The following is a 57,671-nucleotide window of genomic DNA, read 5'->3' on the forward strand; positions in this document are numbered from 1 at the left end:
TCTCGCAGACGATCCGCCAGTGCGATCGACGGTGGATCTCCCGCCCGGCCACCAGAAAAGTTTTCCATGCCAATGTGGATCTTACCACCCAAGAAAGTACCCACTGTGAGTACCACGGCTTTAGCGTGAAACTTCAAACCCATCTGAGTGACGACACCCACGACGGTGTCTTGCTCAACAATCAGATCGTCGACCGATTGTTGAAACAACGTCAGGTTTGGGGTGTTTTCCAGCGCATCACGAACATAGGCTTTGTACAGTGCGCGGTCTGCTTGAGCTCGAGTAGCTCGTACTGCTGGGCCTTTAGATGCATTCAGTGTACGAAACTGAATACCAGCGTGATCAATTGCCTGGGCCATAAGACCACCCATAGCGTCGACCTCTTTCACTAGGTGGCCTTTGCCGATCCCACCAATAGCTGGGTTGCATGACATTTGACCAAGAGTGTCGATATTGTGCGTCAGTAACAGAGTTTTTTGTCCTGTACGCGCAGATGCTAGTGCGGCTTCCGTTCCTGCGTGTCCGCCACCAACAACAATGACGTCAAAGTTTTCGTGATAGAGCATGAACTAACCTCAGGTATTCCATCAAGCTGTAGAAAGATAAAAGGAGCGATATTCTACCTTCTTTCAGGGAGTGTGGAAACGCTTTTGAGACTTTTCATTCAAAGGGCTGAAAGACTAATATATATAAGATCTATATATATGATCTTTTATTAGATCTACTATTAGGATCGACGATCTCTGTGGATAAGTGATAAATGATCAACAAGATCATGGATCTTAGAGTGATCATATTCTGTGATCATGATTTGATCTAAGTGAGGATTACCTGGGATCAAAAGTGGTAGTTATACACAGGGGGGGAATATGATCAAAGTTATTATTGGGATAACTAAAGGAAAGACACTGGATCTTATTAGGTTTATCCACAGTCATTTTGATTAAAAAAGCATCGAACGGTAAGGAAGGAGAAAAGAAAAGTTATTCACAAAGCAAAAAAAAGAGCCGCGATTGCGACTCTTAAGATCCGTTAGAAGCGTTCAATGTGCTCTTTTAGCCATTCTTCAGCTGCATCTTCAGGGACATCATGGTTGAGTACATCTATGGTAAAGCAGTCCGCGACCGGCGTTGCGCCAATATCTTCTAATAATGCATAGGCGTGTTTACCTGCGGCGCAGAATGTATCGTAACTTGAATCGCCAATCGCAATGACGGCGAACTTAAGATCACTGGTTTTAGGTGGTGTTTCTTGTAAGCTGTGGATGAACGGCTGGATGTTGTCTGGGTATTCTCCCGCGCCATGAGTAGAGGTAATGATCAGCCATGTCCCGCTGTTGTCGATCTCTGCCAGGTTCGGCTGATTATGAATCGATGTCTCAAAGCCTTGCTCGACTAAAAGATCGCTTAGATGGTCACCCACATACTCTGCACCGCCTAGGGTACTGCCTGTAATAATATGAATCATGTTAAATCCTTTACCTAAAAGAAGCGCGACCTACTAGGCCGCGCTGAGATTATTTTCCGATACAGAAAGAAGAGAAGATACGGCCGAGTAGATCATCTGAGGTAAACTCGCCCGTGATCTCACTGAGATGCTGCTGGGCGATACGTAGCTCTTCAGCGAGGATTTCACCCGCCATGTAGCCCTCTAGCTGTTGCTGACCGATATCAAGGTGTTCTGCGGCCTTTTCTAGCGCTTCTAGGTGGCGACGTCTGGCCATAAATCCCCCTTCATTACCGCCAGCGAATCCCATGCATTCTTTCAAGTGCGTACGCAGCGCATCAACCCCTTCGCCAGTCTTTGCCGAAAGGCGGATCAAAGTCGGTGAGTTGACGTGGCAGATCCCGAGGTGTTCATTGGTTTGATCCACTTTATTGCGGATCACCGTCATACCCATGTGATCAGGGAGTCGATCGACAAAGTCTGGCCAAATGTCTTTTGGATCGGTAGCGTCTGTTGTGGTGCCGTCTACCATAAATAGTACGCGATCGGCTTGTGAGATCTCCTCCCATGCGCGCTCAATACCAATCTTTTCGACTTCGTCAGACGCGTCACGCAGGCCTGCGGTATCGATAATGTGCAATGGCATGCCATCAATATGGATGTGTTCGCGCAGCACATCACGTGTGGTACCCGCGATGTCGGTTACGATGGCTGACTCTTTACCTGACAGCGCATTGAGTAGGCTTGATTTACCCGCGTTAGGACGGCCCGCAATCACGACCTTCATCCCTTCGCGCATTATCGCGCCTTGGTTGGCTTCGCGGCGCACCGCTGCTAGGTTATCGATGATGGTTTGCAAGTCAGCTGATACTTTGCCATCGGCGAGAAAATCGATTTCTTCTTCAGGGAAATCAATCGCAGCTTCGACGTAAATGCGCAGGTGGATCAGCGATTCCACTAAGGTATGAATGTGATTCGAGAACGCGCCTTGAAGTGACTTGAGGGCTGATTTAGCCGCTTCTTCCGAGCTGGCGTCAATCAAGTCAGCAATGGCCTCTGCTTGCGCGAGGTCGAGTTTATCGTTCATAAACGCGCGCTCAGAAAACTCGCCTGGTCTTGCGGTACGAATTCCTGGGATTTGTAAGATACGCTTAATCAGCATATCCATCACGACAGGGCCGCCGTGGCCTTGTAGCTCAAGCACATCTTCCCCGGTAAAAGAGTTGGGATTCGGGAAGTAGAGGGCGATCCCTTGGTCGAGCTGTGTGCCGTCCTCAGAGGTGAAAGGGAGGTACTCTGCATAGCGAGGACGCAGTTCCTTACCCGTGACCTCTAGTGCGACTTTAGACGCCAGAGGGCCGGATACACGGATGATTCCCACACCACCACGTCCAGGGGCTGTTGCCTGAGCAACAATGGTATCAGTTGTCATATAGATGCCTTTCGAGCTTGGGCCGGAATTACAGGCCTTGAGAAAATGGAGTTAGCTGAATTGTAATCAGCTCAAATAAAAAAGGCGACCTTTTGGCCGCCTTTCATTGTTTAATGGCTGTTACTTAGTGTGTAAGCCTTTCTTTTCCAGCGCTTTATAAATAAGTGACTGCTGGATAAGCGTTACTACGTTTGATACTAGCCAGTAAAGTACCAGACCTGACGGGAAGAACAGGAAGAAGAAAGTAAACATAACCGGCATAAAGGTCATGATCTTCTGCTGCATTGGGTCCGTAACAGTTGTTGGGCTCATTTTCTGAATCATGAACATCGACGCACCCATCAGGATTGGCAAGATGTATAGCGGGTCTTGCGCTGACAGATCGTGGATCCAACCAAAGAACGGTGAATGGCGTAGCTCAACCGATTCCATTAGCGCCCAGTATAGTGCGATGAAGATCGGCATCTGAAGAATTAGAGGAAGACAGCCGCCCAGTGGGTTTACTTTCTCTTTCTTGTACAGTTCCATCATTTCTTGGCTCATGCGTTGACGGTCGTCGCCGATACGCTCACGCATTGCTTGCAGCTTAGGCTGTAGCATGCGCATTTTTGCCATTGAGGTGTACTGAGCTTTGGTCAGTGGGTACATCGCACCACGAACAATGAAAGTCAGACAGATGATGGCCACACCCCAGTTACCCACGAAGCTTTGAATGAAAGAAAGCAGCATGTGCAGTGGTTTTGCGATGAACCATAACCAGCCGTAATCGACTACAAGGTCCAGGTTTGGTGCGACTTCTTCCATTTGGTTTTGAAGTTTAGGACCAACCCAAAGTGTTGCTGTGAATTGAGCACTGTCACCATTAGCGATAGTTTTATTCGGCATACGTACGCCGATGTCACCTAGGTTGCCAATTACACGAGTGTACAGGCTGGTGCCAGGTTCGTTGCGAGGGATCCAAGCGGATGCGAAGTAGTGCTGGATCATCGCCGCCCAACCTTCACCGTTAGGTAGGTTTAGCGATAGGTTACGATCCTGCATATCGTCAAAGCTGTATTTACTGTAACGGTTTTCTTCCGTCGAGTAAGCACCACCGCGGTATGTTGGCATTGTGATGCTGCCGCCATCGTCCATTAGGTTTTGACGTAAGTGCGCGTACATACCAAAGGTTGCGTTGTTGCCTGAGTTGTTAACCACATTGTATTCAACGTCTACCGCGTAGCTACCGCGCTTAACGATGATAGTTTTGGTGTACTCAAGACCATTTGCCGAGTAAGTCATTGGGATGCGTAGTTCATCTTGACCTTCTGCCAGCGTAAACTGGTCATCACTAACTGCGTAGTGAGGGCGATTTGTGCTGCTTAAATCGATGCCTTGAGGGCCGACTAGACCACTTTGCGCGATAAACTGGTGACCAGCTTCGTTCTTAAGCAGAACGAATGGGTCAGAAGAATCGAGTTCTGCTGAGTACTGGTTTAGGTCTGCATTCACAACGTCACCACCAACCGTATCAATCGACAGAGTCAATACATCAGTTGTTACGGTAATCGTTTTGGCAGAAGCTTGCTGCGCAGGAGCTGGGTCTAGCTCGTCAGCAAAAGATGGTGCAGGTAGAGTACTGCTTGATTGAGCCTGTTCAATCGGCTGAGGCGTAGGATTCTTTGCGACTTGCCATTGCTGGAACAATAGGAAAGAAACCAGTGCTAGCGCGATTAACAGGATATTACGTTGAGAATCCATCGTTAATTGTCTCTGTCTTGGTTTTGGACTGGTGGTACGGGGTCGTATGTCCAACCCTTTCTATTTAAAGGATTGCATTTTAATAGACGTTTGCTTGATAACCAACACCCTTTTACAAAACCGTGAGCTTTCAACGCTTCTATGGCATAAGTAGAGCAAGTTGGGGAAAAACGACAACGTGGTCCGAGGATCGGACTAATAAAGGCCTTGTAAAGTCGGACGAGACCGATAGCTACCCGCGAGAGGGGCGAGACAGACGCTGCCATAACTTATCAAACAATTTGAACATTTCTTCATTGCTCAAATCTTGCGCGCTTTTCTTTGCAATAACAACAAAATCTTTATTAGGAAGCTGATGTTGTTTGTTACGAAAGCTTTCACGAGCGAGACGCTTAAAGCGATTTCGACCAACAGCAGTTTTAATCTGTTTTTTCGGAACGGCTAAACCTAGTCTTGGGTGAGATAAGGAATTTTTGCGAGCGATGATGGTGAAATGAGGTGAGCCAGCTCGATGAGCTTGCTGAAAGACATTTTGATAATGCTCGGGAGTTAACAAGCGTAACTCCCGATTGAACGCGTACGTATTCAAAATAATCGAAGATTACTTAGAAAGACGCTTACGGCCTTTAGCACGACGTGCGTTGATTGTTGCACGACCGTTCTTAGTAGCCATACGTGCACGGAAACCGTGAGTACGCTTGCGCTTTAGAACTGAAGGTTGAAAAGTGCGTTTCATGATAATTACCTTTACTGATCAGTAGTTTTAGGTTCTTGTTAAACCCGGCGTGGGTATTGCGCTTTCTTTATATAAAGAAGCTCTTTATATAGAGAAGAGTAACCGACGCCTCTCAACAAAGAGGCGGAATTGTAATCACAGTCACATCAAGTGTCAATCATTGAGCGACTGCTAAATTCCGGCCGAGCGATTATACGTAGTGTGAGTAAAATCTCAAGGATCACGCGATCTTTGCTTGTGATCTTTACTCAGCACCAACTTGACGAAGGAACTTCCTTAAACGAGGATCCTGTGGATTACCGAAGATATCCTGTGGAGATCCCTGCTCAACGATGTTGCCTTCTGCCATAAAGATCACTCTATCGGCAACCTCTTTGGCAAATTGCATTTCATGCGTGACCACCAGCATAGTCTGATGTTTCGTCGCTAACTCCTTCATTAATTGGAGAACTTCTCCTACCCATTCAGGATCGAGCGCCGACGTTGGTTCATCAAACAGCAGTAATTCTGGTTGCAGTGCCATTGCGCGACCAATGCCCACACGCTGCTGTTGTCCACCAGACAGAGCCGCTGGATAACTATCGCCTTTATCCCCAAGACCGATGTCATCCAGAATCTCTTGCGCGCGTTGTAACGCATCCGATTTTTTCCATCCACGCACGGTTATTAAACCTTCTGCGATATTCTGTCGGGCTGTCATATGAGAAAACAGCGCATAGTTTTGGAAAACGAATCCGGTTTTACGGCGTAGCGCAATCACTTCTGCTTTGGTGTGATGTTCTGTATCGACACTCACATCGTCGATAGTAATCACGCCTTTATCAGCATTTTCAAGAAAGTTCACCGTGCGCAGTAGGGTGGACTTGCCAGTACCACTGGAGCCAATAATCACGATGATCTCGCCTTGTTTTATATCGATATCAATACCTTTGAGTACTTCCGTGCCTCCGAAGCGCTTGTGAATATTTGCTAGCTTGATCATCGTACGTATGCCTTGTTCAGTTTAGCTTCTGCCCAGATTTGGACGCGAGTGAGGACAACCACAACTGCCCAGTAAATCAATGCGACGGCTAAGAAAGCTTCAAAGAAACGGAAGCTAGACGAAGCTTCCATTTGTGCTTTCGCCATGATTTCAGCCACACCCAGCGTAAACGCCAAAGAGGTTGATTTAATCATGTCGATGAAATAGTTCATTAATGAAGGCAGAGCAACACGAGTGGCTTGCGGCAAAATCACACGGCGCATCGCTTGTGAGGTGGTCATGCCAACAGACAGGCTGGCTTCCATTTGACTACGGTCAATGCCGATGATTGCGGCGCGGATACTTTCCGCCATATAAGCGGCAAAGTGTAAGGTTAAACCGATCACGGCAGCGCTAAACGCATCCAAGCCAACCATAAATGGAAAGACTTGTGGTAGACCGTAATAAAGAAGGAACAGTTGAACCAGTAATGGCGTACCGCGGAAAAAACTAATATAAAGTTGGCTTAGCTGATCTAAAACTGGGACACGAAATACGCGGATATTCGCCAAAATGACCGATAAAATCAGTGAAAATAACAATCCCCAAGTCGCCATTTCCATTGTGGTGCCAAGATATTTGAGCAATATCGGCATCAGGTCTAGCATATAGTTAAAATCAAATCCCATAGCTTGTCTCAGTTAAAGTTGATACTTATAGAAATGCAAAACCCACTGCAAAGCTGGAGCGCAGTGGGTTGAGAAACTTATCCTAATTTATGTGGATAAGAAAGGTAATTGGTTACTTCTTGGTAATGTCAGCACCAAACCACTTCTGAGAGATTTTTTCTAGAGTGCCGTCTGCACGCATCTCTGCAAGTGCTTTATTTACTTCCGTTTGAAGTTTCTTACCATTTTCGTTGTCGACGAAAGGCCACGCATTTTCGATCGTTTCAAACGGTTGACCAGCCAGCTGCAGAGGTAGGCCTGTTTTCTTGATCAGTTCCAGTGCCGATAGTCGATCCATGATAAAGGCATCTGCGCGACCTAGTGCCACATCGTGCTCGATACCTGTTTCGTAGGTTTTGATGTTGATCTTGCCGTCTTTGTCGTAGCTGCGTAGTAGCTGTTCAAAGTTAGAACCAAGGTTTACGGCAACGGTTTTTCCCGCAAGATCATCCACATTCTTGATGCTGTCATTGCCTTTACGCACGGTGATTTGTGCGCCATCGATAACATATGGGTCTGCAAATAGGTATTTTGCTTTACGCGCATCGGTCATGGTGATCTGGTTAGAAATGGTGTCGATGCGCCCTGTCTCTAGTAGACCGAATAAACCAGAAAAGTTTGCTGTTACGTACTCAACGTTGTAGTCGTTGCGCTTACCAATCTCATCCCACAGGTCAACTTCGAAGCCTTGCAGCTTATCTTGCTGAACAAACGTGAATGGGAAGTAACGGCCCGACATACCGACTTTTACGTCAGTTGCGGCTTGAACAGTGGCAGCAGAGAGAGCGATTGCTGCAACCGCAGCTTTAATCCAGTTTTTCATAGTAAAACTCCATATATTTATGGGGGTAGATACTAATGTTACTTTGGTCAATTAGATAAATAACCAAGTGAAATAACCTAGATGCCAGAGTAATAAGCTGCATAAACTATAGCAGCCGATTTGAATCCTTGTTTGGCCCTTCGAGAAAACTTCATGCACAGAGTTATCACCAGATTGACGATCTTAGTAAAATAGCCCAAATGTGGATCAATATGTGGGTAAAAATGGGGCATGGTGTGTGGATCTAACGAATAATCTCGAAAATATTGTGAATAACTTGGATCTTATTCACTGGATCGTCGATCAATCGCTGGCGATCTCGGTTATCAACAGGTAAAATTGCCAATCTTTTCCGATTAACGACTTTGAGTGGGGGCACCGTGTCATCTTCGCTATGGTTGCAATGTATGCAGCAGCTTCAAGAAGAGCTACCAGCTACAGAATTCAGCATGTGGGTTCGTCCGCTACAAGCAGAGCTCAATGACAATACTCTCACTTTGTTTGCACCAAACCGATTTGTCTTGGATTGGGTGCGTGATAAGTATCTAAACAACATCAACCGCTTGCTGCGTGAATTCTGCGGTAATGACATTCCTAGCCTGCGTTTTGAGGTTGGAAGCCGCCGTGTATCTGCACCAAAACCTGCGCCTACGCGTACGCCAGCAGACGTGGCCGCAGAGTCGTCGGCACCTGCACAACTGCAAGCACGTAAGCCCATCCACAAAACGTGGGATGACGACGCGGCAGTCGTTGCAAACATCAATCATCGCTCGAACGTGAACCCAAAACACAAGTTCAAGAACTTCGTTGAAGGTAAGTCTAACCAGCTTGGTTTGGCGGCGGCGCGTCAGGTATCGGATAACCCGGGTGCAGCATACAACCCATTATTCCTATACGGCGGCACAGGTTTAGGCAAGACCCACTTGCTGCACGCGGTCGGCAACGCAATTGTCGACAACAAGCCAGATGCGAAAGTTGTCTACATGCACTCTGAACGTTTCGTGCAAGACATGGTGAAAGCGCTGCAAAACAACGCGATTGAAGAATTCAAACGCTACTACCGCAGTGTTGATGCGCTACTGATCGATGATATTCAGTTCTTCGCCAATAAAGAGCGTTCTCAGGAAGAGTTCTTCCACACGTTTAACGCGTTGTTAGAAGGCAACCAGCAAATCATTTTGACTTCTGACCGTTATCCAAAAGAGATCAACGGTGTGGAAGATCGTCTTAAATCGCGTTTTGGTTGGGGCTTAACGGTTGCGATCGAACCACCTGAATTGGAAACGCGTGTCGCGATTTTGATGAAAAAGGCCGAAGATCACCAAATCCACCTTGCGGATGAAGTGGCGTTCTTTATTGCTAAGCGTTTGCGCTCCAACGTGCGTGAGTTAGAAGGGGCATTAAACCGAGTTATCGCCAATGCGAACTTTACTGGCCGCCCAATTACCATTGATTTTGTCCGTGAAGCGCTGCGCGACCTGCTGGCTCTGCAAGAGAAGCTCGTGACCATCGACAATATCCAAAAGACCGTCGCGGAATACTACAAAATCAAAGTCGCAGACCTGCTCTCTAAACGTCGTTCTCGTTCGGTTGCTCGTCCTCGTCAGCTCGCGATGGCGTTAGCGAAAGAGCTAACCAACCACAGCTTGCCAGAAATCGGTGATGCGTTTGGTGGGCGTGACCACACGACCGTGTTACATGCTTGCCGTAAGATCGAGCAACTACGCGAAGAGAGTCACGACATTAAAGAAGATTACTCTAACTTGATTCGTACCCTTTCTTCTTAATTCGCAGTATCCTTATACCCTAACGACTAGGGTATAAGCACCCACCCATTACTCTGTTTAAGCAATAGAATTCTGATAAGAGCGTCCTATGAAATTTTCCATTGAACGTAGCCACTTACTAAAACCCCTTCAACAAGTTTCGGGGGCTTTGGGTGGTCGTCCAACTTTGCCTATTCTAGGTAACCTGCTTTTGAAAGTAGAAGACAACGTGCTGTCGATGACTGCTACAGATCTGGAAGTGGAATTGATCAGTCGTGTGACGTTGGAAGGTGACTTTGAAGCGGGTAGCGTAACGGTACCATCACGTAAATTTTTGGATATCTGTCGCGGCTTACCGGATGATTCCGTGATCACCTTTGTTCTCGAAGGCGATCGCGTACAAGTTCGCTCGGGCCGCAGCCGTTTTTCATTATCAACGCTGCCAGCAAGCGATTTTCCTAACATCGAAGATTGGCAAAGTGAAGTGGAAGTGTCACTGACCCAAGCCGATCTGCGCGGTGTGATCGAGAAGACTCAATTCTCGATGGCGAATCAAGATGTACGTTATTACCTTAATGGCATGCTGTTCGAAATTGATGGCAGCACACTTCGCAGTGTGGCGACAGATGGCCACCGTATGGCGGTTTCTCAGACTCAGCTCGGTGCTGATTTTGCACAAAAGCAAATCATTGTGCCGCGTAAAGGGGTGTTGGAACTGGTCAAACTGATGGATGCGCCTGAGCAGCCAGTGACGCTGCAAATCGGTAGCTCCAATGTGCGTGCAGAGGTCAACAACTTTGTGTTCACTTCTAAGCTGGTTGATGGCCGTTTCCCAGATTATCGCCGAGTGATGCCGCAGCAAACCACCAAAACATTGGAAGCCAGCTGTGATGAATTGCGCCAAGCCTTTTCTCGTGCGGCTATTTTGTCGAATGAGAAATTCCGTGGCGTTCGCGTGAATCTTGCGGGTAGTGAAATGCGCATTACCGCCAACAACCCAGAGCAGGAAGAGGCGGAAGAGATGCTGGATGTCAGCTTTGAAGGTGACGCGATCGAAATCGGCTTTAACGTGAGCTATGTGCTGGATGTGTTGAATACACTGCGTTGTGAAAAAGTACGTATCTCGATGTCGGATGCCAACGCCAGTGCCTTGATTGAAAATGCTGACGACGACAGTGCCTTGTACGTGGTCATGCCAATTCGACTCTAGCATGCCGCTCTCACGTCTTATTATTCAGCAATTTCGAAACATTAAAGCCTGTGATATTGACCTATCAGCAGGCTTTAACTTTCTTATTGGCCCCAATGGAAGCGGCAAAACCAGCGTCCTTGAGGCCATTTATCTCCTGGGTCACGGCCGATCTTTTAAGAGCTCTTTAACCGGGCGAGTGATTCAAAATGAATGCGACGAACTGTTTGTCCATGGCCGTTTTTTGAACTCGGATCAATTTGAGCTACCGATCGGCATTAATAAGCAGCGTGATGGCTCAACAGAGGTTAAAATAGGCGGTCAGTCTGGGCAAAAGTTAGCTCAGCTAGCTCAGGTTTTGCCTTTGCAGCTAATCCACCCCGAGGGGTTTGATTTACTGACCGATGGCCCAAAACATCGCCGCGCATTTATTGATTGGGGCGTGTTTCACACTGAGTCTGCATTTTATGATGCATGGGGGCGATTTAAGCGGCTGAATAAACAGCGCAACGCCTTACTGAAAACGGCCACCAGCTATCGAGAGCTCAGTTATTGGGATCAGGAGATGGCGGTGTTGGCAGAAAATATCAGTCAATGGCGTGCTCACTATGTTGAGCAACTCAAGTCTAAGGCTGAAGAGATATGTCAGACTTTTCTGCCTGAGTTTGAGATCCAGTTGAAGTATTATAGAGGCTGGGATAAAGATACGCCGTACCAAGAAATTCTCGAGAAGAATTTTGAACGCGATCAGTCGCTTGGTTACACCTTTAGTGGACCAAACAAAGCCGACTTAAGAATAAAAGTGAACAATACACCTGTTGAGGACGTATTGTCTCGCGGTCAGCTCAAGTTGATGGTTTGCGCACTTCGCGTGGCGCAGGGCCAGCACCTGACAGAGATGACCGGCAAGCAGTGTATTTACCTGATTGATGACTTTGCATCGGAATTAGATAGCCAACGTCGTAAGCGTCTCGCAGACTGCTTAAAAGCGACGGGGGCTCAAGTTTTTGTAAGTTCTATCACGCAAAGCCAAGTCGCCGATATGGCCGACGAAAATGGCAAGATGTTCCATGTGGAACATGGCACAATAGAACAAAATATAAGTGGAAGATAACTCATGTCTGAAAATTACGATTCATCGAGTATTAAAGTACTAAAGGGCCTGGATGCAGTACGTAAGCGTCCAGGGATGTACATCGGCGACACGGACGACGGTACCGGTCTGCACCACATGGTTTTCGAGGTGGTGGATAACTCAATTGATGAAGCGTTGGCTGGTCACTGTAAAGACATCATTGTGACAATTCATGAGGATAACTCAGTTTCTGTAAGCGATGATGGCCGTGGTATCCCGACGGAAATACACTCAGAAGAAAACGTCTCTGCAGCGGAAGTTATCATGACGGTACTTCACGCTGGTGGTAAGTTCGATGATAACTCGTACAAAGTATCTGGTGGTCTACACGGGGTAGGTGTGTCGGTAGTCAACGCACTGTCTGAAAAAGTGACTCTGACCATCCAGCGTGGTGGCCATATTCACACGCAAACGTATCGTCATGGTGAGCCAGAAGCGCCACTAGCCGTGGTCGGTGATACTGAAAACACTGGTACTCAGATCCGTTTTTGGCCAAGCGCAGAAACTTTCTCTAACACCGAGTTCCACTACGACATTCTGGCAAAACGCCTGCGTGAACTGTCTTTCTTAAACTCTGGTGTATCAATCAAACTGATTGATGAGCGCGAAGACGATAAAAGTGACCACTTCATGTTTGAAGGTGGTATCCAAGCGTTTGTTGACCACCTAAACACCAACAAAACCCCAATCATCGATAAAATCTTCCATTTCAACTTTGAACGTGAAGACGGTATTTCTGTTGAAGTGGCGATGCAATGGAACGATGGCTTCCAAGAAAGCATTTTCTGTTTCACTAACAACATCCCACAGCGCGACGGTGGTACTCACCTAGCTGGCTTCCGTGCTGCGCTGACGCGTACTTTGAACTCGTTCATGGATAAAGAAGGCTTTTCTAAGAAAGCGAAAACGTCGACATCGGGTGATGATGCGCGTGAAGGTCTGACAGCGGTTGTTTCCGTGAAAGTGCCGGATCCAAAATTCTCCAGCCAAACCAAAGACAAACTGGTTTCTTCTGAAGTGAAATCAGCGGTTGAATCGGCAATGGGTGAGAAGCTGTCTGAATTCTTGGTTGAGAACCCAACTGAAGCGAAGATGGTGTGTTCTAAGATCATCGATGCAGCGCGTGCGCGTGAAGCGGCACGTAAAGCTCGTGAAATGACACGTCGTAAAGGCGCACTAGACCTAGCTGGCCTACCAGGTAAGCTGGCGGACTGTCAGGAAAAAGACCCAGCTCTCTCTGAACTGTACATAGTGGAGGGTGACTCGGCAGGCGGCTCCGCAAAACAAGGCCGTAACCGTAAGAACCAGGCAATCCTACCGCTGAAAGGTAAGATCCTGAACGTTGAAAAAGCGCGCTTCGACAAAATGCTCTCTTCTCAAGAAGTGGCGACACTGATCACCGCACTTGGTTGTGGTATCGGTCGTGACGAGTACAACCCAGATAAACTGCGTTACCACAACATCATCATCATGACCGATGCGGATGTCGACGGTTCGCACATTCGTACGCTACTGTTGACCTTCTTCTACCGTCAAATGCCGGAGCTTATCGAGCGCGGCTACGTGTACATCGCTCAGCCACCACTGTACAAAGTGAAAAAAGGCAAGCAAGAGCAGTACATCAAAGATGAAGAAGCGATGAACCAGTACCAAATCGCTCTGGCACTGGATAATGCTGCTCTGCACGTGAACACCGAAGCGCCAGCGTTATCAGGTGAAGCACTAGAAAAATTGGTACAGCAGTACAATTCAGGTATCAAACTGGCTGATCGCATGAGCCGTCGTTACCCGAAAGCACTTGTGCATGAGCTGATTTACATGCCACGCCTAACGCAAGAGCAATGTGCTGATGCTGCGGCCGTTGAAGCGTGGACTAAACAGTTAGTCGAGCAGCTTAATAGCAAAGAAGTGGGCGCGAGCCAGTACAGCTTTGAAGTGGAGCAGCACGTTGAACTCGGTCTGAATCTACCGAAGATCATTGTGCGTACCCACGGCGTGACACACGAATTTGCGCTTAGCACTGACTTCTTAAACTCGAAAGAGTACGGCAAACTGGCTGAGCTTTCTGAAGCACTGGATGGGTTGCTAGAAGAAGGCGCTTACATTAAGCGCGGTGAGCGTACATTGCCAGTAACCAGTTTTGCACAAGCAACCGAGTGGTTGGTGAAAGAGTCAATGCGTGGTCTCAGCCGTCAGCGTTACAAAGGTCTAGGTGAGATGAACCCAGATCAGCTTTGGGAAACGACGATGGACCCTGAAACTCGCCGTATGATGCAAGTAACGATTGAAGATGCGGTTGGTGCGGATCAGTTGTTTACTACGCTAATGGGCGATCAAGTTGAGCCTCGTCGCAACTTCATTGAAGAGAACGCTCTGAAAGTAGCAAACCTAGACGTATAGATATTCACGTACTTCTTATAGCCAAAAAGCAGCGATTTATCGCTGCTTTTTTGTTTTTTACCGATGATAAAATCACCATTTTATAGCAACACTTCCTGTTTTTTGGTGTTAATCGCCAGCTCTCTCTTTAATCTTGCCATTTTGTTCCCGTTTTATTTTTTTCTTGCCATTTTGTTCGAGGGGGCACTTTTGCTTTCTTTTTTAGGCTCGATATAGTGTCGAAGAGCTTATATGAAGAGGTGAACAGATATGGTGACTACTTTCCTGATCTAAGCCGGAAGTGAGCACACTTCCGGTGAAATGCATTGAAATTATCTGTAAAGCAAGGCATTAAGAAGGAAAAACATCTTGTTTGAACGCTGGTTCTCAGCGTACTGTTTGGCGCTGCGAACTTGGTGGTTAACCAGCCGATTTTTAACTTATCAATCACCTTTACGGTTATCGTTACTATTTGAAATGCACGAGCAGCAAGTGCGGTGCCGTAACCTCGCGCGTGTGGATATTGGTGATACGGTCCGTTTAGTCGATATTGAACGCGCTCACCAGTATCGCATGACATTGGTTGACTCTCGTAAAAGTCAGCCGTTGACGGGCATGTTAGCTGTAGATTCTTACTTAGGTTCCAGCTTATTGGGGCGCGCTCAGGATGAAATGTTTGAAGTGGATATTTTTAATCAACGGCGCTGCTTTGTGATTACCGAAATTGTTCATCAAACACGGCCACCAATTCCTCAATCGATATGTGGCTGTATGTTATGTCAGTAAGTAGAGGTGAAGTCATGAGTAAAAAAGACAAGAAGCAACCACAGTTAAGTCTGAAAGAAAAACGTAAATTGAAGCAGGAGAAAGCCGCAGAGAACGGTGTCGTGAAAGCAAGAAAACCTTCCCGCAAGTAAAAACGTTTCTCCCCAAGCCCACTGTAAGAATGGTGGGCTTTTTAGTACAAAAACAAAAATTGCTCTTGAAAGCGCTTTTTTCGCCCTTATATATTTTATTGAGAGGGATGCCAGAAGGGTCCCGCGATACAGGTTAGGTATTTCGCTCATCGAGGAAACGCCTAACCAAAACAACCGATGGACTCATGTCATTAGAGTGAGTGCCATTTCAAGCAACACTATTGCTTACTAAGAGGATAGTTATTATGAGAACAGTAGATTTCACTCCTTTATACCGCAACGCAATCGGCTTTGACCGTCTTTTCAATATGATGGAAGCGAATTCGACCAAGAATAATTCCGGCGGTTACCCTCCTTACAACATTGAGCAGAAAGACGATAACCACTACCGCATTACGATGGCTGTGGCGGGTTTTGCTGAAGATCAGTTAGACATAACCCAAAATGAAAATATGCTGATTGTAAAAGGGGAGCGCAGCAGCGAAGAAGGTAAAAACTACGTTTACCAAGGCATTGCGGAACGTGACTTCGAGCGCAAGTTCCAGCTGGCGGATTACGTCAAAGTGATCGGCGCGAGCATGGAAAATGGCCTTCTGCATGTGGATTTGGAACGCGAAATTCCGGAAGCGATGAAACCGCGTAAGATTGCGATTAGCGGGCAAAAACTTATCGAAGATAAGTAAACAACCGATACGGTTGATAAAGAGTGAAAGAGCGCCCTATGGCGCTCTTTTTAGTTTCTGACGCTTACCCTTGTTGATAGGCCTTAGTGACTTCTTCGGCAATGATCGCGATGCCTTGTTGCATCATCTCATCGTCTTGCACGTAGTTCATGCGCAGGCATTGATGCGCATGTTCCCACTCGTCTTCCTGACCAATAAAGAAATACTCACCGGGTACGATCAATACACCACGTGCTTTTAGGCGCGTATACAGCTCCATGGTGGTAATTGGCAGCTCATCAAACCACAGCCATAAAAAGATAGCGCCTTCAGGCTTATGGATACGGAATCGTGGATCCGTTATCGCTTGTTGCAGTAACTCTACCGCGCGTAATGATTTTTGTTGGTAAAACGGTTTAATCACATTGGTGCTTAGCTTCAGTAAGTCACCTTTTTCGATCATGTGATTGGCGATGGTCGGCCCTACGCTGCCTGGAGCTAAGCTGATGATGCCATTCATGTTACTCATCGCCTGTGTAATTTCTTCACTCGCAATCACAATGCCACAGCGCACGCCTGGCAGACCAAGTTTCGACAAGCTCATGCACAAGATGGTGTTTTCATTCCAGAACGGCTCGACGTCCTCAAAAATAATGTTCGGGAAAGGCAGGCCGTAGGCATTATCGATGATCAGTGGGATGTTGTTTTCACGCGCCAGTTTATCCAACTTGTGGATCTCTTCGTCGGTTAGAACGTTTCCAGTTGGATTGGTCGGGCGTGAGGCACAAATGGCGGCCACTGAGTCATCAACTTTTAGTTGTTCAAAATCGACGTGGTACTTAAACAGGCCATTATCCAGCAGTTCAATTTCTGGATGATAGGAGACGAAAATATCTTCGTCGATCCCCGCGTCACCATAGCCGATGTACTCGGGTGCTAATGGCAGCAGGATTTTTTTATGCGAGCCGTCAGGCTGTTTACCCGCGAGTAAGTTGAATAGGTAAAAGAAACCGCTCTGGCTGCCATTTGTTAGGCTGATGTTTTTTTCAGAGATGTTCCAGCCATAGGTGTCTTTCAGTAGCTTTGCCAACGCTTTGACAAAGGTATTTTTACCTTGAGGACCGTCGTAGTTGGCGAGGGCCGCCACGAGATCACCGCTGGCGAGTAAGTCTTCACTGGCTTGGCTGAAGTAATCGAGCATGGCAGGAATGGCGGCTGGGTTACCTCCACCGAGCATGATGGCACCAGGGGTGCGTAGACCATCATTCAAATCGTCCATTAACTGCGTGATACCGGAATACTGATTAAATTTTTCGCCAAACTTAGAAAACTGCATTGCTTCTTTTACCTAATTCATTGTGTTTGCTTTATATGTAATACGCTGATTGAGATCAGCTAATAGTGTAATACTTGACCTTACCCTAATGTTTTTACGACGCAAAGCACAAAATTTGGCTTTAGATAAAAATAAAGCCTGACTCAAAGAGTCAGGCTTTCTCATACATAACGATTTCAACTGAAAATTACTTTTGCAGTAGTGAAATATCCGCAATTTGTAGGAATAGGTTACGTAGGTTGTTCAGTAGTGTCAGACGGTTTTTCTTCAGTGCTTCGTCGTCTGCCATAACCATTACGTTATCAAAGAACGCGTCCACTGGTTCACGTAGGTCAGCCAGTTTGCTTAGCGCTTCTTGGTAGTTACCCGTTGCAAACGCTGGCTCTAGTGCTTCCGTCATGACTTCAACGCTTTCTGCCAGAGCTTTCTCTGCGTCTTCTTGAAGTAGAGATAGGTCGATCTCTGCGGCAAGCTCACCGTCGAACTTAGCGAGGATATTACCCACACGCTTGTTCGCAGCTGCCAGAGATTCTGCCGCCTCTAAACCACGGAAGTGAGATACCGCTTTTACGCGTTGGTCGAAGTCTGCTGGTTTAGTAGGACGACGAGCCAATACTGCTTGGATGATGTCGACACTGAAACCTTCGTCTTGGTACCAAGCACGGAAACGACCAAGCATGAAATCAATCACGTCTTGCTCAACGTTGTCGTTAGTCAGTTTCGAACCAAACTGGACTTTCGCTTCACGGATTAGGTCGACAAGGTCTAGGTTGTAACCATTTTCAACGATGATACGCAGTACACCTAGTGATGCGCGACGCAGTGCGAATGGGTCGCTGCCTTTCGGTGCCTGGCCAATACCGAAGATACCCACGATAGTGTCCAGCTTATCTGCCATTGCGACTGCTGAAGAAATCGCTGTGCTTGGTAGTTGGTCACCAGCAAAACGAGGCATGTACTGCTCGTAAAGTGCGAGGGCAACTTGCTCATCTTCGCCATCATGAGTAGCGTAGTGCATACCCATAACGCCCTGAGTATCGGTAAATTCGAACACCATCGAGGTCATCAGGTCACATTTAGCAAGTAGACCAGCACGTGTCGCTTTTTCTACATCAGCATCAATCTGTTTTGCAATGTAGCCAGACAGTGCCGTGATGCGATCCGTTTTATCTTTGATCGTACCTAGCTGCTTCTGGAAGATAGCGTTATCAAGCTCAGGAAGTCGGTCAATCAGAGGACGCTTACGGTCTGTGTTGAAGAAGAACTCAGCATCCGCAAGACGTGGGCGTACCACCTTCTCGTTACCTTCGATCACGTGGCGAGGTTCTTTTGACTCGATGTTTGATACGAAGATGAAGTTAGGCAGCAGTTTTTTGTCTTCCGAGTAGACAGGGAAGTATTTCTGGTCACCTTTCATGGTGTAAACCAACGCTTCAGAAGGGACTTTTAGGAACTCTTCTTCGAACTTCGCGGTTAGTACTACTGGCCATTCAACCAGAGACGTGACTTCTTCTACTAGATCATCTTCTAGGTCAGCGATACCGCCAACTTCTGCGGCCGCTTTTTGTGCGTCAGCTAGGATGATGGCTTTACGCGCTTCGTAATCTGCCATGACTTTACCGCGCTCTTCTAGGATAGCAGGGTATTGTTCAGCAGAATCGATAGTGAACTCTTGCTCACCCATGAAGCGGTGACCACGGATAGTGCGGCCTGATGCAACACCAAGGATCTCGCCTTCGATTAGGTCGCTGCCCATTAGCATGGTTAGCGTCTTAACTGGACGGATAAATTGTGTGGTTTTGTTACCCCAGCGCATTGGTTTTGCGATAGGTAGGTTTGCCAGTGCTTTCGCTGCAAGTTCAACGATGATCTCAGACGTTGGTTTACCTTTCACTTCTTGTTTGAACAGTAGCCATTCGCCTTTGTCGGTTACCATGCGCTCTGCTTGGTCAACAGCAATACCACAACCGCGTGCCCAGCCTTGAGCCGCTTTGGTTGGGTTGCCTTCAGCATCAAACGCTGCAGAAACCGCAGGACCGCGTTTTTCAACGATTTTGTCAGACTGGCTGTCTGCTAGTGCCGCTACTTTAAGTGCAAGACGACGAGGAGCCGCGAACCATTTTACGCCTTCGTGAGCAAGCTCAGCGCCTTTTAGTTCTGCTTCGAAGTTTGCTGCGAATGCTTCAGCTAGAGTGCGAAGTTGCGTTGGTGGTAGCTCTTCTGTGCCTAGCTCGATTAGAAATTCTTTTGCCATGTTACTTACCCCTTACGCTTGTTCTTTTTTACACATTGGGAAGCCAAGAGCTTCACGCGATGCGTAGTATGCTTCTGCTACTGCTTTAGTCAGATCGCGGATGCGCAGGATGTAACGTTGACGCTCAGTAACTGAGATCGCTTTACGTGCGTCTAATAGGTTGAATGCGTGACCTGCTTTAAGAATGCGCTCGTAAGCGGGTAGTGGAAGTGGCTTTTCAAGCTCAAGCAGCTCTTTACACTCTTTCTCACACTGCTCGAAGAAACCGAATAGGAAGTCAACGTCTGCGTGTTCGAAGTTGTAAGTTGATTGCTCCACTTCGTTTTGGTGGAAAATATCACCGTAAGTAACTTTAGAGCCGTCTGGTGCGATGTTCCATACTAGATCGTAAACCGAGTCTACTTCTTGGATGTACATTGCTAGGCGTTCGATACCGTAAGTGATCTCGCCTGTAACAGGCTTACACTCAAGGCCGCCCACTTGCTGGAAGTAAGTGAACTGAGTCACTTCCATGCCGTTTAGCCAAACTTCCCAGCCTAGACCCCATGCGCCTAGTGTTGGGTTTTCCCAGTTGTCTTCTACGAAACGGATGTCGTGTACAAGTGGGTCAATACCAAGAACTTCAAGGGAGCCAAGGTACAACTCTTGAATATTGTCAGGCGATGGTTTTAGCGCTACTTGGAATTGGTAGTAGTGCTGAAGACGGTTAGGGTTTTCACCGTAACGGCCATCAGTAGGACGACGTGAAGGTTGTACGTAAGCTGTCGACATTGGCTCTGGGCCAAGCGCTCGTAGACAGGTCATTGGGTGAGAGGTACCCGCACCCACTTCCATATCTAGCGGTTGAACAATGGTACAACCATTTTGAGCCCAATAATCCTGCAGCGCGAGGATCATTCCCTGGAAGGTTTTGATATCGTATTTTTGCATAAGTCAGGTTCGCGCGATTCTCTAGTTACTCATTAATTCGTTTTTTCTGCCGAGTTTTTCACTCAAACAGGGACGATAAAGAGTAATTACGGTTGAATAAAATAACAATCAAGTATAACCAGATATTGGTTATGGGAGTAGGGTTAATCTTGATTAATTCCTAGTCATATTTCTCGTTTAATAGAAATTTAATGGCTTATGTATCCAAATTTTCCTAAAAGGAAGTATTTGGTGTCTTTTCATCTTGAGATTAGCGCATTAGGTGGTTAATATTGCGCCCATCTTTGGGGAGTAGCTTACTGGGTAGATATCCATTTACTTAGTTCGTTCGTCAACATAATTGGTGCAAAATCACCATGGCGTTCGAGATTCATCGCTTGATGGATTTAGCAAGACCTTAGATAAACAGCGTGAACCGGGGTGGGGCACGAGGTTTGTCTATGGTTAAAATAATTATCCCTGCCCCAATGAGCATGTCGTGAGCGTTTTAGCTATTTCAATTACTACTGTAGCCTTAGCAGAAATTGGCGATAAGACCCAATTGCTATCTCTACTTCTCGCCAGTCGTTACCGTAAACCAATACCCATTATTGCTGCGATCTTTTTTGCTACGATTGCTAACCACGCTTTGGCAGCATGGTTGGGTGTGGTGGTCGCCGATTACCTGTCGCCTGAGGTATTAAATTGGGTGCTGGTGGCCAGTTTTGCGGGTATGGCCGCTTGGGTGCTGATCCCAGATAAGCTGGATGATGACGAAGAGATCTCTAACCGTGGGCCGTTTGTCGCCAGTTTTATCGCGTTCTTTATCGCTGAAATTGGGGATAAAACCCAAATCGCCACCTCGATTCTCGGAGCACAGTACGCCGATGCATTAACCCTAGTTGTACTGGGTACGACAGTAGGCATGTTGCTGGCCAATGTGCCGGTGGTGCTGATTGGTAAACTGTCGGCCGATAAGATGCCATTGGGATTGATCCGAAAAGTCACAGCCGCCCTGTTTGTTGCTTTAGCGATCGGTGCGTATTTTTACAACTAGATCTTAAATGCTTAAACACAGAGGGTATGGTGTACCGTGGTGCATGATTTTTAAGTTGCTCGCATTTTGAACACTGAATAGTGGAGAGGTGTAAAGCCTTGGGTGTGGTTTTCTTACACCATTTGGTGAAAAGAAGCTTGAATTCTGCCGCATAATACCTTGGCTGTGTTGCCTAGGAACGTACCTAACATATCAAACAGCTGGTGGTAATGATTCATTACTCAACCAGCTGTTTTTGTTTGTGTTTTTGCTCTGTTGAAGGCGGGTTTTTAACTGGCTATTTTGTGTTCATCTACGTTCACAAGGAATCGCTATGAAAAACACTTTACTCTCTGCCGCTATCGTTTCTGCCCTCTCGTTGGTTTCGTATTCCAGCGTGGCCGCAGACACCACTGGTATGTCTAAGCTCACCATCATTCCTAATCATAACGCTTCATTAATCCGCAATTTCAACCCGTATGCCGTGTCACGCTTACACACCGCACGCGACTTTATTTTCGAACCGTTGGTGATCTTCAATGAATTGAAGGGCAATGTGCCAGAATATCGCCTCGCCACAGGGTATGAGCTGAGTGAAGACTTGCTGAGTATTACCTTTGATTTGCGGGAAGGCGTGAAGTGGTCAGATGGTGAAACATTCAATGCTGATGATGTGGTCTTCACCTTTGAGCTGGTTAAAGGGAATCCAAACATCGACGATAGAGGCATCAATAGCAAAATCAAATCGGTTGAGAAGCTAGGTCCTTATCAAGTGCGTTTCCACCTCAACGAAGTGAACACCAATATTAGTTATGAAATCGTTCAGGTGCCGATTGTGCCAGAGCACCAGTGGAAGGGTGTGGAAGATCCGGCCGCATTTATGAACCCTAATCCGGTCGGAACCGGGCCCTTTACCGAATTACCTCAGTTCACAAAAACGCTGTTTTTACAGTGCCGCAACCCGAATTACTGGGATCAAGCGAACTTAGACGTAGACTGTTTGCGGGTGCCGCAAATGAACCACAATGATCAAGTGTTAGGCGAATTGATGAATTCCAGTATCGATTGGGCTGGCTCATTTGTACCGGATATTGACCAAACCTACATGAAAGCCTCGGATAATCACGGCTACTGGTATCCACCTGCGGGCACTCAAGCATTTGTGTTCAACTATGCCTCGAAAGACACAGTGAAACATGAAGTGCTGAATGACATTGAGTTCCGCCGTGCTTTTTCCATGGCGCTTGATCGCCAAACCCTGATTGATATCGCCAACTACGGTAACGCGGTACTGAACGATTTCGCGTCTGGTCTTGGTTATGCCTTTGAAGCCTGGTCTGACAAAGAGACTCACAATAAGTACAAACCATTTATGACCTATTCGCCTGAAAACGCCAAAGCGCTGTTGGCGAAAGCGGGCTATAAAGACCTCGATAATGACGGTTTTGTTGAATCGCCTTCCGGTGGAAAATTTGAATTGTTGATTCAGTCTCCTCAGGGGTGGACTGACTTTAATAATACCGTGATGCTAGCAGCGGAGCAGTTAGCGGAAGCGGGAATTAATGTGAAAGCACGTACACCGGATTTCTCTATTTACAACAAAGGCATGATCTCGGCGGACTACGATATCGCCTATACCAACTATTTCCATGGCCCAACCCCGCACAAGTACTGGGACAGCGGCTACCATTCGCGTCTTCAGGCATCAGAAGGGATGCCACGTTTTGCTATGCACCATTGGAAAAACGACAAACTGGATACGTTGCTAGATAGCTTTTACAAAACCGCGGATAACCAGGAGCAACGCAAGATTGCACACAGCATTCAAGCGCTGATTGCCAAGCACCAAGTCACCGTACCTGTATTGTCTGGGCCGAATTTCTATCAATACAACACCACGCGTTTCACTGGCTGGTGGAACAAAGAGAATCCGAAAGGTCGCCCGATGGTATGGGAAGGCACACCAGAGCGCCTGTTGCATGTATTGGACTTGAAGCCGCGTAGCTAACGGCTCACTTACTTTGCTAAATGTTGGCCCTGACTTCGGTTAGGGTCTTTTTTGTCAAAAAGGAGTGTTCTGCCGGTGATGGAATGTCGGATCCCGCTTCTCAATGAAATTGATGAAATGCGTGAGGTTGGACATATTAGTGTCATCGTTGTCATGCTACTTTAACGGTGTGAATGATGTTACTCGAAATAGTTGAAACTAGGTTACTTGTTTGGCCGTTTTAAGTATGAAGAGTGTAGCGAGAGGGCGAGTTTATGCTTACACGTTATATGGGAATGTCCCCAAAAAGTCAGGGTTATTTGTTCACCTTTGGTTTGGCGCTATGCTTGTTGGCGATGGTACTGACGGATATGTGGATTCCGATCGTAGCCGGTGCGTTTATTCTCACTGGGTTGACCGTCGAAGCATGGATTAGGGTGGCACATATCATCCCAATGCACGAAGAAATGCGGGTGATGAAAAAGCAAATTAGAAAGCTGGAATCGGAAGTCCGCACCCTAGAATACGAAGAATAAAAAACGGCTGCCATTGGCAGCCGTTTTATTTTATTGGGTAATTTTTTACTCAACACCTTTCTTGATCAGGTATTGATAAGGCAACTGTTCAGTTTGCGCCGCAATCAACTGGTGATCCATAAAACGACAAAAGCTTGGAATGTCGCGCGTTGTCGAAGGGTCATCGGCTTTTACCAACAACACATCCCCGTCTTGCATATTTCGTATTGTCTTCCTGACCATCATAACTGGCTCTGGGCAGCGTAGTCCTTCTGCCTCTAGAGTATGTGTTGCCTGCTCTGGATTGAATGTCATGGTCATATCTTTTTTGCTCTGATCTGGGCGTAGATAATACTGCTGAAGAAAAAATATTCAATAAGCACTTGGCAAACAGATCATTTTGTTTTAACTTAGTTAACAAGTTGGTAACAAATAAAGACAAGGAGCAGCGATTATGACAGCATTAGATCGGTTAACCATCTATTCCGTGTTGTGCTTTATCTCTTTCTGCGCACTTGTTTTACGTTCTCCAACGGAGCCGTCGTTTATGCCACTGCTTGGCATGGCTGCGACGGTTGTAGGGATTTGGCTCGAGATGCATCGCTGGTCGAACGCATCAGAAGAGCAAGAACATTGATGGTTGCGCTTCCAACAGCCATTAATTATTTGTACTACGCTCAAATACATTCCGACACTATCCCCATTTTTCTTGGGCTTCCCCGCTGAAAGGCGGGATTTTTTTTGCCCAAAGAGTAGAATCTGATAAATACCCTGCTTTTAAAAGTGCCTATCTGTGGAATTAGAAGAGATCTACCGACGCGATTTAAACCTGTTCGTTGCACTGCGAGTCCTGATTGAAGAGTGCAGTGTCAGCAAAGCGGCTCATCGATTGAATTTGAGTCAATCTGCGATGAGTCGTGTGTTGGGGCGGTTGAGAGAAATGCTGGGAGACCCGTTATTTACTCGAGAAGGTTTGCACCTGATTCCGACAGAAAAAGCGTTAGAAATTGATCGGTCTTTGGGTGAACCGCTCGAGTCGTTGCGACAAATTTTGTCACCGATAGATTTCGCGCCGCAAAGCTGTGAACAAACCTTTACTATCGCCACGACAGACTACGCGATGCAAACCATTTTGCCGTTTGCTTTGCCTCGAATTTATCAAGAAGCGCCCAAGGTATCTTTCAACTTTCTGCCATTGCAGCATGACAGGCTCGCCGATCAGCTAACTTATGAAGGGGCTGATTTAGCGATTTGCCGGCCGATTGGCCCGGTTGAACCGCTGCGCAGCGAAGTCTTGGGCCGGGTTGGGGTTCTGTGTTTGTTGTCTAAGCAACACCCGCTTGCACAGGCCGAGATGAATTTGTCGGATTATCTAACTTATCCTCATGCGATGATCGCGATCAGCGATGGTGTAAAAGCCTTGATTGAGCAAGCTTTGGTTGGCCAACCAAAACGTAAAATGGTGTTGCGTGCTTATCACTTAGAGGCGGCCTTAGCGATTGTCGATGCCATGCCTTTAATTATTACCGTGCCTGCGGATCTCGCTTATTTGGTCGCGGAACGTTATGACTTGGTGGTGAAGCCTCTGCCGTTTCAGTTTACTCCGTTTGACTATTCGATGATTTGGCATCCGCGCTGTGAACACTCACCTGCACAAGAGTGGTTAAGAGGGATAGTGAAAGAAGAATGCGGCCGTTTGATCGCCAAACGGATAGAAGATATGGGATTGAATTGATAGCAAAAAGAGCCAGCATGGCTGACTCTTTGTTTATCTCTAATCGCGGTTGTTGCTTATAGCTTGATAACCACTCGACCAGTGACTTGGCCGTTAGTAATGTCTTCGGCGTATTTTGGTGCTTCTGCCAATTCCACTTCGGTACACGCTTGCTCAAAGTAGCTGTCTGGCAGTAGCTCAACCAGTTTTTCCCACGCCGCGATACGTTTCTCGGTCGGGCACATCACGGAATCCACACCTTGCAGGCGAACGTTGCGCAGGATAAATGGCATTACAGTTGTCGGTAGATCAAAACCACCCGCCAAACCACACGCTGCCACAGCGCTGTTGTAATCCATCTGCGCCAATACTTTCGCCAGTACTTTACTGCCAACGGTATCAACTGCACCCGCCCAAATTTGCTTCTCAAGTGGACGCGCTGGTTCTTCAAACTCAACACGGTCGATGATGCGACTCGCCCCCAATTTTTCTAGTAGTGGGCCATTTTGTTCAACACGGCCAGTCACGGCTGCTACTGTATAACCTAGCTCAGCCAATAAAGTTACTGCCACAGAGCCCACGCCACCGCTTGCGCCAGTGACTAGGATCTCACCGTCTTCCGGTTTGATACCAGCGTCGAGTAGCGCTTGAACACACAGCATCGCGGTGAAACCGGCAGTGCCGACCATCATCGCTTTCTTGCTGTCGAGTCCTTGTGGTAGTGGCACCAGCCAGTCGGCTTTTAAGCTTGCGCGCTGCGCCATCCCACCCCAGTGGTTTTCACCAACGCCCCAACCAGTCAGGACCACTTTATCGCCTGCTTGGTAGCGTGCATCTTTTGAGTCAACCACAGTACCCGCTAGGTCGATACCCGGCACCATCGGGAAGTTGCGGATGATTTTGCCTTTACCAGTGATCGCCAAACCATCTTTGTAGTTCAGTGATGAGTAATCCACGTCGATAAGCACGTCCCCTTCTGGGAGCTGTGCTTCATCGATTTGTTCGATACTCGCGATAGTGCGTTTTTCTTCTTGGTTGAGAATCAGAGCGTTAAACATACATGGTCTCCACTGCCGTGCAGCAATATTTAAAAACTGATGTTGAGTGTAGTCTCAAAGTAACTATGACTAAAATGAAACTTTAGCATTATATCTATGCATATCACGCATTATTACTAAGGGTATTGTGGCGATAAAAAAGCCAGTCACAAGACTGGCTTTAGGATAGTTACGAAAGGAAAAACTTATAGGCTGGGTTTTCCGTCTCGTCTTTGCACTGATAACCGAGCTCTCTGAGGTGGGCAGAGAAGCGCGATAAATCGGACTCATCCAACTCAAAACCACACAACACGCGACCATAGTCAGCGCCGTGGTTGCGGTAGTTAAACAAGCTAATGTTCCAGTGTGTCCCTAGCGTACTCAAGAACTTAAGTAGTGCGCCTGGATACTCCGGAAACTCGAAGCTGTACAAGCGCTCTTTCAATGGCTTGGATGGTTTACCACCGATCATGTAGCGAACGTGCAGTTTCGCCATTTCGTCGTCCGACAGGTCAACCACTGGATAACCGCCGTCACGTAAGTCATGAATGATATGATCCAGCTCTTCTTGGCCGCCCTGAAGACGGACGCCGACGAAGATATTGGCGAGGTTGTCATCGCTGTAACGGTAGTTAAACTCCGTCACTGCTCGGCCGCCGATTAGGTTGCAGAACTCAAAGAACGCGCCCTGACGCTCAGGAATGGTCACCGCCAGCAAGCCTTCACGTTTTTCACCCAGTTCACAACGTTCTGAAACATAGCGCAGACCGTGGAAGTTGGTGTTGGCGCCTGATAGAACCGTACCGAGATGTTTGCCTTCCAGTTTGTTCTGCTCGGCAAACTTCTTTAAACCGGCTAGGGCTAATGCGCCTGATGGTTCGGCAATCGCACGGGTATCTTCAAAGATATCTTTGACCGCTGAGCAGATTTCATCGCTCGATACCGTGATATGCCCGTCGATGTATTTTTGGCATAGACGGAAGGTTTCTTCGCCGATGCGTTTGACCGCGACACCGTCGGCAAACATGCTGACTTGGTCTAACACTACCGGCTCACCCGCGTCTAATGCCGCTTTCAGGCAGGCAGAATCTTCAGGTTCAACCGCGATCACTTTGATTTCCGGCATCAGCTGTTTGACCAACACCGCCACACCCGCGGCCAAACCACCGCCACCGACAGGGACGAAAATGTAATCAAGGTGGCCGTTTTGCTGCAGCATTTCCATCCCGATGGTGCCTTGCCCTGCGATCACCAGTGGGTGATCAAAAGGCGGCACAAAGGTATAGCCGTTAACTTCAGATAAACGTTCTGCCTCGGCTTTGGCTTCGTCAAAGTTGCTGCCATGAAGCACCACATTACCACCAAAACCGCGTACTGCGTCGACCTTGATGTCCGGCGTAGTTCTTGGCATCACAATGGTGGTTTTGATGCCCAGCTTTGTACCTGACAGCGCCATGCCTTGAGCGTGGTTGCCTGCTGATGCGGCAATTACGCCAGCGGCTTTTTGCTCGTCAGTTAGGCTCGACACCATGTTGTAAGCGCCGCGCAGCTTAAACGAGTGCACCGGCTGGCGGTCTTCTCGTTTAATTTGCACTTGGTTTTTCAGGCGAGCCGATAAACGCGGCATATCTTGCAGTGGGGTCACCGTCGCAACCTCATACACGGGTGCGCGCAAGATTTGGCGCAGGTATTCTGCGCCGGTTTGTTGTTCGCTCTTGGTTAGAGAATCACTCATAAGCTAGCCCTCTAGCTTAGATTTATCTCGCACTGCACCTTTGTCAGCACTGGTGGCCATGCTCGCGTACGCTTTCAGAGCAAAAGAGACCTCACGTTGACGGTCGACAGGCTTCCAACCTAACTCATCTTGTTTGGCACGACGAGCGGCTAGCTCTGCTTCCGGTACATCGAGAGAGATCGATCGACTTGGAATATCGATCGTGATGATGTCGCCATCTTGAACCAGGCCGATGGTACCGCCACTGGCGGCTTCTGGAGACGCGTGACCAATCGATAACCCAGAAGTACCACCTGAGAAGCGGCCGTCAGTCAGTAGGGCGCAAGACTTGCCTAGTCCCATCGATTTTAGGTACGTGGTTGGGTACAACATTTCTTGCATACCCGGCCCACCTTTCGGTCCTTCATAGCGAATAACAACCACTTCGCCGGCTTTCACTTTGCCACCTAAGATACCTTCTACCGCGGTATCTTGGCTTTCAAAGACAATTGCTGGGCCTTGGAAGGTTAAGTTTTCTTCGTCGACACCTGCCGTTTTAACGATACAGCCATCCACAGCGATGTTGCCCGAAAGTACCGCTAGGCCACCTTCTTGGCTAAAGGCATGCTCTTGAGCGCGGATACAGCCTTCTTTACGATCATCATCAAGGCGATCCCAACGACAGTCCTGAGAGAAGGCTTTCGTGGTGCGGATGCCAGCAGGGCCTGCGCGGAAGAATTTTAGAACCTCTTCATCTTCTGTTTGCAAGATGTCGTATTGAGCAAGCTGCTCTTTCATCGACATACCCAGCACTGTGCGGGTATCGCCGTTGAGTAGGCCAGCGCGATCAAGTTCACCGAGGATCGCCATAACACCACCAGCTCGGTGTACGTCTTCCATGTGGTACTTTTGCGTTGACGGTGCCACTTTACATAGGTGTGGTACGCGGCGAGACATTTCGTCGATATCATTCATGTCGAAATCGATGTCACCTTCTTGTGCCGCGGCCAATAGGTGCAGAACCGTGTTACTTGACCCGCCCATGGCGATATCGAGAGCCATCGCATTTTCAAACGCGGCGCGGTTAGCAATGTTGCGTGGCAGAGCAGAGGCATCATCCTGTTGGTAGTAACGTTTGGTCAATTCAACCACACGCTTACCTGCATTGATGAATAGCTGCTCGCGGTCTGCGTGAGTGGCCAGCATCGAACCATTACCTGGTTGAGATAAACCCAGTGCTTCGGTTAGGCAGTTCATCGAGTTGGCGGTAAACATGCCTGAACATGAACCACAAGTTGGACACGCTGAACGTTCAATTTGCTCACTCTGCTCATCTGATACGGTGGGATCGGCTCCTTGAATCATCGCATCCACAAGGTCGAGTTTGATCAGTTGTTCCGAAAGCTTGGTTTTACCCGCTTCCATTGGGCCACCAGAAACAAAAATAACCGGAATGTTGAGGCGCATCGCGGCCATCATCATTCCCGGGGTGATTTTGTCACAGTTAGAGATACACACCATCGCGTCCGCACAGTGAGCATTAACCATGTATTCGACCGAGTCTGCGATTAGCTCACGCGAAGGCAGTGAGTAAAGCATACCGCCATGGCCCATCGCGATACCGTCATCGACGGCAATGGTGTTGAACTCTTTGGCAATACCACCCGCTTTTTCAATTTCTCCCGCTACCAACTGGCCCATATCTTTTAGGTGTACGTGGCCCGGAACAAACTGGGTAAATGAGTTCACTACTGCAATGATGGGTTTACCGAAATCTTCATCTTTTACGCCAGTTGCGCGCCATAAGGCACGAGCACCTGCCATGTTGCGTCCGTGAGTGGTGGTTGCTGATCTGTATTTTGGCATTGTGCTACATCCTTATTCTGCATCTTGTGGGTAAACGTAATCCAACCAGCCCCACTTATCTTCCGTGGTGCCGTTGAATAGACCAAAGTACGCTTCTTGTAGCTCTTTGGTGATTGGGCCGCGTTTACCGCTGCCAACTTCAATCTGATCGATAGTGGCGACTGGAACGACTTCTGCCGCTGTCCCCGTCATAAAGACTTCGTCGGCTAAGTACAGCGCTTCACGAGCGATGTTTGCTTCACGAACTTCGTAGCCTTTGTCACGTGCTAGCGTCATGATCGAATCACGTGTAATGCCCGGTAAGATTGCGCTGGTCGCTGGTGGCGTGGTGATCACGCCATTTTTGATCACGAAGATGTTTTCACCCGCACCTTCAGATAGGTAGCCGTCCACACTGAGCGCGATACCTTCGTCATAGCCGTGGCGACGAGCTTCACCGCCAACGAGTAGAGAAGATAGGTAGTTACCACCCGCTTTAGCAGCGGTTGGGATCGTGTTTGGTGCCGCACGGTTCCAGCTAGAAACCATGGCGCTAACGCCTTGCTCAAGTGCCTCTTCGCCAAGGTAAGAACCCCACGGGAAGGCAGCAATAATAAGATCCATTTCGGTCCCCACTGGCGGGCACACACCCAGACCGACGTTACCCACAAAACCCAGTGGGCGAATGTACGCGCTGTCGAGTTTATTTTGACGGATAGTTTCGCGCGTGGCTTCCATGATTTCGTCGATGGAGTACGGGATCGGGAAACGGTAAATCTTCGCTGAATCTTTAAGACGCTGTGCGTGCTCATGGTGACGGAAGACAATTGGACCTTTTGGTGTGTTGTAGCAGCGCACGCCCTCAAACACGGATGTACCGTAATGCATTGCGTGGGTCAGTACGTGAACGTTCGCGTCTGCCCATGGAACCATTTCACCGTTAAACCAAATGTAATCTGCAGTTTTTGTAGCCATTGTTGCCTTCCTTATGCACAAATCTTTTGTTGTAAGTTGTTATTTGGTAATTCGTCGTTCGCGATTTGCGTCACCTCGACAGTGCGAACATCCCAGAGTTTCTCTATCTGATTAGTAATGAAAGAGATAGGACGATCACTATCTACGATAATTTCTACACTCGCTACTTTGCTGGCATGATTTTGTGTTGCCGCTACCTGTTTGATGATAAATCCACGGTGGCGCACGACTCGAAGAACACGTTCCAAAAGAACGGGTTTATCATCCGCTTTGATGTCTAATAGGTATCTTTCCATGTTACGTGTTCTCCAGCATGTCATTGTTTGAAGCACCTGGTGGTACTAGTGGCCAAACGTTCTCTTCTTCGTCGATCAGGACATGAAGCATGTATGACGTTTCACTCTCTAGCATCTCTTTTAATGCCGGCTCGACCTCTTCCTTCCTGGTGATGGTTTTACCTGGGATATCAAACGCTTTTGCTAGCATGACGAAATCAGGGTTGTCATCAAGGATGGTTTCACTGTGGCGACCATCAAAAAAGAGTGACTGCCATTGGCGAACCATGCCCAAACGTTGGTTATTCAGCAGCACGATTTTGACCGGAATTTGGCGACGTTTTAGTGTGCCTAGTTCTTGAACGTTCATCATGAATGAGCCATCCCCAGTAATAAGGATAGACTGGTCGCCTGGTCTTGCGACTGCTGCGCCCATTGCGGCTGGCAGACCAAAGCCCATAGTGCCAAGACCGGCTGAAGTGATGAAGTTTTGTGGGTCACGCGGCTGAATATGCTGGGCTGACCACATCTGGTGCTGACCCACGTCGGTCGAAACGATCGCGCTGTCTGGCATCATGTCGGACAGCTGTTTTAACAGCCCTGGCGCGTAGATAAGTTCACCTGGGTGATCGTATCGCCACTTAAAACCACTGCGCAGACTTTCACTGTGTTTCACCCAAGGAGTGATGTCTTGAGTCAGCTCTAGCTGAGCCAGGCTTTGTGGTATCTCGCCACGCACGGGAGCGTTGGCTTGACGAAGTTTGTGGATTTCTGCCGCATCGATATCGATATGGATCACTTTCGCGTTAGGGGCAAAGGTATCCAATTTGCCAGTCACTCGGTCATCAAAGCGTGCGCCCACGGCAATTAACAGGTCACACTCTTGCACCACTAAGTTTGCTGCCTTAGTCCCGTGCATCCCTAGCATGCCTAGGTAGTGCGGGTCATGGCGCTCGATAGTGCCCAACCCTTTCAATGTGCTCACCGACGGCATAGGATTTAATCTTAGGAACTCACGCACTGCACCAGTGGCATGGCCTAACTGCACACCACCACCCACGTATAAAACAGGGCGAGAACTTTGTGATAGCAGCGCTTGCGCTTTCGTTATTGCTTCAGAGCTGGCAACGGGCATTGGCGGGGGAGTAAAAGGAGGAAGCACTTCAACAGGCGCTTGGGCGAGCTGTACATCTTTAGCGATATCAACGATAACTGGGCCAGGACGCCCCGTTTTTGCTACTTCGAACGCTTCGGCCATGGTTGGCGCGAGTTCATTGATATCGGTAACTAAGTAGCTGTGCTTGGTACAGGACAGAGACATGCCGATCACATCCATCTCCTGAAACGCATCGGTACCGATATGGGAACTGGCTACCTGACCGGTGATCGCCACGAGCGGGATCGAATCCATAAAGGCATCGGCTAAACCTGTCACTAGGTTAGTGGCTCCCGGTCCGGATGTGGCCATACATACGGCGACATCTTGGGTGGCTCGGGCCATGCCGATGGCTGCCATTGCTGCGCCCTGTTCGTGACGACACAGTATATGCTCAACACCGCCATCGTATAATGCGTCGTAGATTGGCATGATTGCACCACCTGGGTAACCAAAAACGGTTTTGATACCTTGCTGCTGCAATGCGGCTACGACTAATTCTGCACCTGTCATCGTAAGCCTCCCTGTGTATCGCTCGTGCGACTTTTATTTGCTTTGCACTTCATGTGCGCTCCCATTCTTCCTGTCAATTCTGACCTTTGAACGACTTTGGTCAGGATGAACCGTGTTTTTTAATTTTTCGGCTTCTAAGTTGCAAAAAACCCCCGGACTTTTCAGTGCGGGGGTTTTTTAGAATTTGTGGTTATCTTTCGCCCACCAGCCCCCGCGTGGAATCAATAAGGACCACGATAATCAGGGTAATCAGTGCGTTAGTGCGGGCGGTAAAGTTCATCTTTCTAAATCTAATGTTGTGTTTAGGCAATATGGTACGAATTTGTTTGCGTCTCTAGTGGTATCACACCTATCCGTTAAATGACAAGCAAAAACTCATACTTTTTTCACATTTTATCAGCAACTGTTCAGGCTATATAACAAGCATGGTGATGATTTATACAGCTTATCAAGGAGATAAATAGTGGATGGTAATAAAGTAGGCAAACTATGGGATTAGCTATTATCCATAGTCGTGCTTCCGTGGGTGTCGAAGCGCCGAATGTGACGGTCGAAGTACACATCAGTAATGGTATGCCGGGATTTACTTTGGTGGGGCTGCCTGAGACCACGGTAAAAGAGTCACGCGATCGGGTGCGCAGTGCGATCATTAATTCGCGCTTTGAGTTTCCGGCCAAACGGATCACGGTCAATTTGGCACCAGCGGATCTCCCCAAAGAGGGTGGGCGATTCGATTTGCCTATCGCATTGGGAATATTGGCCGCCTCTGAACAGATACCGATGACAGAACTCAATAACAAAGAATTTCTTGGTGAGTTGGCACTTTCCGGAGAGCTGCGTTCCGTCAAAGGGGTGTTGCCCGCTGCGCTTGCCGCCAATCGGGCCGAGCGCTGTTTGGTGGTACCGCAGCAAAATGGTGACCAAGCCGCACTGGTGGGTAAGCACACTCATAAGTCGGCGCAAAGCTTATTGGAAGTGTGTGCCGATCTTTGTGGTCAACAATCTTTAAGCCTTTATCAAACCAATAATAGTGTCCGACATGTGTCGAGCGGGCGAGATCTGCAAGATATTATTGGCCAACAACAGGGAAAACGCGCACTAGAGATTGCTGCGGCGGGCAATCACAATTTACTTTTTCTTGGTCCTCCCGGCACAGGCAAAACTATGCTGGCATCTCGGCTGTGTGACTTACTGCCGGAAATGAACGACGAGGAAGCGATGGAAACCGCATCGGTGGCTTCACTCACGCAGCAAGAAATTAATATCCACAACTGGAAGCAGCGACCGTTTAGATCGCCGCACCATTCTAGCTCGATGGCCGCGCTGGTGGGTGGGGGAAGCATTCCGCGTCCGGGTGAAATCTCGCTCGCCCACAATGGCCTACTGTTTCTCGATGAAATGCCCGAGTTTGAGAGAAAAGTGCTCGATTCTCTACGTGAGCCGCTGGAGTCGGGCGAAATCATTATTTCTCGAGCGCAAGGCAAAACTCGATTTCCCGCCCGATTTCAACTGGTGGGGGCGCTGAACCCAAGCCCAACCGGTTACTATGAAGGCAACCAATCGCGCGTCAATCCGCAGTCGATCTTGCGTTATCTCAGTCGTCTGTCAGGTCCGTTGCTTGACCGCTTTGATATGTCGATTGAAATACCCTCACTGCCCAAAGGCACTTTGGCCGAGGGGGGAGAGCGAGGCGAGCCCACATCGGTGGTCCGGGAGCGCGTGCTGGAAGCTCGGGAGCGAATGCAGCACCGAGCAAGCAAATCAAACGCATTGCTCGGTAGCCGTGAGATCGAACAATTCTGCCCGTTGGATAAGAAGGACGCCCAGTTTTTAGAAAGCGCGTTGCACCGTTTAGGGTTATCGATTCGTGCTTATCACCGCATCATTAAAGTCGCGCGTACCATCGCTGACTTGGAAGGGAAGGTGGATATCGAACGCGCACATCTGGCCGAGGCACTTGGCTACCGTGCGATGGATCGTTTACTCAAGCAGTTGACAGCACAAGCGGTGTAACAGAACAAACTCCTTGGTATCTGGTTCAACCGCAGTTAAATCTGCTAATTGTTGTTTTGGTTGGCGTAAACGTTTCCGTGTTCATTTAATGCAACGTTATTATGTTTTTCGTTGCTTTTATTAGAACAAAGCGTTGGTTATATAGCATTAGTTCCAGTGTGGTAATTATGATTTAATCAATTGGCTACATAAGCAAATGGAATGATATATAACCAACAAGGAAGCGAAATATGAACAGCTTGAAAGGCCAGTTAGAGAGCTGGCGACTTCACCTCTTGGTGATCGCTATCGCGGTGATAGCCGAGCTTATCGGGGTCATCAAAGTGCCGTTAGGCAGCAGCAGTATGGTACTGCTTCCACTTTTCTACGCATTTATCATCGGGCTGATTTTTAACCCCAATGTAGTCGGCGCCGCTAAACGGGTGCTGAGCTCGAAACAGGCTGAAAAAGCCACGCCAATCATCATTATTTCCGTTCTTCCTTTCTTGGCGAAATTCGGCACGCTTATCGGTCCTTCTCTGAATAAAATCTTGGCGATTGGTCCTGCAATGATCTTTCAGGAACTCGGAAACCTCGGCACCATCTTGATCGCCATGCCTGTTGCGATACTGCTGTTGAAAATGGGTCGCGAGTCGATTGGTGCGTGTTTCTCTATTGCACGTGAGCCGAATATCGCTCTGATCTCAGACAAGTATGGCTTGAAGAGCCCTGAAGGGATCGGCGTTATGGGTGTGTACGTCATGGGCACCATGTTCGGTACGCTGTATTTTGCGATTTTGGCCTCTTTACTGGCGTCGACAGAATGGTTTGACGTACGCGCATTGGCGATGGCTTGTGGTGTGGGCAGTGGCAGTATGACCGCCGCGTGTTCGGCTGCGCTGGGTGAGAGCGTACCAGCGATGAAAGAGGAAATTCTCGCATTAGCTGGCGCGAGTAACTTGTTAACCAACGCGACGGGTCTGTTTGTTGGGCTATTTATCGCCTTACCTTTGACCGAAAAACTCTACCGCTTACTGGCGGGCAATAAGACGGAGCAACAAGCACAGCAGCCAGGGAGTGATCTAAATGTCTAATGCAGCAACGAAAAAGAATGTAAATGCCAATATCAACCTGATCGATTACGCAATGGTGCTAGCGATTGTGTGTGTTGTCGCGCTGATCAGTAACTGGACTGGTACCGGTGTGACGCCACTTTCCGCCCTGCCGGGTATGGCGATCATTTTTGCCATGGTGATGGTAGGGCTGGTGCTCGCGAAAGTGATGCCGTTTTATCTACCATCGGTGGCCTGGTTGTCGCTGGTGAGTGTGTTACTGACTATTCCGGCGTCGCCATTGGCTGAGCCGATTTTAGGCTATGTCAAAGAGATTAACTTTTTGAGCCTAGTAACACCGGTGCTTGCTTACGCGGGGCTGGCGATCAGCAAACAAGAAGTCACGACCTTCAAATCGGCCGGTGGCAAGATTGTACTGATTGCTACGCTAGTGTTTACCGGAACGTATATTGGTTCGGTATTGGTTGCTAACGCGCTGTTGTAAGCGCGTTGATCCAGTGCTGGCTAAAGTGAATCAAAACAATAAAACAGCTAGAAAAAGGTTATGACAGAATACATCAAACATCACTCCGAAGAGCATGCTCAGCTCGTACAATGGCGACGTGATATCCATGCCCACCCTGAAACCGCTTATGAGGAGTTTCGGACCTCGGAAATCGTCGCTGATATTCTCACCAGTTTAGGTTTAGAGGTGCATCGTGGCCTAGGGGGGACCGGGGTGGTTGCCACCTTACACGGCAGTTTAGGCGCGGGTGAAAGCATCGGCCTACGCGCCGATATGGACGCGCTTCACCTTGATGAGCTGAACACTTTTGCGCACTGCTCTACCCACCAAGGAAAAATGCACGCGTGTGGCCACGACGGCCACACCACCATGCTACTGGGCGCCGCGGTAATGTTGGCGAAAAACCCCCAGTTTAAAGGGACGGTACATTTTATTTTCCAACCCGCAGAAGAGAATGAAGCTGGCGCAAAAGCGATGATTGAAGACGGTCTGTTTGAACGTTTTCCGGTTAAAGAAGTGTACGGTCTGCACAACTGGCCAGCGTTACCTGCTGGTGAAGCGGCGGTGCATGATGGTGCGGTGATGGCCGCGTTTGACACTTTTGATATCAAAATCGTCGGCGCGGGTGGACACGGCGCAATGCCACACGACACCATCGACCCCGTCTATACCGCCAGTTTGATCATCAATGCGTTACAAAGCGTGATTAGCCGTAATCTCGACCCACAAAAGTCTGGGGTGATCAGCGTAACGCAAATCAACGGCGGCCATGCTTACAACGTAATCCCTGAAGAAGTGGTATTCTCAGGCACAACTCGCTCGTTTTGTCCTCAGGTCCGTGACTTGATCGAATCGCGAATGAAGGAGATGGTGACCAACATTGCGCATGCACAAGGATGCAAAGCGGAAATTGTCTATACTCGACGCTATCCCGCGACGATCAACACGCCAGAGGAAGCGGCTAAATGTCGTTCCGTGTTGGAACAAATGCCGGAGATCTCGCGCTTACACCTTAACCCGCCAGCAAGTATGGGTGGGGAAGACTTTGCCTTTATGCTGGAGCAACGCCCGGGTGCGTATATCTGGCTGGGTAACGGTAGCCAAGAGCATACCCACAACCTGCATAGCCCGAACTATGACTTCAATGACGATGTTTTGCCAATAGGCGCAAACTTCTGGGTAAGACTCGTACAGCATTTACTGGCGAAATAACGGAGTAGCAGTACCAGACCGATGGATGATAGAGCCTTAAGATATTTCGAGGTGGTCGCTAAAACCAGAAGTATTCGTGCAGCGTCAGAGATTCTGCACGTTTCGCCATCGGCCATCAGTCGTAAAGTGGCTCAACTTGAGTCGCAACTCGATGTGCAGTTATTGGATCGGGTCGGCCGTGGAGTCAACCTAACCGAGTCGGGCCTGCGTCTGACCGAGTACATTCAAGATATCAATCAGCGCAAGAATGACTTTATCTCACAACTGTCGGAAATCGAGCACCTGCAATCGGGGACTCTGCGTATCTCGATCGGCGGTGGCTTTATCCCTGATTTGCTCAACAATGCCATCACGCAATTCTCACGCCTTCATCCTGGGGTGAAACTGGTGTTGCAAGTGGGGGGCGGCGACGATGTCATCGATAGTATCAAGAATGAAGAGTCGGATATCGGCTTACTGCTTAACGCCAAGCAAGACCCCAAAGTGGATGTGTTGTATTCCTGCGCGTTTCAAGAGTTGAGCTTGTTGGTGCCCAACCAGAGTCCGTGGGCCAGATTGGAAGTGTGCACTCCCGCGCAATTGTCTGAGATCCCGCTGGCGCTGCTCGCGGAGTCTTTCAGCATTCGTCGAGCGGTTAATTTGTACGAAGCCCGTCAGCAAATTCGACTCAAATCTCTGATGGAGTGTAACTCCTTTGAGGCTTTGAAAAACTTTGTGGAGGCCGGCTTAGGAGGCACCTTGCTCCCTAAAGTTTGCGTCACCAAAGAGCTGTACCATCATTGCTTTGTCGCTATTCCGGTTGAGGGCATGCACACGCTTGATACCTCTGTCGATCTTGTGATGCGCAAAGGTCGACTGCAAAACGGAGCGATTAAGGAAATGAAGTCATGCATTATCAATCACATGTGTGCCTTCAATGCCTCACAAGCTGGTTAGTTGTTAATCTGTTTCTCATAAGTGTGTTCGTTGGGGTGTGTACTTGTCTTGCCTAGGGTAGTATTGCTATAACAATGGATTATTTATCAGTGGTTGTTGTGCAATCATGTACGCGACGAGGAATAGACAATGAAGCTGCAGCAACTTCGCTATATTCGTGAGATACAGCGAAATGGATACAATATCTCTCTCACTTCTCAAAAATTATTTACCTCTCAACCAGGGATAAGCAAGCAAGTCTCGTTGCTTGAGGATGAGCTTGGTGTGCAAATTTTTGAAAGGCACGGCAAGCACTTATCTGGGCCGACCGAAATTGGTAAACAGATCATCCATGAAGCCAGCCAAATGTTGGAGATTGAAGAGAGAATCAAGGCGATTTCTGCCAGTGTCGCGTCCCCTGAGCAGGGTCGGTTGAACATATACACCACTAATGCGATTGCGAAGTTCTTACTGCCTGAAAGCGTTCGCTACTTTATGAACCGTTACCCTAAAGTGTCGCTTCATATGGGGACGATTGAACCAGACACCCGTGGAAACACACTACCGACAGGGCCGTATGATTTTTCTATTGTCGCGCAAGATGTCGATGAGCAGATGGATCTGGCGATGTTACCTGCGTACAAGTGGTCATTGAGTTTAATTGTGCCTTCCGATCATCCGCTCGCAACGGCTGAAACCGTGACACTGGAAGATATTGCGCAAGAAAAACTGATCAGTTATGAACTCAAATCGACCGGCCGTATTGCGATTGATAACGCGTTTGCGCAGCAGGGGTTGAACCCGCAGTACATTGTGACAGCCATGGATGTGGACGTGATCAAAGAGTACGTCAGCCTTGGCGTGGGGATTGGCATTATTGCTTCCGTCGCGACCCACTCGATCAACGATTCGATCACCGTTCGCTCGTTGGAAGGGTTGGTGCCAGATTGTTATGCATGGCTGTGCTACAGCAAAAATATTTATTTGCAGCGTTACATGTACGACTTTATCGAGAAGTTTGCCCCGCACTTAACCCGCTCTGTGATTGAAGAGACGGCGCATATGTCTAAACCGGAACTCATGAAGTGGTTTGAAGACGTTCAACTGATGACCTACCGATAGCCATCATTTATCTGCGTAAAAATGTGTATTGCTGAAGCCACCGTATCCGGTGGCTTTTCTTTTTGCATCCCAGTGTGAATATTATGCTCGTGGCACACATTGTTGAAGATAGGCTATGTGACTGCCAAATAGAGTGTTTCTACTAATCTGACCATCATGAGAACGATTCCAAACTTTGGGTTGCCTTGTATAATCACACGCTGCTTTATTGTTCATCACTATGATGTGTTTGGATTTTCCAGTTTCTCGGTTAGATAGTGTTATGTTGGCGTATTTACTACTTGTGTTGAATGTGGCTCTGGTCATTGTTAACTCAGCAATCTGTTCTATCTTGATTTGCTTTATTGCTCTACTCAAGATGCTATTGCCCACTCATCAGATGAAAGCCAAAGGGACTGCGCTTGCTAATCAAGTGATGTGGTTATGGGCGACAGTAAACGCGCTGATTATGTCCCTCTCCAACCGGGTAGAGTGGGAAATTGAAGGCGGTGAGGAGTTACATAAAAACGGCTGGTATTTACTGATCAGTAACCACCTCAGTTGGACGGACATTGTCGTGCTGTGCTGTGTGTTTAAAGACCGTATCCCGATGCCAAAGTTCTTCCTCAAGCACCAGCTCCTGTATGTTCCTTTCATTGGGATGGCGTGCTGGGCATTGGATATGCCGTTTATGCGTCGTTACTCGCGTGAGTATTTGTTGCGCCATCCAGAAAAGCGCGGACAAGACTTAGCCACCACTCGCCGTTCGTGTGAGAAATTCAAATATTCGCCAACCACGGTGGTGAACTATGTGGAAGGCACGCGATTTACGCCGGAAAAACAGCGCAAAAGCAAAGCGGGTTACGAGCACTTACTGCAACCTAAAACGGGTGGTATTGCTTATACATTGGCCGCGATGGGTGAGCAGTTTGAGAATATTATCGACGTGACGTTGGCTTACCCTGAAAACACAGAGAGCCCTTTTAAAGATATGCTGATGGGCAAAATGAGCAAAATTGTGGTTCGTATCAATGTACTGCCTGTCGATGAAAAAGTGCTGGGTGATTACTTCAACGATAAGCCGTTTAAGCGCCAGTTCCAGCAATGGCTGACGGGCGTTTGGCAAGAGAAAGATAAGCTGTTGCAAGATATTCACCGTAGCCAGTAACTACGAACAAAAGACGGAAAAAAGGGAGCTGACCGCTCCCTTTTTGTTTATGCTTCTTGTGGCTATTTGGTCAGCAAGTAGTTGATCAAGTCAAAGTACTCATCGGTTGTTTTGATGCTTTGAGCTTGAACCAAGTATTTGTTGTTCACAACAACAGCAGGAACGCCTGATAGGCCGCTGTCTTTAAACTGCTTGTCAAAACGGCGCACCATAGAGTCTACTGCGAAGCCTTTAAATGCCGCGTCGAATTTTTTGCCATCAACGCCTTCATCAATAAAAATCTGACGCAGTTCGGTATCGCTTTTTGGCGCTTTACGCATGTTGTGAATGCGGTTAAACATCACAGGCACCATTTTGTCTTCTACCTTTAGCGCGACCATTGTCGCGTAGGCTTTGCTCATCGACTCGCCCATTTTGCCACCCATAAACGATACATGGTTTTTTTGTAGCTTGGCGTTGTCTGGTAATTGAGCTTTCAGTTTCTGAATGATTGGCTCAAACGAATGGCAATGTGGGCAGTAGAATGAAAAGAATTCAGTCACGGTTGGTTTTGATGAGGGTTCCAGATCCAGAACTTTAAAATGCTGGCCTTCTTTAAACTGCGCAGCATGAGCAGTAACGCTCAGCATCAGTGTTGCGACTAGTGCAAACAACTTCTTCATTGTTGACTCCATTTTCTTTTAAATAATTGTACTACCACTGCGGCATGAGCGATAGCGGTGGTTCATTGAGTGCTGAAATTTGTTCTTTAAATGCCAGTACTTGGCTTTCCCAATATTTTGGATCATCAAACCAAGGAAAAGCGACAGGGAAAGCTGGATCCTGCCATCGTTTTGCTAACCATGCCATATAGTGCACCATACGTAGACCACGTAAAGGTTCAATAAGTTTCAATTCGTTAACATTAAAATCATTAAATTCTTGGTACGCTTCTAAGAGAGTATCGAGTTGCATGACCTTCTCGGAGCGATCCCCACTCAGCATCATCCACAAATCTTGTATCGCAGGGCCGTTGCGTGAGTCATCTAGATCGACAAACATGGGCCCGTCTCGCCACAATATGTTTCCAGGGTGGCAATCACCGTGGAGACGGATAATGTTTGCGGAGTCACTCCAATGTTCTTCCAGCGATTTGATCAGCAAATCTAAATCGTTAAAAAAGGCGTTTTCTAGATGCATTGGAACAAATGGAGACTGCTGAAGCAGCTCACGCGGCTGGTAGAGGTATTCCTGCAAGCTTATTGTCGGGCGGTGCTGAAATGGCACTCGAGCGCCGACTTTATGGATTCGGCCTAAAAATCGACCGACCCCTTCCAACTGATCCAGGTTGTCGACTTCAAATTGTCGGCCGCCAACGCTGGCAAACAGTGCAAACCAATAGCCCTGATAGTGGTGTAATGTCTGGCCGTTAAGTCGAATTGGCGGCGCCACCGGAATGTCCGATTCAATCAGCTCGAGAGTGAAGTCGTGTTCTTCTTGGATTTGCTCTCGGCTCCAGCGCTCTGGGCGATAAAATTTCACCACGTAGCGCTGACGTTCTTCGTCGGTAAATTGGTATACGCGGTTTTCGTAGCTATTGAGCGGCAAAAGGCCTGACTCTGCACGAATACCGATGCTTTCTAGTGCATACCACATAAAGTCTGGGGTCAGTGCGTCAAAGTTAAAGGCTTGCTGTGTCATAAAATAAAAAAGGCTCATTGCTGAGCCTTTTTCCATCCTGTTTAAGGTAGGTAGAGAGGGTTACAGTTTCTTGATGAAACGGCTCTCTACTTCAATCGTAAAGTCTTCGCTATCAGACAGTATAAACTGAATCGTTGAAACAGAAGAGTTTAGATTGTCAGGGTTTACGCCCAAACTCATGGGTAGGTTAAGGACTTCGCCCGGCTCAACTTGAACCGTTTGTTTACCGTACCAAGAAACGTCACTGAGACCTTCAACATCCAGGTTATAAGTTTGGATTTGCTGGGTTTTGTTGATGATCTTCAACGTATAAGTGTTCTCGACTTCGCCAGAGCTATTGGTGCGGAATAGTTGGTTACGGTCACGCAGTACACTCATACCAGCAGGATCGACCGCGGCCACTTGGGCGAAGAACAGTGCGGTCATCACCAGCAGTACGGCACCGTAGCCCAGTAATTTAGGTCGCATGATTTTCGTATGCTTACCTGATAGGCGGTGTTCGGTGGTGTAGCTGATCAGGCCTTTCTCGTATCCCATCCGCTCCATGGTATTATCACAGGCGTCGATACATGCGCCACAGTTGATACATTCATACTGAAGTCCGTCACGAATATCGATACCCGTTGGGCACACCTGCACACATAAATCACAATCGATACAATCGCCTAAACCAAGTGCTTTATGGTCTGCTTTACGAGAGCGAGGACCGCGTTTTTCACCGCGCTTCGTGTCATAGCCGACGATAAAGGTGTCTTTGTCGAACATCGCTGACTGGAAGCGTGCGTAAGGACACATGTGAACACACATAATTGAGCGCATCCAACCTGCGTTGCCGTACGTACATGCAGCAAAGAACAGCACCCAGAACACTGGCCAGAAATCGGCGTTAAAGGTAAAGAAGTCGACCACTAGGTCACGAATGGGAACAAAATAGCCGGCAAAAGTGAAGCCGGTAGCCAACGCGATCGCCCACCAAGCAAGGTGTTTTAACCCTTTACGCATGGCTAAGTTGGCCGTCAGTTTTCCTGAGTCTTGCTTGCGACGCTTGTTGGCACTGCCTTCGAGCTTTTCTTCAAACCAAATGTACATAAAGGTCCAGACGGTTTGTGGGCAAAGATAGCCACACCAAACACGCCCCAAGAAGGTGGTAAGAAAAAACAGGCCAAAGGCTGAAATCATGAACAGCAGCGCGAGTAGCGTCAGATCTTGCGGGTAAAGGGTGGTGCCAAAAAAGTTGAACTGCTGCTGACCGATATCCAGCAAAATGGCTTGTCGATCCCCGTAAGGAATCCACGGTACCATCGCAAACAGTACGAGTAAGAACCAGCCGCCGTAGCGACGTAGCTTTTGAAACGTCCCTTTGCTTTCGCGTACGTATATGCGATTGCTCGGGTTGAATCGGTCACCGTCGGTTTTGTGGGTTTTGGGGTTATAAGTTTTGGGAGTCACATCTTTGATATCGATTTTGTCCTGACTCATGACGCTTCCTTCTTAGGCTGAATGGTGCGATTTATAAACTTCGCACTCTTTTAGACATTGCGGTCTGTTATTTTAGTAATCTCTGATGGATGGCGATTATATACGCAATAAAAAATTCTTTTCTTTAAGGCTATCAACCTTTAACAACAAAGGTCAGTACAGTTATATGAATAAATAACCTAACAGTCTTAAGCCGCTATATGATTTTGATATAAAAAGAGCGACCCAAAGGTCGCTCGTTCGCTAAGTTGTTCTTTATTCAATGATCCCACGCGCGCGCAAAATAGCGGTTTTAAAATCGTCTTCTTGATCTTTTTTCAGGCCAGGAATCATTTCATCACTCGCGCTGTTGCGCATTTTCAGATGATAGATCAGGACATCGTCAGTGAGATCTTCCAATTGGCCTTGGTAACCTGCTTCACTCGCAAGTTTGACAATGAATTGGAGTAAATTCAGCTCCTGATCGTTTTGCCATTCTGGTTCTAATAGCTCAATCAGCTCTTCAATGCGATGGCATTTCATCTTCTTTCTCCACAGAGTTTGTAATGAATTTCTGTAAAGGTATCAAATTGAACCGATGAAGATAAGAAAAAAGCGCAGCTCACACTGCGCTTTTTAATTAAGCTGCCTTCACTACTTTTGCAGGTGCAGACGTTAATAGAGCGGTCTTTTCTACCAAAGTCATTGCAGGCGCTGCTTTTTTCGCCGTTGGTGCAGCAACAAAGCCACTGCGACGACGCATCGCACTCGTATTCGTGTGCGAAAACCTGACGGTTGTTGGGCGCATTAAGTTACCTAACTGCCAGGCATATCCATTGCCAATGTAATGGCCTGATAAATTATGAGTTGAGCTTCATTGCTGAAGGGTGGCTCTCTGGCTTTCGCCAATCCAAATAATCCATCAGGAATAATGATATGCATGCATATCAATACTAGATTAGCACCAACTTTTTATTTGGTCGATATATGATCGCTTTGAGATGCATTCAAACACTACAATTATGTGAGAAACGTACTAGTAGTAAGACAGCCTAGGCGATTAGTATGGAGCTATAGGCATATTGATTGGTTTTAAGATTGCGAAGGAGGAGTGTATGTCGTTATTCAAAAAAACGCTTGCTAGCTTTGGTATAGGTTCAGCGCAAGTGGACTCTGTCCTGAAGCAAGAAGTGCTGTATGCCGGGCAGAAAGTGAATATTACGATCCATGTGTACGGAGGGTCGACAGCACAAGAAATCGATAATATCGACTTGAAATTGTATTGCCGATATATCAAAGAAGTGCCTGCCGATCATGATAAAAATCATCAAGACGGCGGCCGCATGCGCCGCGTGCCGACCAGTTACGTGCTGGCGCAGTGGAAACTGCCTTATGCGTTTACCATAGATCCCGGTGAAGAGCGTGAATTTAACGTCGACTTGGATGTGCCGTGGAATACGCCCGTGACGATTGGGGATTCCAAAGTGTGGTTGGAGACCGGGCTGGATATCGCGATGGCAAAAGACCCAAGTGATACCGATATTCTTACGGTTCGCCCAGATGAATTATTGGATGGCATCTTCACTGCGCTTGAAGAGCAAGGCCTAAGAATAAGGCAAGTGGAATGTGAAGCGGTGGATGGTTTTGCTTTGCCTTTTGTACAAGAGTTTGAGTTTGTGCCTACCACTGGCCCATTTCACGGCCGCTGGCGCGAGCTAGAAATGGTTGCTTACCGAACGGACGACGAGCTGCAAATGTGGTTCGAAATCGATCGTCACCGAGAAGGGGCAAAAGGTATGCTGGCGAGTTTACTGGGTATTGGCCAGCTTAAGCGACAATTGACGATTCCATTGGATACGTCGCCTGAAGATGCTGGGCAGAAAGTGCTGACCTATCTGGATGAACATTCCTAACGACTTAACGCTTTTGACTCTGGAGCCTTCCTTTTACTCCAGAGTCGCTGTTACCGACGCCAAAAGGCAGGGAAGAACAGCACAATTAAGGTCAATATTTCTAGCCGTCCCATCAACATACCAATACTCAATATCCATTTGGCCGCATCGGGTAAAGGGGCAAAATTACCCGTTGGGCCGATGACCGAACCCATCCCCGGGCCGACATTCGCCACCGCCGTTATCGCACCCGAGATACTGGTGATCGGGTCGAGCCCCATGGCACTTAACGCCCCTGCGACTATGATAATGGTGATAAAAAAGGTCAGACCGAAGGCGACGATAGAGCGGACAATATCGTCATTAACCGGACGTCTATTGTAGCGCTGAACAAACACCCCAGATGGATGAATGAGTTTCATCATCTGTTTGTTCAGTAACGTCATGGCGATTTGAAAACGGAAGATTTTTATTCCGCCCGAGGTCGAGCCTGAGCATGCGCCAGCCATCATCAAGAAAGCAAACAGTGTGGTAGGCAGAGCGCCCCAGGCGGTAAAATCTTCTAAGCCGAAGCCAGTGGTGGTGACGACAGAAACAATATTGAACATAGAGACGCGTAACGCATCCAGGATGCTGTAGCCGTCGCGAATCACCAACCACGCGGCGATAACGAGACTGGATCCAAGAAATAAGGCCGCAAACCCTCGCACTTGCGCATCTTCCAGCAACTCATCCAAGCGACGTTTACGCAGGGCTGAGACAAACAGCAAAAACGGCAAACCGCCCAAAAACATAAACAGCGTCGCAACCCAGTGAGCACCATGCGAAAAGTGATTCATTGAACCGTCAGAGGTAGAGTAGCCACCCGTCGAGAGAGTAGTAAACGAGTGGTTGATGGCGTCAAATAGATTCATTCCGGTCATCATGTAGCCAATCAAGCACAGACCAGTCAGAACCAAGTAAACCGTCATGATGTTTTTGGCCACGGTTTTGGCTCTTGGGCTGCTTTTATCCGACCAATCGGATGACTCAGTATGGAACAGCTTCATACCACCGACATTCAGCATCGGCAGTACGGCCACCGCCATCACAATAAAACCTATGCCTCCCAGCCATTGCAATATGGAACGCCACAATAGGATGCTGGGTGCCATATCATCGAGGCCGCTCAGCACGGTTGACCCGGTGGTCGTGATCCCCGACATGGTTTCAAAATAGGCGTCAGTGAAACTGATGTGGTTAATGAACATGAAGGGGAGTGCGGCGAAGGTGCTGGCGATCGTCCACACCAAACTGGTGATGAGGAACATATCGCGCACACTTAACTTAAACCTAGCTGTTCGACCAATGGTTAAACAGGCAAACGCGACGACATGCGTGATGATAACGGCTTGGCCAAACTCGATAAAACCGGCGCTACCGGTAAAAAAAGCGACCAGAGTTGGAACGTACATGAACAGGGCCAGTTTGGATAAAACTAGCCCGATCACAAACAGTACGGGACGGAAATTGACCATTACCGTGACCTTATAGGAAGAATGGGCTCGGTTGGAATAGTGTTTCTACGTCGGGAACGTATTTCTTATCGACTAAGAACATGACGACATGGTCATCCTGTTCAATCACGGTGCGGTCGTGGGCAATCAGAACTTCTTCGCCACGTACGATAGCACCAATGGTGGTACCCGGGGGCAGTTTAATGTCTCCGATCGCTCGGCCAACCACTTTCGAGGTGGTTTCGTCGCCGTGAGCAATGGCTTCAATCGCTTCTGCAGCGCCTCGGCGTAGTGACGATACGTTAACGATATCGGCACGGCGCACGTGTGTCAGTAGAGCTGAAATGGTGGCCTGTTGAGGAGAGATCGCCACATCAATGACGCCACCTTGCACAAGGTCGACATAGGCACCACGTTGGATCAACACCATCACCTTTTTCGCGCCCATGCGTTTTGCCAGCATCGCCGACATGATGTTGGTTTCATCTTCGTTGGTCAGTGCGATGAAGACGTCTACTTGGTCGATGTTCTCTTCGCTCAGCAGTTCCTGATCGGCTGCATCGCCACAGAATACGATGGTGTTCTCGAGTTCTTCAGACAGCTTCTCGGCGCGTTGGTAACCGCGTTCGATCAGTTTCACGCTGTAAGTTTGTTCCAAGCGCTTAGCCAGACTGGCACCGATATTACCCCCACCGACAATCATCACGCGGCGATACGGTTTTTCCAACCGTTGCAGCTCACTCATGACCGAGCGAATATGGTTGCTTGCGGCGACGAAGAACACTTCATCATCGGCTTCGATAATGGTGGTGCCTTGTGGACGAATCGGTCGACCTTGACGAAAGATAGCTGCCACGCGGGTATCGATGTGCGGCATATGCTCGCGCAGGGTGGAAAGCGCATTACCCACCAGAGGACCGCCATAGTAGGCTTTTACTGCCACCAGGCTGACTTTCTGATCCGCGAAGCTGACGACCTGTAGCGCCCCCGGGTATTGGATAAGGCGTTCAATGTAGCTGGTCACTAGCTCTTCCGGTGCGATCAGGTGATCGACGGGCACTGCCCCTGATTGGAATAGGGCTTCTTTCTCGGCAAGGTACTGAGGCGAGCGAATACGCGCGATTCGATTGGGCGTGTTAAACAAGGAAAACGCCACCTGACACGCAGCCATGTTGGTTTCGTCTGTGTTGGTTACAGCGACCAACATATCGGCATCTTGAGCACCCGCTTCTCGCAGCGCATCCGGATGACTGGCATGTCCGTGTACGACGCGCAAATCGTATTTGTCTTGCAGCTCTCGCAGTCTGTCATTATCTCGGTCAACGATGGTAATGTCGTTGTTTTCACCGACGAGGTTTTCTGCCAGAGTACCGCCTACCTGACCTGCGCCAAGAATGATGATTTTCATACATTGTTCTCGTATAACTAATAAATCGGGCGGTGAAATCGCCTTCACCGCCCGTCTAAATTACGCGTTTTTCTTCAGAATGGCGTAGTAGAAGCCATCCATTCCCTCTTCACCTGGTAAAATCTGACGGCCTGGGTTTTCAGCGTCAGAGCCTTCTAACTGTGCATCTGTAGTGCGAGTAAGAAAAGCTTTTACCTGCTCTTTGTTCTCTTGAGGAGTAATTGAGCATGTTGCGTACACCAGCGTACCGCCAGGTTTCAGCTGTTGCCACATCGCATCCAGAATCTCACTTTGCAATTCTGCGAGTGCCGCGATGTCTTCACCACGTCGCAGCCACTTGATGTCTGGGTGGCGACGAATAACGCCAGTTGCAGAGCATGGCGCATCAAGCAGAATGCGATCAAATTGCTCTCCTTGCCACCAGTCTTGCGGATTACGGGCATCGCCGCAAATAACTTTTGCCTGAAGTTTTAGGCGCTCTAGGTTTTCGTGTACTCGTTTAAGACGTGTTTCATCACAATCAATCGCAACGACGTCGCAGCCTTGAGTGCGCTCTAGAATGTGAGCAGTTTTACCCCCCGGCGCCGCACAGCAATCTAAAATTAGCTCGCCATCTTGGGGGGTTAGGTAATTGATCGACAGTTGCGCAGCGGCATCTTGAACACTTACCCAGCCTTTATCAAAGCCTGGTAACAGAGTAACGTCACACGGCGCTGCCAATCTTAGAGCGTCATTAGCTTCGCTGTGAGCGGTGCTATCAATGTTTTCATTTTTGAGTAGCGTTTGGTATTCATCTCTAGTGTGGTGCTGGTGGTTCACGCGCAGCCACATTGGTGCTTTGTTGTTGTTGGCTTCTACAATGCTTTCCCATTGTTCTGGGTAGCTCGATTTAAGCAGCTTTAGCAGCCAGCTTGGGTGGCCGTATTTGCCCGCATCGTGGCTGACCGCCATCGCGTCCAGTTCTTCTTGGTTGCGTTGATAGTTACGCAGTACCGCGTTAATCAAACCACGCAGGCGAGGGCCTTTGAGCTCTTTAGTGCCTTCAACTGTTTCACCCACCGCGGCATGCGCGGGAATACGCATAAAGCTCAGCTGGTAGATGCCCACCAAGATCAAGTGGTGGAATACACGTTGTTTGCCTTTAAGCGGTTTATCCATCAGCTCATTGGCAATGGACTCTAAGCGAGGTAGGTAACGAAGTGCGCCAAAACAAATCTCTTGCAGCAGAGCATGGTCACGGGGTCTTACTTTTTGTTGAGCCGCAGGGAGTGCGCTTGAGAGGGAGTGACCTTTATCGACCACGAGGAATAGGACGTTAGCAGCAGCAGCACGAACATTCATGATGAATACCTTAATGGAGCGAGACCATCTCTGATCTCGAAAAGTTCTTAATAGTGAGCCAAGCCCAGAACGTTGGCTTGGCTCATGTTTCTCGGATTAGCTTAATACGCTACCGACTTCAAACCAGTTGGCGCGAGCGTTCAGAATGTCCTGTACTGCCATCGCTTTTTTGCCTGGGACTTGTAGCTGTTCTAGAACCAGTACGCCGTTGCCAGTCGCAACGTAGATACCCGTTTTGTCTGCTTGCAAGATAGTGCCTGCTGGTTTGTCGCTGGTTTGCTCGTCGATTCGACTCTGCCACACTTTGATGCTGTTTTCTAACGCTTCAAAGTGGCTCATCGGCCATGGGTTGAAGGCGCGAACACAACGTTCGATGTGCGCCGCGTCATCACTCCAGTTGATACGCGCTTCTTCTTTACTGAGTTTTTTCGCGTAGTTGGCTTGCTCGTCATCCTGTTTGACAGGGACAGCATCACCATTAGCGATATCAGTGAGGCACTCGACCAAAGCTTGTGGGCCAAGTTCTGCCAGCTTCTCGTACATTGAGGCACTGGTGTCGGTCGCTTCAATCGGCAGAGTGGCGATTTTCAGCATGTCACCTGTGTCTAGGCCGACGTCCATCTGCATGATGGTTACACCCGCTTCTTTATCACCCGCCCAAATAGAGCGTTGGATCGGCGCGGCACCGCGCCAACGTGGCAGAATTGAGCCGTGTACGTTGATACAACCTAGTTTAGGGGTATCGAGCACCGCTTTTGGCAGTAGCATGCCGTAAGCAACAACGACCATGATGTCCGCGTTTAGGTCCGCAAGCTCTTGTTTGGCTTCATCAGACTTAAAGTTCTCAGGCTGGTAAACAGGGACATTGTGCTCAACCGCGAGGTTTTTTACTGCGCTGGCGGTGAGTTTTTTACCACGACCCGCTGGGCGGTCAGGGTTAGTGTACACAGCAATAACATCGTGCTCCGAAGACAACAACGCCGCCAAGTGACGGGCGGCGAAGTCCGGAGTACCTGCGAAAACGATTTTTAAAGGTTTGCTCAAGGTACGTTCCTTCAATTAATTAGCAGTTAGGCTTGGCTGGCGTTCTTCTCGTTGAAACGTTTAATTTTAGCCAGCTTGTCTTGAATACGCTTACGTTTCAAAGGTGAAAGGTAGTCAACAAACAGTTTGCCTTCTAGGTGATCCAATTCATGTTGAACACAGATCGCCAGTAGGTCGTCTGCTTCAAATGTGAACTCTTCACCATCACGGTTGAGCGCTTTCACAGACACTTCTGCGGCACGTGGAACCAGTGCGCGTGCACCTGGTACAGACAGACAGCCTTCTTCAATGCCATCTTCGCCACGTTTTTCGGTGATTTCTGGGTTGATCAGCACCATAGGCTGGTCACGTGTTTCAGAAATATCGATAACAACAATACGCTGGTGGAAATCTACCTGGGTCGCAGCCAGGCCAATACCTTCTTCGTCGTACATGGTTTCAATCATGTCATCAACGAATTTTTGAATCTCAGGCGTCACCTCTTCGACAGGCTTAGCGACTGTGCGAAGACGATCATCTGGGAATGTTAGAACTTGTAATACAGACATATACACTCGAAATGTTGAACTGTGCCGAATCAGGATAAACCTCGTTGGCTCAATTCTAGACATTTTATGGCCTAAATGACAGCATCATTGCGTTTTTGACGCGTTTCTAAAGAGTTTATACGAACAGCAACTCTGTTCTTTTATTTGTTATCAGGATGATCGTTATGCCACGTCACTTAGGGTTCTCTATCGGTGCGTTATTGTCTTTAAGTCTTGCCTTTCCCTCTTTTGCTGAAGAAGAACCACTGACAGTAAAAAAGGATGCACCCACGACTTACACTGTTGTTAAAGGTGATACGTTATGGGATATCTCCGCCATGTATTTGGATAGCCCTTGGCTTTGGCCGAGACTCTGGCAGGTAAACCCAGAAATTGATAACCCACACCTTATTTACCCGGGTGACAGGCTCAGCCTTATATGGCGCAATGGACATCCGGTGCTGAGCTTAAAACCTATGATGAAGCTGAGCCCGAAAGTGCGTGTGTTAGAAAAAGAAGCGTTATCGACCGTCAACGAGGGTTTGGTTCTTCCTTACATTGAATCGGATCGTTTATTGAGTGAGTCCGACATTGCGGTGAGCCCGCGGGTGCTTGGCTCAAGCGACGGTAAAACCTTCCTCTCCAACCAAGGTTTGCTGTACATCACAGGCGAGCATAAAGTGAAGTCGTGGACGATTTACCGCCCACTAAAAAAGTACACTCGAGATGATCATCAAATGGTCGTGTTGAAACAGATTGCGACGGCTGAGCTTGCTGAAACCAAGTCTGAGTTCAGTGGTTTGAGTGTGGTGACACAAACACAAGAAATCTTGGTGGATGATATTGCGCTGCCTGAAGTCGATATGGACCTTAGCGCGTTGTCCACGACCTTTTATCCAGCCCCATCCCCACAGGAAAGTGTGGCCAATATCCTCGGTTCTATCGAAGGCAGTCAGTTTGTTGGTCAAAATCAGGTTGTCGTGATTGACCGCGGGGCCGTTGACCAGTTGCGTCAGGGTTCGATGTTTGAGCTGTACAAGCAAGGTGTCTCTGTCGACATTGAGGGTGCTGAAAGTGATGAGACGTATTTGCCTGATACGCGCATCGGTCACCTGATGGTTATTCGTCCTTACGCGCACTTTAGTTTGGCTTTGGTGACTGAGAGTTCGGAACCCGTCAGTCAGAAGACATTGCTGAAATCACCTTTGGTTAATATGGCTCAATGAGCGACGCAGAGCTATCGGCTTGGCTGGCGCTCTACTTTACGCCTAGGATTGGGCCGAAGACATTTAATAAGCTGATTGCGATTGATACTCCCCGTGCATTAATCGAGTCAGCACCTGACACATTGCGTTCGGTCGGTTTTACCGATGCACAGATCCAATATTTACAGCAAAGTGCCCCTCGGGATGTGGACGCGTGTCTTGAGTGGCGCGCGGCATCCGACTTACGTCATATCGTTACCCTTGAGAGTGATAACTACCCCGCTTTACTGAAACAGACAGGCAGTGCCCCTGCGGTTTTGTTCATTGAAGGCGATGTGGATTGCCTTGCACGGCAGCAACTGGCGATCGTTGGGAGCCGCAACGCAAGTATTGATGGGCTCAACTCGGCCCGCAGCTTTGCCAAAGAGTTAGTCGCTCACGATTTAGTGATCACGAGTGGTTTAGCTCTGGGGGTGGATGGCTATGCGCACGATGGCGCACTGAAAGGCGGCGGTCAAACCATTGCCGTGCTTGGCTGTGGTTTAAACACGATTTATCCCGCACGTCACCGATCCCTAGCAAAACGAATCATTGAAAGTGGTGCTCTTGTTTCTGAGTTTCACCCGACGGCGAAACCTAAAGCCGACCATTTCCCTAGACGTAACCGAATCATCAGTGGCCTCTCTGCGGGCGTGTTAGTGGTTGAGGCGGCAGAGAAGAGCGGCTCACTCATTACGGCTCGTTATGCCGCAGAACAAGGCAGAGACGTATTTGCCATTCCCAGCTCAATTCATCAAGCCAGTGGACGTGGTTGTAACTTGTTGATTAAACAAGGAGCCTGCCTTGTTCAGCAAACCTCAGATATTTTGGATGAAATAGATGTTCTGATTCGTTGGTCTGATCTTAATAGGCCTCAGCAACAAGGCGATCTTTTTGAACAAATTGATAGTAAAGAAGGATTGCCATTTCCTTTGCTGTTAGCTAACGTAGGAAATGAGGCTACACCAGTTGATATTCTGGCAAACAGGACCAATATACCTGTGCAGGAAGTCATGATGCAGCTCTTGGAGCTTGAGCTTTCAGGGCATGTTGTTGCAGTTTCAGGTGGCTATATTCGAAAGGGGAGGGGCTAGCTATGATGATGGATATTTTAATGTATCTGTTCGAGACTTACATCCATAGCGATGCAGAGTTACAGGTCAATCAAGATGAGCTAGAAGAAGAGCTTCTTCGTGCTGGTTTTCAGCAAAAAGACATCTACAAGGCCCTTGTCTGGCTGGAAGAGTTAGCAGCATTGCAGCAAAGCGAGGCTCATTCCGCGATTTCGGTATGTAGTGCATCTACCTCGACCCGAATTTACACCGCGAAAGAGTGTGAACGCTTAAGCCTGGAATGCCGTGGTTTTCTGACTTTTCTAGAGCAGGTCAACGTGCTGACAACCGAAACTCGTGAGATGGTGATTGACCGTATCATGGGGCTCGAAACAGATGATTTCGAACTGGATGATTTGAAATGGATTGTGCTTATGGTGCTATTTAATGTACCAGGCAATGAAAACGCTTATACGCTAATGGAAGAGTTGCTGTATACCAAAGAACAAGGTGTTCTCCATTAATTCACTTTCATACCTTTTATGAGCAGTAAGATCGATCACCAGCTATTTTCCGCACATGAGCACGCTTTGGAACACCAAGCGTGCCCTAAGTGCTCCTCTGAAGGTCGTCAGGGTGAACTTCAGCTTCGTCACGGGAAACACGGCCCTTTTCTCGGTTGTAACCTGTATCCTGATTGCGACTTTATCAAACCGCTGCATCAAAATGATGGTCATATTGTCAAAGAGTTAGGCGTTCCTTGTCCTGAATGTGCCAGCGAACTGGTCCTTCGTCAGGGGCGTTATGGCATGTTTATCGGGTGCAGCAATTACCCGCAATGCCATCATATTGAATCCTTCGACGCGCATGATGATAAGGAAGACGTTAAGTTTGAATGCCCTGAGTGTGACAAAGGGCACTTGGTCGAGCGTAAGACCCGGTTTGGTAAAGTGTTTTATGCGTGCGATAACTACCCGAAGTGTAAGTTTGCGGTGAATCAGCCCCCCGTAGTTGGTAAGTGTGAAAAATGTGGCTTTCCGCTGTTGGTAGAAAAGAAATTGGTCAGTGGCAGTAAAACGCAGTGTGCGGATAGAAAGTGTCACCATACCCAATCAGAATCATAAATAAAAACGGCGCCTTGAGCGCCGTTTTTGATGTGGATTACTTATTCGCGGAGAAGTTTTCAGCAAACTCATGCACCGCGGGGAAAGCCGTCCTGTCCAACACGGTTGCGAGTGCACACAACCTTCTTTGCAGCTCCCCAGAGTAATCACCACAGACATTAATGTGGCCCATTTTACGCCCTTGTCGCTTTTCTTTGCCGTACCAGTGAACGTGGCAACCTTCCATTTCTAAAACGGCTGGTGGTAACGTGTCTTCACCTAAGATGTTGATCATCGAGGTTTCACGCACCAGTTTTGTGCTGCCAAGTGGCATCCCACACACTGCGCGCAAATGGTTCTCAAACTGGCAAGTCTCCGCGCCTTGTTGGGTCCAGTGACCGGAGTTATGAACGCGTGGCGCAATTTCATTGACCAAGAGCGTGCCATCAACATCGAAAAACTCTAGAGACAATACGCCCACATAATTCAGAGTATTCGCCACGGCTGCAAACATCTCTTTGGCTTGGGCTTGCAGGGCTAGGTCAGAGATCGCAGTCGATAAGCTCAAGACGCCATCGGTATGAACGTTTTCCGCTAAAGGGTATACCGCGACAGAGCCATCTTTGCCACGTGCGCCGACAAGAGACACTTCGCGACCAAATGGTACAAACTCTTCTGCGACAATAGCTTGGTTGTCGGTTGCGGCAATGCACTCCGCCATTTCGGCCCAGATCGCATCGGCTTGACTTGCGTTCTTTAAGCGCCATTGGCCTTTGCCGTCATACCCACCCAGTGCACTTTTCAGTACCAGCGGAATGCCAACGTGTTCAATGGCAAGGTCAAAGTCTTCGCGAGTTTTAATCACGTAGTATTTGGCGTTGCGTACGCCAGCATCGTCGAGTAAGGCTTTTTCGATACGACGGTCACCACCGGCTTTAATCGCTTGTGCAGAAGGGAGAAATTTTCCACTCTGTTGGCAGGTTTCAAGGATATCGTGTGGAATATGCTCAAACTCTGCCGTAATCACGTCTGCGTTAGCTATCGCGTTACCCAGTCCTTTTCCAATCACGGTTTGAGTCAAAGGGTGAACAATGTTTTCGCTGCCGACATCGTACGCTGAAATATCAATATTCAGTGGAGCACCAGCAAGCGACATCATTCGAGCCAGTTGGCCGGCACCTAACACTAGTACGTGCATGGAATTAGTCCTCTGCTGGGTTTGGATTCGCTAGAACAGTTTCTGTCTGCTCGTTGCGGAATGCTTCGACTTTACTCATGACTTCTTCATCGTGCGTCCCGATGATTTGCGCTGCGAGAATACCCGCGTTTGCGGCGCCCGCTTCGCCAATCGCCAGCGTGCCGACAGCAATGCCTTTTGGCATTTGTACGATAGATAACAGTGAATCCATACCTTTTAGAGCGCGCGACTGAACGGGTACGCCCAGCACGGGTAAGCTAGTAAACGCCGCCGCCATACCTGGTAAGTGGGCTGCACCGCCCGCACCCGCAATGATCACTTTTAGTCCGCGTTCTTTGGCGCTGTTTGCGTAATCAGCCAGTAGCTGAGGAGTACGGTGAGCGGAGACCACTTTTGTTTCATACTCTACACCAAACTTGTCGAGCATCTCTGCTGCAAGTTTCATGGTTGGCCAATCCGATTTTGAACCCATGATGATACCGACTTTCATCTCAAACTCCTTAAACGCTGCACTAAATAGGTGAGGATCATTTTGTGCGCATTATACGGGGTTTTTTATCTGAAGCAAACGTTTGCGCGGTGTTTGAAGTACCAAGGTGATTATCTTAAAAGAAATAGCTTTAGTCAGCTTTCCGTATTCTTTGTACACTTGGCAAGAGAAAGAAAAAATTCAATAGGAAGTGTGTCGTGGACAACTTTAATCAAGCGCTTAACGCTCTGAAAAGTGGGGAAGTGATTGCCTACCCAACTGAAGGGGTGTTTGGTGTCGGCTGCGATCCGGATAACGCGGATGCAATCAAAAAACTGTTAGCCCTTAAGCAAAGGCCGGTCGAAAAAGGGCTTATTCTTATTGCTGCTAATTATGAACAGCTTCTTCCTTATATCGATGAATCCCAGTTAACCCCGCAGCAGTTAGAGAAAATCCACCAATCTTGGCCCGGTCCTGTTACCTGGATCATGCCGTGCAGCGACAAAGTCTCTCACTGGGTCTGTGGGCAGTTTGATTCGATTGCGGTGCGTGTTACCGATCATCCTTTAGTACAAAAGATGTGTAATGCGTTTGGAAAGCCGTTAACCTCTAC

At 48.2% G+C, this 57,671-nt stretch carries 56 protein-coding genes (1 of these 56 running past the window's edge); 24 read left to right on the forward strand and 32 right to left on the reverse strand.

The features are described from left to right. The 10 genes from VNE01S_RS16100 to VNE01S_RS16140 all read right to left on the reverse strand — a co-directional run. Positions 1-566: FAD-dependent oxidoreductase (locus VNE01S_RS16100; protein ID WP_156472006.1), on the reverse strand; the 566-nt coding region annotated here is incomplete at its 3' end. A gap of 466 nt (positions 567-1,032) precedes the next feature. Continuing rightward, entirely contained in the window at positions 1,033-1,467 is a 435-nt protein-coding gene (gene mioC, locus VNE01S_RS16105) for an FMN-binding protein MioC (protein WP_053394333.1), read from the reverse strand. A 49-nt stretch (positions 1,468-1,516) separates the two neighbouring features. Further along, on the reverse strand, positions 1,517-2,878 hold the full coding sequence (mnmE, locus tag VNE01S_RS16110; RefSeq protein WP_053394334.1) for a tRNA uridine-5-carboxymethylaminomethyl(34) synthesis GTPase MnmE: 1,362 nt from the start codon (positions 2,876-2,878) through the stop codon (positions 1,517-1,519). A 120-nt stretch (positions 2,879-2,998) separates the two neighbouring features. Continuing rightward, on the reverse strand, positions 2,999-4,618 hold the full coding sequence (gene yidC / locus VNE01S_RS16115; RefSeq protein WP_053394335.1) for a membrane protein insertase YidC: 1,620 nt from the start codon (positions 4,616-4,618) through the stop codon (positions 2,999-3,001). Between the two features lie 2 nt (positions 4,619-4,620). Next, entirely contained in the window at positions 4,621-4,884 is a 264-nt protein-coding gene (yidD, locus tag VNE01S_RS18955; RefSeq protein ID WP_082331637.1) for a membrane protein insertion efficiency factor YidD, read from the reverse strand. Further along, on the reverse strand, positions 4,851-5,174 hold the full coding sequence (gene rnpA, locus VNE01S_RS16120) for a ribonuclease P protein component (RefSeq protein ID WP_053394336.1): 324 nt from the start codon (positions 5,172-5,174) through the stop codon (positions 4,851-4,853). The genes yidD and rnpA overlap by 34 nt, the downstream gene beginning before the upstream one ends. Before the next feature lie 45 nt (positions 5,175-5,219). Continuing rightward, positions 5,220-5,354: a 50S ribosomal protein L34 gene (gene rpmH / locus VNE01S_RS16125; RefSeq protein WP_004411068.1), complete on the reverse strand. Its 135-nt coding sequence runs from the start codon at positions 5,352-5,354 to the stop codon at positions 5,220-5,222. 244 nt (positions 5,355-5,598) lie between these two features. Beyond that, positions 5,599-6,336, reverse strand: a complete 738-nt coding sequence (locus VNE01S_RS16130) for an amino acid ABC transporter ATP-binding protein (protein WP_053394337.1) — start codon at positions 6,334-6,336, stop codon at positions 5,599-5,601. Beyond that, on the reverse strand, positions 6,333-7,004 hold the full coding sequence (locus VNE01S_RS16135) for an amino acid ABC transporter permease (RefSeq protein WP_053394338.1): 672 nt from the start codon (positions 7,002-7,004) through the stop codon (positions 6,333-6,335). Before VNE01S_RS16135 ends, VNE01S_RS16130 begins: the two co-directional genes overlap by 4 nt. 112 nt (positions 7,005-7,116) lie before the next feature. Further along, a complete protein-coding gene (locus VNE01S_RS16140; protein ID WP_053394339.1) occupies positions 7,117-7,866 on the reverse strand; it encodes an amino acid ABC transporter substrate-binding protein in 750 nt (249 codons plus the stop codon). A 380-nt stretch (positions 7,867-8,246) separates the two neighbouring features. On the opposite strand from VNE01S_RS16140, the gene dnaA reads away from it, so the two are divergent. The 6 genes from dnaA to VNE01S_RS16170 all read left to right on the forward strand — a co-directional run bounded on the left by dnaA (position 8,247) and on the right by VNE01S_RS16170 (position 15,935). After that, positions 8,247-9,653 carry a chromosomal replication initiator protein DnaA gene (gene dnaA, locus VNE01S_RS16145; RefSeq protein WP_053394340.1) on the forward strand — a complete coding sequence of 469 codons (1,407 nt, stop codon included), beginning with the start codon at positions 8,247-8,249 and terminating at the stop codon, positions 9,651-9,653. Positions 9,654-9,741: 88 nt separating this feature from the next. Next, positions 9,742-10,842 carry a DNA polymerase III subunit beta gene (gene dnaN, locus VNE01S_RS16150; protein WP_053394341.1) on the forward strand — a complete coding sequence of 367 codons (1,101 nt, stop codon included), beginning with the start codon at positions 9,742-9,744 and terminating at the stop codon, positions 10,840-10,842. A gap of 1 nt (position 10,843) precedes the next feature. Continuing rightward, the gene (recF, locus tag VNE01S_RS16155) at positions 10,844-11,935 is read left to right on the forward strand and encodes a DNA replication/repair protein RecF (protein WP_053394342.1); all 1,092 of its coding nucleotides are present in this window, start codon (positions 10,844-10,846) and stop codon (positions 11,933-11,935) included. A gap of 3 nt (positions 11,936-11,938) precedes the next feature. Continuing rightward, the gene (gene gyrB, locus VNE01S_RS16160; protein WP_053394343.1) at positions 11,939-14,356 is read left to right on the forward strand and encodes a DNA topoisomerase (ATP-hydrolyzing) subunit B; all 2,418 of its coding nucleotides are present in this window, start codon (positions 11,939-11,941) and stop codon (positions 14,354-14,356) included. A 348-nt stretch (positions 14,357-14,704) separates the two neighbouring features. Beyond that, positions 14,705-15,121 carry a GreA/GreB family elongation factor gene (locus VNE01S_RS16165; protein ID WP_053394344.1) on the forward strand — a complete coding sequence of 139 codons (417 nt, stop codon included), beginning with the start codon at positions 14,705-14,707 and terminating at the stop codon, positions 15,119-15,121. A gap of 376 nt (positions 15,122-15,497) precedes the next feature. Next, entirely contained in the window at positions 15,498-15,935 is a 438-nt protein-coding gene (locus VNE01S_RS16170) for an Hsp20 family protein (protein ID WP_053394345.1), read from the forward strand. 64 nt (positions 15,936-15,999) lie between these two features. On the opposite strand, the gene VNE01S_RS16175 is transcribed toward VNE01S_RS16170, so the two are convergent. The 3 genes from VNE01S_RS16175 to glyQ all read right to left on the reverse strand — a co-directional run bounded on the left by VNE01S_RS16175 (position 16,000) and on the right by glyQ (position 20,434). Further along, on the reverse strand, positions 16,000-17,250 hold the full coding sequence (locus VNE01S_RS16175) for a valine--pyruvate transaminase (RefSeq protein WP_053394346.1): 1,251 nt from the start codon (positions 17,248-17,250) through the stop codon (positions 16,000-16,002). Between the two features lie 187 nt (positions 17,251-17,437). Continuing rightward, positions 17,438-19,504 (reverse strand): glycine--tRNA ligase subunit beta, encoded by a 2,067-nt coding sequence (glyS, locus tag VNE01S_RS16180; protein ID WP_053394347.1) that lies wholly within the window; start codon positions 19,502-19,504, stop codon positions 17,438-17,440. A gap of 12 nt (positions 19,505-19,516) precedes the next feature. Beyond that, on the reverse strand, positions 19,517-20,434 hold the full coding sequence (glyQ, locus tag VNE01S_RS16185) for a glycine--tRNA ligase subunit alpha (RefSeq protein WP_053394348.1): 918 nt from the start codon (positions 20,432-20,434) through the stop codon (positions 19,517-19,519). Positions 20,435-20,912: 478 nt separating this feature from the next. On the opposite strand from glyQ, the gene VNE01S_RS16190 reads away from it, so the two are divergent. The 3 genes from VNE01S_RS16190 to VNE01S_RS16200 all read left to right on the forward strand — a co-directional run bounded on the left by VNE01S_RS16190 (position 20,913) and on the right by VNE01S_RS16200 (position 23,972). Then, positions 20,913-21,470: a TMEM165/GDT1 family protein gene (locus tag VNE01S_RS16190; protein ID WP_053394349.1), complete on the forward strand. Its 558-nt coding sequence runs from the start codon at positions 20,913-20,915 to the stop codon at positions 21,468-21,470. A gap of 313 nt (positions 21,471-21,783) precedes the next feature. Next, positions 21,784-23,457, forward strand: a complete 1,674-nt coding sequence (locus VNE01S_RS16195; protein ID WP_053394350.1) for an ABC transporter substrate-binding protein — start codon at positions 21,784-21,786, stop codon at positions 23,455-23,457. Positions 23,458-23,711: 254 nt separating this feature from the next. Then, on the forward strand, positions 23,712-23,972 hold the full coding sequence (locus tag VNE01S_RS16200) for a hypothetical protein (RefSeq protein ID WP_053394351.1): 261 nt from the start codon (positions 23,712-23,714) through the stop codon (positions 23,970-23,972). Positions 23,973-24,017: 45 nt separating this feature from the next. On the opposite strand, the gene tusA is transcribed toward VNE01S_RS16200, so the two are convergent. Then, positions 24,018-24,266, reverse strand: coding sequence for a sulfurtransferase TusA (tusA, locus tag VNE01S_RS16205; RefSeq protein WP_053394352.1), 249 nt, complete (start codon positions 24,264-24,266; stop codon positions 24,018-24,020). Between the two features lie 136 nt (positions 24,267-24,402). Here tusA and VNE01S_RS16210 point away from each other — a divergent pair, with 136 nt between their 5' ends. Together VNE01S_RS16210 and VNE01S_RS16215 are read left to right on the forward strand one after the other, a co-directional pair. After that, the gene (locus tag VNE01S_RS16210; protein WP_053394353.1) at positions 24,403-24,588 is read left to right on the forward strand and encodes a hypothetical protein; all 186 of its coding nucleotides are present in this window, start codon (positions 24,403-24,405) and stop codon (positions 24,586-24,588) included. A gap of 156 nt (positions 24,589-24,744) precedes the next feature. Beyond that, positions 24,745-25,686 carry a LysR family transcriptional regulator gene (locus tag VNE01S_RS16215; protein WP_053394354.1) on the forward strand — a complete coding sequence of 314 codons (942 nt, stop codon included), beginning with the start codon at positions 24,745-24,747 and terminating at the stop codon, positions 25,684-25,686. A gap of 56 nt (positions 25,687-25,742) precedes the next feature. Here VNE01S_RS16215 and acuI read toward each other — a convergent pair whose 3' ends face one another. The 6 genes from acuI to ilvG all read right to left on the reverse strand — a co-directional run bounded on the left by acuI (position 25,743) and on the right by ilvG (position 33,180). Next, positions 25,743-26,723, reverse strand: a complete 981-nt coding sequence (acuI, locus tag VNE01S_RS16220; RefSeq protein ID WP_053394355.1) for an acrylyl-CoA reductase (NADPH) — start codon at positions 26,721-26,723, stop codon at positions 25,743-25,745. Positions 26,724-26,892: 169 nt separating this feature from the next. Further along, a complete protein-coding gene (ilvA, locus tag VNE01S_RS16225) occupies positions 26,893-28,437 on the reverse strand; it encodes a threonine ammonia-lyase, biosynthetic (RefSeq protein ID WP_053394356.1) in 1,545 nt (514 codons plus the stop codon). Between the two features lie 3 nt (positions 28,438-28,440). Then, a complete protein-coding gene (gene ilvD, locus VNE01S_RS16230) occupies positions 28,441-30,282 on the reverse strand; it encodes a dihydroxy-acid dehydratase (protein ID WP_053394357.1) in 1,842 nt (613 codons plus the stop codon). Between the two features lie 12 nt (positions 30,283-30,294). After that, positions 30,295-31,236 carry a branched-chain-amino-acid transaminase gene (gene ilvE / locus VNE01S_RS16235; protein WP_053394358.1) on the reverse strand — a complete coding sequence of 314 codons (942 nt, stop codon included), beginning with the start codon at positions 31,234-31,236 and terminating at the stop codon, positions 30,295-30,297. Between the two features lie 11 nt (positions 31,237-31,247). After that, on the reverse strand, positions 31,248-31,532 hold the full coding sequence (ilvM, locus tag VNE01S_RS16240) for an acetolactate synthase 2 small subunit (protein ID WP_053394359.1): 285 nt from the start codon (positions 31,530-31,532) through the stop codon (positions 31,248-31,250). Position 31,533: 1 nt separating this feature from the next. Further along, positions 31,534-33,180: an acetolactate synthase 2 catalytic subunit gene (gene ilvG / locus VNE01S_RS16245; protein ID WP_053394360.1), complete on the reverse strand. Its 1,647-nt coding sequence runs from the start codon at positions 33,178-33,180 to the stop codon at positions 31,534-31,536. 489 nt (positions 33,181-33,669) lie between these two features. Here ilvG and VNE01S_RS16250 point away from each other — a divergent pair, with 489 nt between their 5' ends. The 7 genes from VNE01S_RS16250 to yihG all read left to right on the forward strand — a co-directional run bounded on the left by VNE01S_RS16250 (position 33,670) and on the right by yihG (position 41,146). Next, entirely contained in the window at positions 33,670-35,193 is a 1,524-nt protein-coding gene (locus VNE01S_RS16250) for a YifB family Mg chelatase-like AAA ATPase (protein ID WP_053394361.1), read from the forward strand. Positions 35,194-35,423: 230 nt separating this feature from the next. Continuing rightward, on the forward strand, positions 35,424-36,266 hold the full coding sequence (locus tag VNE01S_RS16255) for a DUF3100 domain-containing protein (RefSeq protein WP_053394362.1): 843 nt from the start codon (positions 35,424-35,426) through the stop codon (positions 36,264-36,266). Next, the gene (locus VNE01S_RS16260) at positions 36,259-36,729 is read left to right on the forward strand and encodes a hypothetical protein (protein WP_053394363.1); all 471 of its coding nucleotides are present in this window, start codon (positions 36,259-36,261) and stop codon (positions 36,727-36,729) included. Before VNE01S_RS16255 ends, VNE01S_RS16260 begins: the two co-directional genes overlap by 8 nt. Positions 36,730-36,789: 60 nt before the next feature. Continuing rightward, positions 36,790-37,962: a M20 aminoacylase family protein gene (locus tag VNE01S_RS16265; RefSeq protein WP_053394364.1), complete on the forward strand. Its 1,173-nt coding sequence runs from the start codon at positions 36,790-36,792 to the stop codon at positions 37,960-37,962. Between the two features lie 21 nt (positions 37,963-37,983). After that, positions 37,984-38,898, forward strand: coding sequence for a LysR family transcriptional regulator (locus VNE01S_RS16270; RefSeq protein WP_053394365.1), 915 nt, complete (start codon positions 37,984-37,986; stop codon positions 38,896-38,898). 129 nt (positions 38,899-39,027) lie between these two features. Further along, positions 39,028-39,999 carry a LysR substrate-binding domain-containing protein gene (locus tag VNE01S_RS16275; RefSeq protein ID WP_053394366.1) on the forward strand — a complete coding sequence of 324 codons (972 nt, stop codon included), beginning with the start codon at positions 39,028-39,030 and terminating at the stop codon, positions 39,997-39,999. A gap of 262 nt (positions 40,000-40,261) precedes the next feature. After that, positions 40,262-41,146, forward strand: coding sequence for a 1-acylglycerol-3-phosphate O-acyltransferase, YihG family (gene yihG, locus VNE01S_RS16280; protein ID WP_053394367.1), 885 nt, complete (start codon positions 40,262-40,264; stop codon positions 41,144-41,146). 62 nt (positions 41,147-41,208) lie between these two features. On the opposite strand, the gene VNE01S_RS16285 is transcribed toward yihG, so the two are convergent. From VNE01S_RS16285 to VNE01S_RS19485, 5 genes are all read right to left on the reverse strand, one after another. Beyond that, entirely contained in the window at positions 41,209-41,808 is a 600-nt protein-coding gene (locus VNE01S_RS16285) for a thiol:disulfide interchange protein DsbA/DsbL (protein ID WP_053394368.1), read from the reverse strand. A gap of 31 nt (positions 41,809-41,839) precedes the next feature. Then, positions 41,840-42,826, reverse strand: a complete 987-nt coding sequence (locus tag VNE01S_RS16290; protein ID WP_053394388.1) for a serine/threonine protein kinase — start codon at positions 42,824-42,826, stop codon at positions 41,840-41,842. Positions 42,827-42,886: 60 nt separating this feature from the next. Beyond that, the gene (ccoG, locus tag VNE01S_RS16295; RefSeq protein WP_053394369.1) at positions 42,887-44,305 is read right to left on the reverse strand and encodes a cytochrome c oxidase accessory protein CcoG; all 1,419 of its coding nucleotides are present in this window, start codon (positions 44,303-44,305) and stop codon (positions 42,887-42,889) included. 255 nt (positions 44,306-44,560) lie between these two features. Then, the gene (locus tag VNE01S_RS16300) at positions 44,561-44,827 is read right to left on the reverse strand and encodes a YihD family protein (RefSeq protein ID WP_053394370.1); all 267 of its coding nucleotides are present in this window, start codon (positions 44,825-44,827) and stop codon (positions 44,561-44,563) included. 97 nt (positions 44,828-44,924) lie between these two features. Further along, positions 44,925-45,092 (reverse strand): hypothetical protein, encoded by a 168-nt coding sequence (locus tag VNE01S_RS19485; RefSeq protein ID WP_169773938.1) that lies wholly within the window; start codon positions 45,090-45,092, stop codon positions 44,925-44,927. Between the two features lie 307 nt (positions 45,093-45,399). Between VNE01S_RS19485 and VNE01S_RS16305 the strand changes: the two genes are divergently transcribed. Then, positions 45,400-46,197 (forward strand): sporulation protein, encoded by a 798-nt coding sequence (locus VNE01S_RS16305; RefSeq protein ID WP_053394371.1) that lies wholly within the window; start codon positions 45,400-45,402, stop codon positions 46,195-46,197. Between the two features lie 50 nt (positions 46,198-46,247). Here VNE01S_RS16305 and VNE01S_RS16310 read toward each other — a convergent pair whose 3' ends face one another. The 5 genes from VNE01S_RS16310 to def form a co-directional block, all read right to left on the reverse strand. Beyond that, positions 46,248-47,693 (reverse strand): TrkH family potassium uptake protein, encoded by a 1,446-nt coding sequence (locus VNE01S_RS16310; protein WP_053394372.1) that lies wholly within the window; start codon positions 47,691-47,693, stop codon positions 46,248-46,250. 10 nt (positions 47,694-47,703) lie between these two features. Then, positions 47,704-49,080: a Trk system potassium transporter TrkA gene (trkA, locus tag VNE01S_RS16315; protein ID WP_053394373.1), complete on the reverse strand. Its 1,377-nt coding sequence runs from the start codon at positions 49,078-49,080 to the stop codon at positions 47,704-47,706. Positions 49,081-49,140: 60 nt separating this feature from the next. Next, entirely contained in the window at positions 49,141-50,421 is a 1,281-nt protein-coding gene (rsmB, locus tag VNE01S_RS16320) for a 16S rRNA (cytosine(967)-C(5))-methyltransferase RsmB (RefSeq protein ID WP_053394374.1), read from the reverse strand. A 96-nt stretch (positions 50,422-50,517) separates the two neighbouring features. Further along, a complete protein-coding gene (gene fmt, locus VNE01S_RS16325; RefSeq protein WP_053394375.1) occupies positions 50,518-51,465 on the reverse strand; it encodes a methionyl-tRNA formyltransferase in 948 nt (315 codons plus the stop codon). A 26-nt stretch (positions 51,466-51,491) separates the two neighbouring features. Continuing rightward, a complete protein-coding gene (gene def / locus VNE01S_RS16330; protein WP_053394376.1) occupies positions 51,492-52,013 on the reverse strand; it encodes a peptide deformylase in 522 nt (173 codons plus the stop codon). Between the two features lie 164 nt (positions 52,014-52,177). Between def and VNE01S_RS16335 the strand changes: the two genes are divergently transcribed. From VNE01S_RS16335 to VNE01S_RS16350, 4 genes are read left to right on the forward strand one after another with little or no spacing between them, the layout of a single operon-like run. Continuing rightward, the gene (locus tag VNE01S_RS16335) at positions 52,178-53,218 is read left to right on the forward strand and encodes a LysM peptidoglycan-binding domain-containing protein (protein WP_053394377.1); all 1,041 of its coding nucleotides are present in this window, start codon (positions 52,178-52,180) and stop codon (positions 53,216-53,218) included. Continuing rightward, positions 53,215-54,330, forward strand: a complete 1,116-nt coding sequence (dprA, locus tag VNE01S_RS16340; protein WP_053394378.1) for a DNA-processing protein DprA — start codon at positions 53,215-53,217, stop codon at positions 54,328-54,330. The genes VNE01S_RS16335 and dprA overlap by 4 nt, the downstream gene beginning before the upstream one ends. Positions 54,331-54,332: 2 nt before the next feature. Continuing rightward, complete coding sequence (locus VNE01S_RS16345) at positions 54,333-54,812, forward strand: DUF494 family protein (RefSeq protein WP_053394379.1); 480 nt, start codon at positions 54,333-54,335, stop codon at positions 54,810-54,812. An 18-nt stretch (positions 54,813-54,830) separates the two neighbouring features. Then, positions 54,831-55,412 carry a DNA topoisomerase family protein gene (locus VNE01S_RS16350; protein ID WP_053394380.1) on the forward strand — a complete coding sequence of 194 codons (582 nt, stop codon included), beginning with the start codon at positions 54,831-54,833 and terminating at the stop codon, positions 55,410-55,412. 37 nt (positions 55,413-55,449) lie between these two features. Here VNE01S_RS16350 and VNE01S_RS16355 read toward each other — a convergent pair whose 3' ends face one another. Together VNE01S_RS16355 and purE are read right to left on the reverse strand one after the other, a co-directional pair. Beyond that, positions 55,450-56,589 (reverse strand): 5-(carboxyamino)imidazole ribonucleotide synthase, encoded by a 1,140-nt coding sequence (locus VNE01S_RS16355; RefSeq protein ID WP_053394381.1) that lies wholly within the window; start codon positions 56,587-56,589, stop codon positions 55,450-55,452. A gap of 4 nt (positions 56,590-56,593) precedes the next feature. Beyond that, on the reverse strand, positions 56,594-57,079 hold the full coding sequence (purE, locus tag VNE01S_RS16360; RefSeq protein WP_053394382.1) for a 5-(carboxyamino)imidazole ribonucleotide mutase: 486 nt from the start codon (positions 57,077-57,079) through the stop codon (positions 56,594-56,596). 197 nt (positions 57,080-57,276) lie between these two features. Here purE and tsaC point away from each other — a divergent pair, with 197 nt between their 5' ends. Further along, a protein-coding gene (gene tsaC / locus VNE01S_RS16365) for an L-threonylcarbamoyladenylate synthase type 1 TsaC (RefSeq protein WP_053394383.1) crosses the window boundary here: on the forward strand, positions 57,277-57,671 show its 5' portion. 163 nt of this gene lie beyond the right edge of the window; 395 of the gene's 558 nt are visible here — the first part of the coding sequence; the start codon lies at positions 57,277-57,279; its stop codon lies off the right edge, out of view.

It is taken from the genome of Vibrio nereis NBRC 15637, assembly GCF_001591105.1.
GTDB classification, from domain to species: Bacteria; Pseudomonadota; Gammaproteobacteria; order Enterobacterales; family Vibrionaceae; genus Vibrio; species Vibrio nereis.

Excerpts from the sequence above, each read along its gene's own strand:
- gyrB (WP_053394343.1), top strand. The coding sequence starts at position 11,939 with ATGTCTGAAAATTACGATTCATCGAGTATTAAAGTACTAAAGGGCCTG.
- VNE01S_RS16130 (WP_053394337.1), bottom strand. The coding sequence starts at position 6,336 with ATGATCAAGCTAGCAAATATTCACAAGCGCTTCGGAGGCACGGAAGTA.
- VNE01S_RS16290 (WP_053394388.1), bottom strand. The coding sequence starts at position 42,826 with ATGACACAGCAAGCCTTTAACTTTGACGCACTGACCCCAGACTTTATG.
- VNE01S_RS16195 (WP_053394350.1), top strand. The coding sequence starts at position 21,784 with ATGAAAAACACTTTACTCTCTGCCGCTATCGTTTCTGCCCTCTCGTTG.
- def (WP_053394376.1), bottom strand. The coding sequence starts at position 52,013 with ATGTCTGTATTACAAGTTCTAACATTCCCAGATGATCGTCTTCGCACA.
- acuI (WP_053394355.1), bottom strand. The coding sequence starts at position 26,723 with ATGTTTAACGCTCTGATTCTCAACCAAGAAGAAAAACGCACTATCGCG.
- glyQ (WP_053394348.1), bottom strand. The coding sequence starts at position 20,434 with ATGCAAAAATACGATATCAAAACCTTCCAGGGAATGATCCTCGCGCTG.
- mnmE (WP_053394334.1), bottom strand. The coding sequence starts at position 2,878 with ATGACAACTGATACCATTGTTGCTCAGGCAACAGCCCCTGGACGTGGT.
- recF (WP_053394342.1), top strand. The coding sequence starts at position 10,844 with ATGCCGCTCTCACGTCTTATTATTCAGCAATTTCGAAACATTAAAGCC.
- VNE01S_RS16305 (WP_053394371.1), top strand. The coding sequence starts at position 45,400 with ATGTCGTTATTCAAAAAAACGCTTGCTAGCTTTGGTATAGGTTCAGCG.
- mioC (WP_053394333.1), bottom strand. The coding sequence starts at position 1,467 with ATGATTCATATTATTACAGGCAGTACCCTAGGCGGTGCAGAGTATGTG.
- ilvA (WP_053394356.1), bottom strand. The coding sequence starts at position 28,437 with ATGAGTGATTCTCTAACCAAGAGCGAACAACAAACCGGCGCAGAATAC.
- VNE01S_RS16140 (WP_053394339.1), bottom strand. The coding sequence starts at position 7,866 with ATGAAAAACTGGATTAAAGCTGCGGTTGCAGCAATCGCTCTCTCTGCT.
- VNE01S_RS16345 (WP_053394379.1), top strand. The coding sequence starts at position 54,333 with ATGATGATGGATATTTTAATGTATCTGTTCGAGACTTACATCCATAGC.
- VNE01S_RS16175 (WP_053394346.1), bottom strand. The coding sequence starts at position 17,250 with ATGCAGTTTTCTAAGTTTGGCGAAAAATTTAATCAGTATTCCGGTATC.
- VNE01S_RS16135 (WP_053394338.1), bottom strand. The coding sequence starts at position 7,004 with ATGGGATTTGATTTTAACTATATGCTAGACCTGATGCCGATATTGCTC.
- VNE01S_RS16335 (WP_053394377.1), top strand. The coding sequence starts at position 52,178 with ATGCCACGTCACTTAGGGTTCTCTATCGGTGCGTTATTGTCTTTAAGT.
- VNE01S_RS16170 (WP_053394345.1), top strand. The coding sequence starts at position 15,498 with ATGAGAACAGTAGATTTCACTCCTTTATACCGCAACGCAATCGGCTTT.
- glyS (WP_053394347.1), bottom strand. The coding sequence starts at position 19,504 with ATGGCAAAAGAATTTCTAATCGAGCTAGGCACAGAAGAGCTACCACCA.
- yihG (WP_053394367.1), top strand. The coding sequence starts at position 40,262 with ATGTTGGCGTATTTACTACTTGTGTTGAATGTGGCTCTGGTCATTGTT.
- VNE01S_RS16355 (WP_053394381.1), bottom strand. The coding sequence starts at position 56,589 with ATGCACGTACTAGTGTTAGGTGCCGGCCAACTGGCTCGAATGATGTCG.
- VNE01S_RS16310 (WP_053394372.1), bottom strand. The coding sequence starts at position 47,693 with ATGGTCAATTTCCGTCCCGTACTGTTTGTGATCGGGCTAGTTTTATCC.
- VNE01S_RS19485 (WP_169773938.1), bottom strand. The coding sequence starts at position 45,092 with ATGCGCCCAACAACCGTCAGGTTTTCGCACACGAATACGAGTGCGATG.
- tusA (WP_053394352.1), bottom strand. The coding sequence starts at position 24,266 with ATGACATTCAATCCAGAGCAGGCAACACATACTCTAGAGGCAGAAGGA.
- ilvG (WP_053394360.1), bottom strand. The coding sequence starts at position 33,180 with ATGACAGGTGCAGAATTAGTCGTAGCCGCATTGCAGCAGCAAGGTATC.
- VNE01S_RS16285 (WP_053394368.1), bottom strand. The coding sequence starts at position 41,808 with ATGAAGAAGTTGTTTGCACTAGTCGCAACACTGATGCTGAGCGTTACT.
- VNE01S_RS16255 (WP_053394362.1), top strand. The coding sequence starts at position 35,424 with ATGAACAGCTTGAAAGGCCAGTTAGAGAGCTGGCGACTTCACCTCTTG.
- yidC (WP_053394335.1), bottom strand. The coding sequence starts at position 4,618 with ATGGATTCTCAACGTAATATCCTGTTAATCGCGCTAGCACTGGTTTCT.
- rsmB (WP_053394374.1), bottom strand. The coding sequence starts at position 50,421 with ATGAATGTTCGTGCTGCTGCTGCTAACGTCCTATTCCTCGTGGTCGAT.
- ilvD (WP_053394357.1), bottom strand. The coding sequence starts at position 30,282 with ATGCCAAAATACAGATCAGCAACCACCACTCACGGACGCAACATGGCA.
- ccoG (WP_053394369.1), bottom strand. The coding sequence starts at position 44,305 with ATGAGTCAGGACAAAATCGATATCAAAGATGTGACTCCCAAAACTTAT.
- trkA (WP_053394373.1), bottom strand. The coding sequence starts at position 49,080 with ATGAAAATCATCATTCTTGGCGCAGGTCAGGTAGGCGGTACTCTGGCA.
- VNE01S_RS16265 (WP_053394364.1), top strand. The coding sequence starts at position 36,790 with ATGACAGAATACATCAAACATCACTCCGAAGAGCATGCTCAGCTCGTA.
- yidD (WP_082331637.1), bottom strand. The coding sequence starts at position 4,884 with ATGGCAGCGTCTGTCTCGCCCCTCTCGCGGGTAGCTATCGGTCTCGTC.
- dprA (WP_053394378.1), top strand. The coding sequence starts at position 53,215 with ATGAGCGACGCAGAGCTATCGGCTTGGCTGGCGCTCTACTTTACGCCT.
- VNE01S_RS16250 (WP_053394361.1), top strand. The coding sequence starts at position 33,670 with ATGGGATTAGCTATTATCCATAGTCGTGCTTCCGTGGGTGTCGAAGCG.
- dnaN (WP_053394341.1), top strand. The coding sequence starts at position 9,742 with ATGAAATTTTCCATTGAACGTAGCCACTTACTAAAACCCCTTCAACAA.
- ilvM (WP_053394359.1), bottom strand. The coding sequence starts at position 31,532 with ATGGAAAGATACCTATTAGACATCAAAGCGGATGATAAACCCGTTCTT.
- VNE01S_RS16275 (WP_053394366.1), top strand. The coding sequence starts at position 39,028 with ATGAAGCTGCAGCAACTTCGCTATATTCGTGAGATACAGCGAAATGGA.
- VNE01S_RS16270 (WP_053394365.1), top strand. The coding sequence starts at position 37,984 with ATGGATGATAGAGCCTTAAGATATTTCGAGGTGGTCGCTAAAACCAGA.
- purE (WP_053394382.1), bottom strand. The coding sequence starts at position 57,079 with ATGAAAGTCGGTATCATCATGGGTTCAAAATCGGATTGGCCAACCATG.
- VNE01S_RS16350 (WP_053394380.1), top strand. The coding sequence starts at position 54,831 with ATGAGCAGTAAGATCGATCACCAGCTATTTTCCGCACATGAGCACGCT.
- rpmH (WP_004411068.1), bottom strand. The coding sequence starts at position 5,354 with ATGAAACGCACTTTTCAACCTTCAGTTCTAAAGCGCAAGCGTACTCAC.
- VNE01S_RS16300 (WP_053394370.1), bottom strand. The coding sequence starts at position 44,827 with ATGAAATGCCATCGCATTGAAGAGCTGATTGAGCTATTAGAACCAGAA.
- VNE01S_RS16260 (WP_053394363.1), top strand. The coding sequence starts at position 36,259 with ATGTCTAATGCAGCAACGAAAAAGAATGTAAATGCCAATATCAACCTG.
- ilvE (WP_053394358.1), bottom strand. The coding sequence starts at position 31,236 with ATGGCTACAAAAACTGCAGATTACATTTGGTTTAACGGTGAAATGGTT.
- VNE01S_RS16200 (WP_053394351.1), top strand. The coding sequence starts at position 23,712 with ATGCTTACACGTTATATGGGAATGTCCCCAAAAAGTCAGGGTTATTTG.